Below are 55,674 nucleotides of genomic sequence, written 5' to 3' on the forward strand. Positions count from 1 at the left end.
TAGCGATGATGCCGAGCCGCCCGTCCGGGGGTGGCAGGGCCACCCCGGACGGACGGGCGAAACCCGGTTCGGTACTCAACGTCACGTCGCCGCCGCCGTGAAACCGGCACGCAGGTCGCTCAGGATGTCCTCGATGCCCTCGATCCCCACCGCCAGACGGACCAGGCCCGGTGTGACGCCTGCGAGCAGTTGCTCGTCGGGCGTCAGCTGCGAATGCGTGGTCGACGCGGGGTGAATCACGAGAGAGCGCACATCACCGATGTTAGCCACATGGCTGTGCAGGGCTAATCCGTCCACGAACTTCTTGCCCGCATCGACACCGCCGCGCAGCTCGAAGGCGACGATCGCGCCGGGGCCCTTCGGCGCCAGCTGCTGCGCGCGCTCGTACCAGGGCGAGGTCGGCAGCCCCGCGTAGATCACCTTGGTGACGTCCGGGTGGGTGCTCAGGAATTCGGCCACCGCCTTGGCGTTGGCGACATGCCGCTCGACCCGCAGGCTCAGCGTCTCGATGCCCTGGCTGATCAGGAACGCGTTGAACGGCGAGATGGCCGAGCCGAGGTCGCGCAGCAGTTGCACGCGGGCCTTGAGCGCGAAGGCGGGCGCGCCGAGATCGGCGAACACCGCGCCGTGGTAGCTGGGGTCCGGGGTGGTGAAGCCGGGGAAGCGCGGCTGTCCCTGCGCGTCGGTCACCGTCCAGTCGAAATTGCCGCCGTCGACGATCACGCCGGCCACCGCCGAGCCGTGTCCGCCGAGATACTTGGTCGCCGAGTGCACGACGATGTCGGCACCGTGCGCCAGCGGCTGGATCAGATACGGCGTCGCCACCGTGTTGTCCACGATCAGCGGCAGCCCGGCCCCGTGCGCGATGGCGGCGATGCCGGGAATGTCGAAGATGGCGCTGCTCGGGTTGGCGATGGTCTCGCCGTAGAAGGCCTTGGTGTTCGGCCGGATCGCGGCCCGCCACTGGTCCAGGTCGTCGGGATCGTCGACGAAGGACACCTCGATGCCGAGCTTGGGCAGCGAGTAGTGGAAGAGGTTGTAGGTGCCGCCGTAGAGGTGCGGGCTGGACACGATGTGGTCGCCCGAGGACGCCAGGTTCAGGATCGCAAAGGTCTCCGCGGCCTGGCCGGAGGCCAGCAGCAGTGCGGCGACACCGCCTTCGAGCGCGGCGACGCGCTGCTCGACGACGTCCTGGGTGGGGTTCGTGATCCGGGTGTAGATGTTGCCCGGCTCGGCGAGGCCGAACAGCGCGGCGGCGTGATCGGTGTCGCGGAAGGCGTACGAGGTGGTCTGGTAAATGGGCAGGGCCCGGGCACCGGTGGTGCTGTCCGGTGCCTGTCCCGCGTGCACCTGCTTGGTCTCGAAGGACCACTGCGCGGTGGGATCGATATCGGCCGCGGGCACGGTGGAATCACTCATGAGCTTTGCTCCAAAGGAAAAGGTTGTTCGCCAGAACTACGGGGGTTATCGAGATTTGGGCGAAGGACAACAACACATTTCGGGAACCTCCTGAAAGCGCGCTTGCTCTCGACCTTCGAGAGCCCGGTCATCACCCGGAGCACCCCACCGCTGCTGGAGGGTTGCCGTCCAGCAAGCCGGGGCTTCGCGCTGGCACTCATGACCTCAGGGCATCATAACCGGCCGTCGCGCGACGGCCGAAACCTATCCGCGAACTCAGTCGGAAGTGCTGGTCCGCGCGCCGCCGCAGACCCGGACGAACTCATCGAAGGCCGCGCAGAACGAGTTCCGGCCTGCCGTGGCGGCGTCGTGCAGATCGTCGTAGTCGAACATGCTCTCACCGCACTCCATGGCGAGGTGGCCGATGAGCTGCCAGGAGCCGAGGATCAACCGCACCGGGAGCGCACACGGCGTGGTGGCGAGTCGCTCGGCGACCACCGCGGCGATGGCGATGTTCTTGTTGTCGGCGTGTTCGATGCTGCGCGCGCTGACCGCCGGACTGCTGCGCACGATCCGCTGCATCTGCTGGAATTGCCGGAACGAGACCGGTCCGCCGCCCGGTTCGTTGACGGCTTGATCGATCACCCGCAGGAATGCCGTGCGCAGCGATTCCAGTTCGTTGTCGGTGACCGGAAGCTCGCGCAGCGTCTCCGCCACGGCCTGGCCGAAGTCCTGCACCGGCCCGAGGACGATGTCCTCTTTGCTGTCGAAGTACCGGTTGATCGTGCGCGGCGAGACGTCCGCGGCATTGGCGATCTGCTCGACCGTCGTCGCGTCGAAACCCTGTGTGTCGCACAGGTTCAGCCCGACCTCGATGATCCGCAACCTGGTCTGCTGCTTCTTGCGTTCGCGCAGGCCCGGATGTGCGGTCGTTGCGGCGCTCGCAGAGGTTTCCGCTGCGGCCTTCGCGCCCGTCGGCGTCGGTGACTCGAGCATGTGCCCACCTTATCGCAACCCGGCGTTTTCGTGTCCGTAACCGTCAAATGTCGTATCACGACATTTTTCTCTTGACGCCAAATGTCGTCTGATGACAGGATAGCCAAGCACTTCCTACGATGAGGAGACGACGGTGACCGAGACTGCGACAGCGGTAGAAGTTCCGGTAAAACAAGGCAGCTCGGCGCGCTGGTTCGCCCTCGGCGTGATCGCATTGGCCCAGCTCATGGTGGTTCTGGACGCCACCATCGTGACCATCTCGCTGCCCTTCGCCCAGGCTGATCTCGGCATCAGCGACGGCAACAAGCAGTGGATGCTGACCGCTTACACGCTGATCTTCGGCGGCCTGCTGCTGCTCGGCGGTCGGCTCGCCGACTACCTGGGCCGACGCCGGATGTTCATCATCGGCCTGGTCGGCTTCGCCGCCGCGTCGGCACTTGCCGGTCTCGCGCAGAACGGCGCGGAGATGTTCGCCGGGCGCGCGTTGCAGGGCGCGTTCGCGGCGTTGCTCGCGCCCGCGGCGTTGTCGCTGCTGTCGGTGACCTTCACCGAGGCGCGCGAACGGGCCACCGCATTCGGCGTATTCGCGGGCATCTCGGCCGGTGGCGCCGCGCTCGGCCTGATCGCCGGCGGCGCGCTCACCGAATACGCCTCGTGGCGCTGGTGCCTGCTGGTGAACACCCCGATCGCATTGCTCGCCCTGGTCGGCGCGCTGGCGTGGGTGGTCAAGGACGTACCGACGCCGCGGACCGGCGGCTACGACGTGCCCGGCGCGGTCACCGTGACGCTCGGCCTGATCTCGATCGTCTACGGCTTCAGCCGTGCCGCCGAGGACGGCTGGCTGTCCGGCAGCACCCTCGGGCTGCTCATCGCCGGGGCCGCGCTGTTGATCGCCTTCGTCGTCATCGAACGGCGCTCGGCCAATCCGCTACTGCCGCTGCATATTCCGGGTGAGATCAACCGCGGTGGCGCGTTCCTCGCCGCGCTGCTGGTACCGATCGCCATGTTCGCGATGTTCCTGTTCCTCAGCTACTACTTCCAGATCACCCTGGGTTACTCGTCGCTGAAGGCCGGTTTCGCGTTCCTGCCGTTCCCGGCCGGTATCGCGATCTCCGCGGGTGTCACCAGTGCGCTGCTGCCGAAGCTCGGCCCGCGTCCGCTGATGGTGGCCGGTGCGGTGCTCGGTGTGCTCGGCCTGCTGTGGCTGGCCCAGCTCGGCTTCGGCGACAGCTACGCGTCGAGCGTGCTGCCCGCGCAGGTGCTGATCGCGCTCGGCATGGGCCCGCTGTTCGTCGGCATGCAGACTGTCGCGCTGCATCAGGTCGAGGAGGCGGATTCCGGCGTGGCCAGTGCGCTGCTCAACGCGGCGCAGCAGGTCGGCGGCGCGGTCGGCACGGCGCTGCTGACGACCATCTCGGTGCAGACGGCCAAGTCCTACGCGGAGAGTCACGCCACGATCGACAACCTGATCGCCCGCGCCTCGATCCACAGTTACGACGTGGCGTTCTACGTCGGCGCCGGATTCTTCCTGGCCGCCGTCCCGGTGATCGCGCTGATGATCCGGGACCGTCCGGCGAACCTCATCGAGGGTGCCGAGGACGGGGCGCGCCCGGTCCACGTCGGCGTCTGAATTTCGCAGTAATACCCTTCGGTCCGCGTAGCGCCAGCTCGGCGCTGCGCGGACCGTGGTCGTTGGGTGGGGCGACCTGGGAATTGCGGAATGACCTACCAGTCAGTAAGTTCGTGGGGTTTCTCACTCGGGGGGCTGCCCGCACACCACGATCATCGGCAGCAGTACGCTTGTCTTGTTTGCACCACACGTCTCGCGGACAACGCGGGGCATATACGTTGTCTGTTGGAACAGCTGGGGTCCGCTCACAAGCGTGTTCACCTGGCCGTGCAATGAGGGCACCATCCTAGGAGGACACGAAGATCCATGTCCAAAATCAAGGTTGAAGGTACCGTCGTCGAACTCGACGGCGACGAGATGACCCGGATCATCTGGCAGTTCATCAAGGACAAGCTGATCCACCCGTATCTCGATGTGAATCTCGAGTACTACGACCTGGGCATCGAGTACCGGGATAAGACGGACGACCAGGTCACCGTCGACGCGGCAGAGGCGATCAAGCGCCACGGCGTCGGCGTCAAGTGCGCCACCATCACGCCGGACGAGGCGCGCGTCGAGGAATTCGGCCTGAAGAAGATGTGGCGGTCGCCCAACGGCACCATCCGCAACATCCTCGGCGGCACCATTTTCCGTGCGCCGATCATCATCTCCAACGTGCCGCGCCTGGTGCCCGGCTGGACCAAGCCGATCATCATCGGCCGTCACGCGTTCGGCGACCAGTACCGCGCCACCGACTTCAAGGTGTATCAGGCCGGTTCGGTCACCATCACCTTCACGCCGGAGGACGGCAGCGAGCCGATCCAGCACGAGGTCGTGAAGATGCCGGAAGACGGCGGCGTCGTCATGGGCATGTACAACTTCAAGGCTTCGATCATCGATTTCGCGCGGGCCTCGTTCAACTACGGCCTGCAGCAGAACTACCCGGTGTATCTCTCCACGAAGAACACCATCCTCAAGGCGTACGACGGCATGTTCAAGGACACCTTCCAGGAGGTGTTCGATGCCGAGTTCAAGACCCAGTTCGACGCGGCGGGCCTGACCTACGAGCACCGCCTGATCGACGACATGGTCGCCTCCTCCATGAAATGGGAGGGCGGTTACGTCTGGGCCTGTAAGAATTACGACGGTGACGTGCAGTCCGACACCGTGGCGCAGGGCTTCGGCTCGCTCGGCCTGATGACGTCGGTGCTGCTGACCCCGGACGGCAAGACCTGTGAGGCGGAGGCCGCGCACGGCACCGTCACCCGGCACTACCGTCAGCACCAGCAGGGCAAGCCGACCTCCACCAACCCGATCGCGTCGATCTTCGCCTGGACGCGCGGGCTCGAGCACCGCGGCAAGCTCGACAACACCCCCGAGGTGATCGGCTTCGCGCAGACCCTCGAGGATGTCGTCATCAAGACCGTCGAAGGCGGTCAGATGACCAAGGACCTCGCGTCGCTGGTCGGTGGCGATCAGGGTTACCTGAGCACCGAGGAATTCCTCGGCGCACTCGACGCCAACCTGGCCCGCGCACTCCGCTGACCAGGGAATAACCCGGCGCTGGAAGCGAATCCGGCGCCGGGCGATGAGTTCCCCCGCCTCTCCGCGACTTTTGCCGGTCGTCGGTGCCGCAAGATTTTTCGCGGCGGGCTGCCGGCAACGACAGAGCTGGGCTCCGGTCGTACCCGGTGAGTTACCCATGTTCCAGCGAGATCAGTTGTCGCTCGGGCAGGCTGCTGTGAACAACGGGCACCCGCACCACATCGTGGTACGGGTGCCCGAACTGTTTCTGAGCAGGGGTAGGACTGCCGAGTCGCCGCCTCGGTCGAATGGCTCGACGCAGGAAGCGAATCTGAGGCCGGGGATGACGCTGACCACATCGAGTGGTCCGGCGGTCCGGGGCGCGTCGGATACACGGTTGTTTCCTAATGGAATTTGCCAGGTGGTGGGACAAGACGTGTCCCTATTGCGCGTTTTTACATTCTGACCTGCACGTTTTCTTGGTTGTAAGCGTGTCTGAACTCACGTTTACTCGACCGCCTGCTGAGGCGTTTCATGGATGCGTGACCACACCCCTCGCCGCCCAGGCCCCCGCACGCCCCGAGCCTGCGCGGACGACTTGGCATTTGCCTGCCATGCTCGCGCTGGCGCTGGGCGGGTTCGGTATCGGCACAACAGAATTCGTCACCATGGGTTTGCTGCCGGATATCGCGCGCGCCATGGGTGTGTCCGAGCCGACCGCGGGACACGCGGTGTCGGCGTACGCGCTCGGCGTGGTGATCGGCGCGCCGCTGATCGCCTCGCTGTGCGCGCGGGTTTCCCGCAAGAAGTTGCTCATCGCGTTGATGGCGGCGTTCACGCTGGGCAATGTGGCGACCGTGCTCGCGCCGACCTTCCACACCCTGGTGCTCGCCCGGTTCGTCTCCGGCCTTCCGCACGGCGCGTACTTCGGCGTCGCCTCGCTCGCCGCCGCCACGCTGGCCCCGGTGGGTCAGCGCGCAAAAGCGGTTGCCGCGGTTATGCTCGGGTTGAGCGCCGCCAATGTTGTCGGCGTTCCCGCAGCCACCTGGCTCGGCCAGCATCTCGGCTGGCGCGACGCCTACGTGGTGGTCGCGGTGATCGGGCTGGCGACGGTAGCCGCCCTGATCACGTACGTGCCGGAGCTCACCGGCATCACGATGACCAACCCGGTGACCGAACTCGGCGCACTGCGTCGTCCGCAGGTGCTGCTGACCCTGCTGGTCGGCGCGATCGGCTTCGGCGGCATGTTCGCCGTCTACACCTACATCACCACCACTCTCACCGGCGTCGCCGGTATGTCCGCCGGCCTGGTGCCGATCGTGCTGATGCTGTTCGGCGTCGGCATGGTGGTCGGCAACATCGTCGGCGGCGTGCTCGCCGATAAGGGGGTTGATCGGGCGATCTACGCCTCGATGATCGGCATGGCCGTCATTCTCGCCGTATTCGTTGCGGCGGCGCACAATCCGTACACCGCCGCGATCGGCGCGTTCCTGGTCGGCGCGACCGGCGCGTCGCTGGCGCCCGGACTGCAGACCCGGCTCATGGACGTGGCGCACGAGGCGCAGACGCTGGCCGCCGCGCTGAACCACGCCGCACTGAACATCGCCAACGCCGCGGGTGCGTGGCTCGGCGGTGCCGTGATCGCGGCCGGGCTCGGCTACACCGCGCCCGCCATGGTCGGGGCCGGGCTCGCCGTGGTCGGCGTGCTGCTGTTCGCGATCACCAGCTACGCGGCCCGCCGCGACGCTCGCCTGGTCGCGGCGGCGGCGCTGGTGGCCTGACGCCGCGCTTCATCTGAACATACAGAGCTGTATGTAAGTGTAGAATCGCCGGATGGCCAGGATCGAAGTCGCGAAACCGCAGCGCCGCACCCAGGAGCAACGCAGCACCGAGATGCGCACCCGGTTGCTCGACGCGACCGTCGACTGTCTGGTCGAGTACGGCTATGCGGGCACCACCACGCCGCGGGTCGCCGAACGCGCCGGGGTCACCCGCGGCGCCCAGGTACACCACTTCGGTTCCAAGACCGACCTGGTGGTCGCCGCGATCAGCCACCTGGCGCAACTGCGTGCCGAGACCGCGATGCGGGAGATGGCCAAGGTCGAGCGCGGCGACGATCCCGTCGCCGCGGCATTGGACTTCCTGTGGGAACTGCACCAGGGCCCGCTGTTCATTGCGACCGTCGAACTGTGGGTGGCCGGCCGCACCGATCCGGTGCTGGCCGCCGCGATGGAAAAGGTCGAGCCGTTCGTCAACAACGCCGTCCTGATGGCGGTCGCCCGCTTCGTCCCCGACGAGATCCGCCGCAAAGAGGCCCGCGACTTCATCTACACCGCGATGGACGCCCTGCGCGGCATCTTGGTCTCCAATTTCGTCGACCCGGACAACGAACGCGCACAACGCCGTTGGCGTCGCGCCACCGCCCATCTGCACAACATCGCCGACGCCGCACTCGCGGACGTGCGCAAGGCCGACTGACCGACGAGCGGGACATGACGGCGTCATGTCCCGCTCAGGTTCAGGGCTGCTGGGGGAGCAGGTGCCGGCCGTTCTTGTCGGTGGAGAGGGCGAGCGAGCTGATGTACTGGATCTCGCCTTCGGGACCGGGGACGGCCGAGGCGATCATGTCGGGGCGTTCGAATTCCAGTCCGGTGACATGGCAGGTCAGCGTCTCGCCGGAGGGGTTGCCGTGCTCGTCGACCATCGGCAGGTCGATGCCGTCGTCGCTGCGCCGCAGGTAGTACTTGCCCTTGGTGGCGATCGCGGTGAGTGGGGTGGCGACGAACGCGACCACCAGCGCGACGATGGGAGAGTACGGCTTCAGCAGGTCACCGAAGACCCCGAAGAACGTCAGGATCGACAGCACCGCCGAGAGCCCGAACCCGACCAGCCCGACGGGGTTGAAGTCGTAGAGCATGCCGCGGCGGAACTCCGGCTGCTTCGGTGAGATCTTCAGCAGATACTTGTTGACCGCGATATCCGTTGCGACGGTGACGATCCAGGCGATGCCGCAGTTGGCGTAGAAGCCGAGGATGTTGTTGAGGAAGTCGAACATGTTGGCTTCCATCAGGATCAGCGCGATCACCAGGTTCACGGCGAGGAAGATCAGCCGGCCGGGGTAGGACTTGGTGACCCGGGTGTAGGAGTTGGTCCAGGCCAGCGATCCCGAATACGCGTTGGTGACATTGATTTTGATCTGACTGATCACCACGAGCACCACGGCCAGTGTCATGGCCAGCCAGCCGGGCACCATGTCGCGGTAGATCTCCAGGAACTGGTGCACCGGCTGGTTCGCGATGCCCTGCGCGGCAGGCAGATTCGCGATCAGATACACCGCGAGGAACAGGCCGACCACCTGCTTGAGCGCGCCGAAGACCACCCAGCCCGGTCCGGCCAGCAGCATCCAGCCCCACCACTTGCGCGCGTTCTCCGGCGTGCGCGGCGGCATGAAGCGCAGGTAGTCGATCTGCTCGGCGATCTGCGCGATCAGCGAAAGGCACACGCCCGCAGCCAGCAGCGTGCCGGAAAGGCTTACCCCGGAACCGTTCTCGCCGCCGTAGGCGAAGAACGACGACACCGAATCGGGATGGCGCACCAGCAGGAACCCGAACGGCAGCACCATCAGCAACAGCCACAGCGGAGTCGTCCAGACCTGCAGTTTGGCCAGCGTGTTCATGCCGTAGATGACCAGCGGGAAGATGAGCAGCGTCGAGGCCAGGTAGCCGAGCCAAAGCGGTACGCCCAGACCGAGTTCCAGCCCCTGGGCCATGATCGACCCTTCCAGCGCGAAGAAGATGAAGGTGAACGAAGCGAATACGACATTGGTGAGCACCGAGCCGTAATAACCGAATCCGCTACCGCGCGTGATCAAGTCGAGATCGAGGTTGTAGCGCGCCGCGTAATAGGCGAGCGGAAATCCGGTCACCATGATGACGATCGCGAAGAAACCGATGCCGAGCAGCGCGTTCCCGGTGCCGTGCGCGATGCCGATATTCGCGCCGATGGCGAAGTCGGCCAGGTAGGCGATGCCACCGAGGGCGGAGATGCCGACTACGGCCGGGCTCCATTTCCGGTAGCTCCGCGGCGCGAACCGCAGTGTGTAGTCCTCTAGTGTTTCCTTTGCGGCGGCGATCCCGTCGGAATTCGACGATCGGGTATCGAGCTCGACCACGTTTACTCCTCATCCCCGCACCGGCAACTGCAACCATTCGACGGTCGTACACGGTTGTGGACGGGGAATTTCCGAACGATTACGCGGCTGTTACGTCATCGAGGGCGGTGAGTCACGTCACAGCAACGGATTCGTCGCCGCGCCCCGGCTCGGCAACCCGCTGCGTACCAGCAGGTACTGGCGATACATACACCTCCAGCTGTATGTCTCCGACTGACTGCTACCACCTGGCTATTCGATACCCGGAGCCTGCGTTCAAGGCGGCAGCCTTGCGTACTTACATACATCTCTGTATGTTTGTTTTCAGCTGAATCCGGACGGATCGGCCCATCGCTGCCCGCATTCGGGCAGCACCCGGCGGGGCGCCGGGACAGGTACCAACCTGAGGGAGTTCGATGGCGAACAAGGTCTACGTCGTCGGCGTCGGCATGACGAAGTTCGAAAAGCCGGGCCGCCGCAAGAACGAAGACGGCACCGATTGGGATTACCCGGATATGGCGCGGGAGTCCGGGACCAAGGCGCTCGCCGACGCGGGTATCGCCTACGACCTGGTCGAACAGGCCTACGTCGGTTACGTCTACGGCGAGTCCACCTCCGGCCAGCGCGCGGTCTACGAGCTCGGCATGACCGGCATCCCGGTGGTCAACGTCAACAACAACTGTTCCACCGGCTCGACCGCGCTTTACCTTGCGGCACAGTCGATTCGGGGCGGCCTCGCCGACTGCACGCTGGCGCTCGGCTTCGAGAAGATGCAGCCCGGCTCGCTCGGCTCCACCTGGGACGACCGCGAGCAGCCGATGGCCAGGCACATCATGGCGCTCGCCGAGATCTCCGAGGTGCTGTTCCCGGTGGCGCCGTGGATGTTCGGCGCGGCCGGCCGTGAGCACATGAAGCAGTACGGCACCACCGCCGAACACTTCGCCAAGATCGGCTACAAGAACCACAAGCACTCGGTGAACAACCCGTATTCGCAGTTCCAGGACGAGTATTCGATGGACGACATCCTCGGCTCGCGGATGATCTACGACCCGCTCACCAAGCTGCAGTGCTCGCCGACCTCCGACGGCTCCGGCGCGGTCATCCTGGCCAGCGAGGCGTTCGTGGACAAGCACAACCTGGCCGCGCAGGCGGTGGAGATCGTCGGTCAGGCCATGACCACCGACTACAAGTCGACGTTCGACGAGACCGCCAAGAACCTCGTCGGCTACGACATGACCGTGCAGGCGGCGCGCAAGGTCTACGAACAGGCCGGGCTCGGCGCCGAGGACTTCCAGGTCATCGAGCTGCACGACTGCTTCTCGGCGAACGAACTGCTGACCTACGAGGCGCTCGGCCTGTGCGGCGAGGGCGAAGCCGGAAAGCTGATCGACGACAACCTGACCACCTACGGCGGCAAGTGGGTGGTGAACCCCTCCGGCGGCCTGATCTCCAAGGGACATCCGCTCGGCGCAACGGGTTTGGCGCAGTGCTCCGAGCTCACCTGGCAGCTGCGCGGCACCGCCGACAAGCGACAGGTCGACAACGTCACCGCCTGCCTGCAGCACAACATCGGCCTCGGCGGCGCCGCGGTCGTGACCGCCTACCGGCGTGCAGAACGCTGAACTCGCACAACGAAACTCAACGAGGAGCTAACTCATGGGACACATCGAAGCCACCAAAGACGTCAACGCCACCCCCGAGGCGCTCTGGACGGTCGTCTCCGACCCGAACACCTGGGACAAGTGGTTCACCATCCACGAGCGCTTCATGGAGGAGCCGCCCGCCGTGCTGACCGAGGGCTCCAAGCTGGTCGCCAAGATTGTCATGCTCGGCATGGCGAACAAGCTGGAATGGACCGTGGTTTCGGTACAGCAGCCGAGCAAGCTCACCCTCGGCGGCACCGGCATGGCCGGCGTGAAGACCGAATTCACCTTCGACATCCAGCCCAAGGGCGACGGTGGCAGCACCATCCTCGTTTCCGGTGATTTCGAGGGTGCGCTGATCAAGGGTGCGCTCGGCAAGGCGGTGGAGAAGGACGGCCTCAAGCAGCTGGACAAGTCCCTCGAGCAGCTCGACGCGCTGGCTTCGGCATGACCTCGGAGACCAGCACGGCACGGTTCGTCGAGTTCGACGATGCCGGTCTCGAAACCTGGTGTGACGACGAACGTTTCGAGGTGACGGGCGAGCGGATCGGCGAATATGCCGCCGCCACCAATGATCCGATCGAGGCGCATCGCACCGGCAAGGTCGCCTCGCCGGTCTTCGCGATCGTCCCCGTCTTCGAGGCGATGATGATGCCGGTGATCGAGGTCGCGCCGATGGATATCTTCGGCCGGGTCGTACACGGCGAGCAGGACTTTCACTTCCACCGCGCCATCCAGCCGGGCGACCAGCTGGTCTCGCGCGCCAAGGCGACCGGCTACACCAGTCGACCCAACGGCACGGCCATCACCATCCTCATCGAATGCCGCACCGAGGCAGGGGAACTGGTCAACGAGCAGTACCTGACCGCCTTCTTCCGCAATATCGACGCGGGCAAGACGGTGGGTGCCGCGGCGCCGGCGCACAAGTTCGACGAGAACCTGCGGGCGCAGCCGCCGGTGGCAGTGGTTCCGCAGCACGTCGACGACGACCAAACCTTCCGTTACTCACCGGCTTCCGGCGATCCGGTGCCGCTGCACCTGGACGAGCAGGTGGCCAAGGACGCCGGGCTGCCCGGCATCATCGCGCACGGGCTGTGCACCATGGCGTTTGCGTCCTGGGCGGTACTCACCGAGGTCGGCGGGTCGGATGTCAACCGGCTCGAGCGCTTCGCGGTGCGCTTCGCCAAGATGGTGTTCCCCGGCGACGATCTGGAGACCCGCATCTGGAAGGTCGGCTCCGCCGACGGCGTCAGCACCTACGCCTTCGAGACCGTGCGCGGCGATGACGTCGTCCTCAGCGATGGTCTCGCCGAGATAGCCGACTGAGCCTGCGCCGGGACGACTCCCCGTCGTCCCGGCGAAAGCCGGTACCCGGTCGCAACATTCAGCACAGAATCCAGGAAGAGGAGACATCGATGGGTGCACTCGAAGGCCGAGTAGCCGTCATCACCGGTGCCGGTCGCGGCATCGGCCGCGAGCACGCCTTGCTGTTCGCGCGCGAGGGCGCGGCCGTGGTCGTCAACGACCTCGGCGGCAGCAACGAGGGCGAGGGAACCGACAACACGCCCGCGCAAGAGGTCGCCGACGAGATCATCGCCGCGGGCGGCAAGGCGATCGCCAACACCGCCAACATCGCCACCTGGGACGGCGCGAAGAACGTCATCGACCAGGCGGTCGCCGAACTCGGCGGCCTCGACATCGTGGTGAACAACGCGGGCATCCTGCGCGACGCGTTCATCGCGGGCCTGGACGAGGCGCAGTGGGACGCGGTGATCGCCGTGCACCTCAAGGGGCACGCCGCCGTGCTGCACCACGCGGCCGCCTACTGGAAAGACCAGAGCAAGGCGGGCAATCAGCCGAACGCCGCGGTGATCAACACCGCCTCCGCGTCCGGCACCACGGTGCCGAACGCGGGCCAGGCCAACTACGGCGCGGCCAAGGCGGGGATTGCCGCGCTCACCCTGGTCGCGGCCGACGAACTCGCCCGCTACGGGGTGCGCGTCAACGCCATCGCGCCGATCGCGCGCACCAGGCTCACCCTGGCCACGCCCGGCATGGGCGCCATGATGGCGGCCGAGGCCGACGAGGTGGAAGACGGCGAGTTCGACGCCTTCAGCCCGGCCAACATCTCGCCGCTGGTGGCCTACCTCGCCTCGGACAAGTGCCCGATCACCGGCAAGGTGTTCGCGGTGCAGGGCGGCGCCATCTCCGAGCTGGCCGGTTGGCACGATGTGAAGACGATCGAGACCGAGGGGCCGTGGCTGATCGACGACATCTCCGCTCGGCTGCCCTGAGCTCGCCGGAACGATAAGGAGAACAACGATGTTCGAATGGTCCGAGACCGATGTCTTGATCCGCGATGCCGTGCGGACGTTCATCGACAAGGAGATCCGGCCCAACCTGGACGCACTGGACAGCGGCGATCTGTCGCCGTACCCGATCATCCGGAAGCTGTTCAGCGAGTTCGGGATCGACGCCATGGGCGGCGAGGCGGTGGAGAAGCTGCTCGGCAAGCAGCGCGCCAAAGCTGAGGCGATTGCCGCTGGCGAGCCGCTACCGGAGAAGAAGGAAAAGTCCTCCGGCGGTAGCCCGTTCGCCGGGCAGGAATCGCTGATGGCGGTGGTGATCGGCGAACTGTCCGGTGTCTGTATGGGTTTGGTCACCGCGATGGGCGTCAGCATCGGCCTGGGCGCGACCACCATCATGTCGCGCGGCACGCTGGCCCAGAAGGAACGTTGGCTCGCCGACATCGTGACCATGAAAAAGGTTGCGGCGTGGGCGATCACCGAGCCCGATTCGGGCTCCGACGCGTTCGGCGGCATGAAAACCTACGTCCGGCGCGACGGGGACGACTACCTGCTCAACGGCCAGAAGACCTTCATCACCAACGGTCCGTTCGCCGACGTGATGATCGTCTACGCCAAGCTCGACGAGGGCGATGGCGGTGACAAGCGCGAGCGCAAGGTGCTCACCTTCGTCCTGGACAAGGGCATGGAGGGGCTCACCCAGGGCAAGCCGTTCAAGAAGATGGGTCTGCACGCCTCACCCACCGGTGAGCTGTTCTTCGACAATGTCCGCCTCGGCAAGGATCGTCTGCTCGGGGAGACCGAGGAGCACAAGGGCGGCGACGGCCGGGAGAGCGCGCGGTCCAGCTTCACCGCCGAACGCGTCGGTGTGGCCTTCATGGCGTTGGGCATCATCAACGAATGTCACCGGCTCTGCCTGGATTACGCGAAGAACCGCAAGCTCTGGGGCCAGGAGATCGGTCGCTTCCAGCTCGTCCAGCTCAAGCTGGCCAAGATGGAGATCGCCCGGATCAACGTGCAGAACATGGTGTTCAACACGTTGGAGCGGGGTCGCGCGGGCAAGCCGCCGACGCTCGCCGAGGCTTCGGCGATGAAGCTCTACGCGTCCGAGGCGGCCACCGAGGTCGCCATGGAGGCGGTGCAGCTGTTCGGCGGCAACGGGTACATGACCGAGTACCGCGTGGAACAGCTTGCGCGCGATGCCAAGTCGCTGATGATCTACGCGGGCAGCAACGAGATCCAGGTGACGCACATCGCCAAGGGGCTACTGGCCTAACAGTTTTCGGGTTCCCGAGTGCGCAACAACGGCGTGCGCGCTCGGGATTCCTTGTCCCGCAATCGAAACGCCGCTGGTCCTACGCATCGTTGTGGTGCGAGCTCGTCGAGGAGCAACCGGCCGATGATCACCGAAACCACCGCGCGCTACAACGACGTCAACACCCGAGTCCTTTCCGTCGAGGGCGCCGGCACCCCGATCCTGCTGCTACACGGTTACGCCGACAGCGCGGACACTTGGCGCGGCGTTCTCACCGCCCTGGAAGCCGCTGGCCGTGCGGCCTTCGCCGTCGATCTCCCCGGCTTCGGTCTGGCGGATCCGCGCGAGCCGGGCCCGCTGACCCCGCAGTTCGACCGCTTCGTCGATGCGATCATCGCCGAGCACGGTTCGCTGGCCCTCGTCGGCAACTCGCTCGGCGCCGCCACCGCGCTGCACGCCGCCGCTCGGCACCCGGATGAGGTCACCGCCGTGGTTTCCCTCGACGAGCCACTCTTGGCCCGGCACTGGCTGGCCCGTGTCGGCCGGCTCCGTGAATACCGATTGTTCTTCAGGCTCGTCGGCCTCCTGCCCATCCCGACCGCGCTGGTGCGCTGGGGTGTTCGGCGTGCGGTCGCACTGTTCGTCTACGGCCCCGGCGTTGTTGCCGACCCCGAATTCCTCACCACCGCGGTACGTTCGGTGCCCGATATGGCCGCCGTCGCCGCGCGCGGCCAGGACGCCACCCGCTACGCCCGCGAACATCCCTCAGGCCACGTCGATCTCGTCATCGGCTGTCCGGTCCTCGTCGTGCACGGCACCAAGGACCGCATCATCCCGATCTCCGTCGGCCGCGCCCTGCACGCCATGCTGCCCGGCAGCGAGTTCGTCGCGCTGCCCGGCGTCGGCCATTGTCCGCAATTGGACGTTCCCGATGAGGTCGGCCGACTGTTACTGGGATTTCCTCGATCCGACAGCAAGCGGGCCGACGTCGCGTCCTGAGTGGTGTTCAAAGTCCAGGAGGCGGTAACCGAGTGGGATTGTCGCCGTTGATGATCTGCCGCATCCGGTGTTCTATATGTCCTTTCCATTCCGGGTGTGTCAGCACATAGAAGCGCTCCTCGTGAATTGCCTGCACCACCTGCTCGCCGATAACGCGCGGACTTGTGCCGTGCGCGAATGCTTTCCGGGCGGCCTCGACATTCCAGCCTGCCGGACGCGGGCCGACATCGGCGAATCGATTCGGTCGATTGCGTTCGGAATCAAAGATATTCGTATCGACCACCCCGGGGATCAGCACGGATACCCGAGGCTTGAAATCGCCGTCGACGAGCTCGCGATAAGCGGTCTCCGACAGTGCGAGCACCGCCGACTTCGTCGCACCGTACAGCGACGATCCGCCAACCACCGCGGCAAGCGACGCGGTATTGACGATGTGCGCGTCCTCGCCCTGCTCGATCATGATCGGCAGAAAGATGCTATGTCCGTGCACCACACCCATCAGATTGACCCCGAGAATCCACTCCCAGTCATCGAGCGTGCTGTCCCAGGACGGTCTGCTACCGGCGTAGACCCCCGCGTTATTGCACAGAACATGCACGGCCCCATACTTTTCCAGCGTTGCCTCGGCCAAAGTCGTCACATCGTCCGGCGCCGAAACATCCGCCACCACGGCATGCGCGTCCGCTCCCGCGGTGCGCAATTCGGCTGTAGTCGCATGTAGCGCAGCCACTTCCACATCACTCAACACAACCCGCATCCCCGCATCCAGAAATGCCTCGGCCATACCCCGCCCGATCCCACTGGCCGCCCCCGTGACAACAGCGACTTTGCCCGTCAAATCATCCATGTGCCCTCCACCCTGTGCCTTCGACCAAGACCGGTCCACAGAGTAGGAGCCCGATGCCCCGCAATACATCGCCCCGCAGGCCGATGTATTGCGAGTGTCGCGCAGGCTAAAATGAAGCGGGAACAGAAAATGCCCGCGTCCCGAATAGCTGGCTAGCCTTCATCATCGAGCGGCGCAGGCCGTTGCTTCCGCAGCAGATCGATCACAACGTCCAGCGTCTGCGAGTTCTGCCGAACTGCCGCCGCCACCTCACCCACCTGCTCGTCGAGCCCGGTCACCCGCGCAGGCAGCTCCGCAAGCTGATCCACCTGCTCCGTCAGATAATCCACTCGGCCGGTCAGGTAATCCACTCTTCCCGTCAGGTGATCAACGCGCCCGGTCAGCTGGTTCAGATTTCCGGTCAGGTCATCCATCCGTCCGGTCAGGTCGTCCATCCGTCCGGTCAGGTCGTCCATCCGTCCGGTCAGGTCGTCCATCCGTCCGGTCAGGTCGTCCATCCGTCCGGTCAGATTGTCCATCCGGCCGGTCAGGTCGGCCATCGGTCCGGTCAGGTCGTCCATCTGTCCGGTCAGGTCGTTCACTCGTCGTACGAGCCCGTCTACGTGTTCGGGCAGCGGTGCGAGTCGGTCGACTTGCTCGGTCAGGTAGTTCACCTGACCTGCGAGCTCGTCCACTCGTGCTGGTAGCGGTGCCAGATAGCTCACTTGTTCGGCGAGCTCGTCTACTCGGGCCGGCAGCTCTGCCAGGTGGTTCACCTGAGTAGCCAGTTCGCCGAGTGTTGATTCCACCCGGTCCAGCCGATGTCCGTGTTGACGTTGGAAGGCGAGGTGCACGCCGAACTGCCGACCCGACGTCCGCGACAGCCGGCGGAGTCTTAGGTCGATATCGCGAACCACGCTGTCGGTTTCCTTGGCTTCACGGTTCATCCTGCTGGTCAGGTCGTACAGGCCATCGACGTCGCCGCGGAGTTGATGCACTGCGCGGTCGGTTTGTGTGCTCCCCATGCCTCGAAACAGTAGGCGGGGGCGCGAGCGAGATCGAGACCTTTCCTCGATCTGTGGATAACTTCCTGACCTGTGGAAACCCCGTGTCTCACACCGCGCGAAGACGGTTGCGACTCGCGTATACGTGCTCGGCGATGAGGGTTGCGATGCGGTCCGGCGCCTCGAGCATCGGAACGTGCCCGACACCGTGCACCACGATGCGGTCAGCGGACTCCGGGAGCTCCTTCAGATACCGGCGCGCGTAGACGCGGTTGGGAATGACCCGGTCGTATTCGGCGAGCAGCAGCCGCACCGGTGTCGCCAACGTGGACAGGTCTTCTTGCTCGGGACCCCGGATGCTGCTCACGATGAACGGCAGCATGGACGGGCAGTGCAGCGCGGCCATGATCGCGGCGGCCGTGTCGCGGCGCGAGACCGCGGACGCGTTCTTGCTGAGTGCCAGCAGGGTTAAGCGCTGTGCGATCGGGTTGTTGACTGCGAAACCGCCCAGCCGCTTACCGATTTCGACCATCGGCAGCAGCGACAGGAACTTCAGGGTGATCCGTAACTGGGTGAGCGACGGCGTGTGCCAGCCGCCCGCGGGGGCGACGAGGGTGAGCGTGCGGGCCCGGCCGCGCCGGGCGAGTTCGACACCGACCCAGCCGCCGAGCGAGTTGCCCGCGATGTGGCACGTGCGCCAACCGAGTTCGTCGAGCTGATCCTCGATGCGATCGGCCAGCGTGTGCACGTCGACCGTCCAGCCGTCCGCCAGCTCGCCACCCCAGTGGCCGGCGAAGGCCGGCGCGTACACCTCGCACTGGCTCGACAGCCGGGCCGCGGTCTGCTCCCAGCAGTGCGGCGACATCATGAAGCCGTGCAACAGGAGCAGCGGATCGCCGGAGCCCATATGCAATGCCTTGACAGCCTTGGGAAGTTCCGGCTTGCTCTTGACCGGCACCCGGGTGGCGCTGGTGGCGCGTTTCGCGGCGGCGGTGGACTTGGTGGTGTCAGACGGCATCGTCATCACCCTTTCCTGGACGGCGGTGTCCGAAGGAATTCATCTGACCAGCATTGTACGGTCGTGCGGTGGCCTACATCATTTCGACTGTGAACGTAAACGGCGTCCGCGCGGCCGCGGGCAAAGGCATGCTCGCCTGGCTCGCCGCGACGGAGGCCGACATCGTCTGCGTCCAAGAGACGCGGGCCACCGACGAGCAGACCAGAGCGGCGCTGGCGCCCGCGCTGGCCGACGGCTGGTGGCTGGCGCAGGCCGAGCCGGAGTCCAAGGGCCGGGCGGGCGTCGCGATCCTGTCCAGGCGCGAACCGGACGCGGTCCGAATCGGCTTCGGCAGCAGCGAGTTCGGTGCGTCGGGCCGCTATCTCGAGGCCGACTTCGGCGAGGTCACGGTCGCCAGCGTGTACGTGCACTCCGGTGAGGCAGGCACCGTGCGCCAGGACGAAAAGTACCGGTACATGGCCGAACTCGGCGCCTATCTCACCGCCCGCACCGGAGATTTCGTGGTCAGCGGCGACTGGAATATCGCACACACCGAACTCGACCTGAAGAACTGGAAGGGCAACCGGAAGTCGGCCGGCTTCCTGCCCGAAGAGCGCGCCTGGATCGATGAGCTGCTCGCCGCGGGCTACGTCGACGTGGTGCGGCAGCTGCATCCGGCGGTCGACGGCCCGTACAGCTGGTGGTCCTACCGCGGCCGCGCCTTCGACAACGACACCGGCTGGCGCATCGATTACCAGCTCGCTCGCGGCGAGCTCGCGGCGCGCGCCAAGCAGGCCATCGTGGAACGCGCCGCCGCCTACGACCAGCGCTGGTCCGACCATGCGCCGGTCACGGTGCAGTACCGATGAACCTGTCGCCGAAGGCGATTCGCACGCTCGCGGTGCTCGGTGCGGTGGCGCTAGCGCTGGTCGTCGTCGCGGTTCTCGCCCTGCGCGGCGGCGGCAACGACACGGCCGCGGCCACCACCACCCGCGCTCCCCGCAGTGCATCCGCCACCGGCGCACCGAAGCCACCGTCGGCCCCGCCGGCCAGCCGTGCACCGGGCGTACCCGCGCACGCCTACGACACCCTGGCCGAAATCGACGCGGGCCGTTGGCCCGATTCGGCGAACGCCCCCGGCACCAAGGGCGGCGACCGTTGGATGAATCGCGGGGGCACGCTGGCCGCCAAAGATGCGGCGGGCAAACCGATCACCTATCAGGAGTGGGACGTGAACCCCAAGCAGCGCGGCCGGTCCAGGGACGCCGAACGCATCGTCACCGGCAGCGACGGATCGGCCTGGTACACCGGGGACCACTACGAGACCTTCACGAGGATGCGCTGATGACCAAGGCAATTCCGTTGTCGCAGTTCCTAGCTCGCCCTGTCGCGGCCGATTCGCGTGCGCAGGTCGGTACGCCCGCGCTCGGCGCAGCCGCCGTCGATGCCGCGGAGCTGAGCAGCGTGCGCTACCGGGCGCCGTCGGGCTACCTGGTGCGCGAACTGCGCGGCACGAAGATGCGGACGGTCGCGCGGGTGTTCGACGAAGTCGCTGCGGCCCTGCAGTTTCCGTACTACTTCGGGCAGAACAAAGACGCGTTCGACGAATGCCTGCGCGATCTGGACGATTTCGTCGGCGAAGGCGCGGGATATGTTGTCGTGATCCGTGATTCGGCGGACCTGCTGGCCGAGGAACCGGCCCAGCGAGCGTGGTTCGCCGAGGCGATGCGTGACTGCGCCGAGTACTGGTCGCGCAAGGGCGTCCCGTTCCGCGTTGTCCTGCAAGGCGAATCGACCGGGCTGCACGACGTTTCAGTCGAGCTCTGACACCGGCGGGGTCACGCCAATCGGCGCGCCAAATCCTCACCGAGCAGCACGAACACATCGGTGGTGTGCTCGATCAGCTCGTCGCGGGTGAGTGGCAGCTCGCCCTGTAACCAGGCGGTGAGCGTCTGCACCAGGCCGCCGACCAGATAGTTGGCCCGGAAGTCGATCGCGGGATCGGAATCCGGGTCATCGATCCCGTAGAAGTCGATGCCCTCGGCCGCGACCATTCGCGCGAACACCCGCACCGTTTCCGTGGTGCGGGCCCGCAACTCCGGCGTCGCCATGCCGGCGACCAGTGTGACCTTGGCCTTGCGCGGGTCGTCGGTGAGCAGGTGGATGCCCGCCGCGATCGCGGCCCGCGCCGTTGCCCGCGAGTCCTTCGGTGCGGTGCCGACCGCCGCGACGATCGCGAGCGCGAGTTCCTCGGCGATCGAGTCGACGAGTGCGGTCAGCACGGCATCGCGGCTGTCGAAGCTCTCGTAGTAGTACCGCTCGTTGAGCCCGGCCTGCGCGCACAGCCCCGAGACGGTCAGCTTCGCCAGCCCCTGTTCGCCGATGATCTCCAACGCGGCCGCCAGCAACGCCGCGCGCCGCTGCGCGCGCCGCTCGTCCGCGGAGATCCCGCCATAGGTCCGCTGTGCCGGCCCGCCCGTCGCCCGGCCATCGCCCCGCACGGAATCGCTTCGCGATGCTGGCCCACCCGTCGCCCGGCCACCGCCCCGCACGGAATCGCTTCGCGATGCTGTCACGACTTGATTCTGTCATGACGTAATTCTGGTAGACGGTATTGCCAGAATGGAGATTCTGGCGGATGCTGTTGCCAGATGCTCTCGACGAGGAGGCAGCAATGTCCGAGCCCGGCTACTTCAGCGACCATTCCATGGCCAGACGGGTCATGAGCAAACGCGCGGTCGGCCTGACCTACGGCCAGCGCGCCCTGGTCATCGGCGCGGTCCACCCGCTGCTCTACGTCGGCACCGCGGAGAACACCGAGCATCGGCTGACGCCCTACACCCGGCTCGCGCTCACCGGCCACCTGTTCGAGGCCGTGTTCCTCGGCAGCAAGGCCGAGGCGGATCGCGCACTCGAATTCACCACGAAGAAGCACGCCAAGGTGCGCGGTGGACTGCCGGAAGACGCCGGGCCGCACCACCCGGCGGGCACCGGCTATTCCGCGCTCGACCCGCACCTGATGTACATGACGATGGCGTTCACCTTCGACTCCGCCGAGATGATGTACGACCTGCTGGTCCGCACCATGACCGACGGCGAGCGCGAGGGCCTGTACCAGGATTACGTGCGCTGGGCCGAGCTGTTCGGCATGCCCGCCGACGCGGCGCCGGGCAGCTACCCGGAGTTCCGCGCGTCCTTCGACGCCTACCTCGCCTCCGACGAGCTGTTCCTCACCGACGAGGCGCGGCTGGTCGGCTCCTATCTGGCCGGGCAGCGCGTGCCGTATCCGCAGCGGATGCCGCTGCAGCAGGTCACCTCCGCGTTCTTCCTGCTGGTGCAGGGCAGCCTGCCGCCGCGGATCCGGCAGATGTACGGCATGCGCTGGAGCATCGCCGACCAAGTCGCCTACAAGGCGCTAGCCCAGGCCGTGCGCACCGCGCATTTGGCGCCGCCGCCGCTGCTGCCGCCGATGCTGCGCGGCACCCTGCTCGGGCCGAGCGCGCCGATCTACCAGCTGGTCTCGCGGCGCGAGCACCGGTCGGTCACCAGGGGACGGCCGAGTATGCCCGGGGTGGACCCGCGGAACTGGGCCGAGCGCAATTCCGTCGATGAGCCGCGCGCGGCGACCAGTTGAGGGTGGTGGCCGGGCGGCAGGTGGGCGGCCCATGGAAAGATCAGGGGCATGTCCGTTCCTGCAGAAACCCCGGCCGCTGAACGCAAGCAGCGGGTCCTTTCCGGGATCCAGCCCACCGGTACCTCGTTCCACCTCGGCAACTACCTTGGGGCGCTGCAGTACTGGGTGACCATGCAGGACGACTACGACGCGCTGTACTTCATCCCGAACCTGCACGCGATCACCGTGCCGCAGGATCCGAAGGCACTGCGGGCCCAGACCAAGGCCGCGGCCGCGCAGCTGCTCGCCCTCGGCATCGACCCGAAGAAGTCGACGCTGTTCGTGCAGAGCCAGGTGCCCGAGCACGCCGAGCTGGCCTGGGTGCTCAGCTGCATCACCGGCTTCGGCGAGGCCAGCCGGATGACCCAGTTCAAGGACAAGTCGGTCAAGCAGGGCTCGGACAACGCCTCGGTCGGCCTGTTCACCTATCCGGTGCTGATGGCATCGGACATCCTGCTCTACCGCCCGCATCAGGTGCCGGTCGGCGAGGATCAGCGCCAGCACCTCGAGCTGACCCGAAACCTGGCGCAGCGCTTCAACACTCGCTTCAAGAAGACCTTCGTCGTGCCGGAGGCGCACATCGAGAAGGGCACCGCCAAGATCTACGACCTGCAGGACCCGACCTCGAAGATGAGCAAGTCGGCCGCCTCCGACGCGGGCCTGATCAACCTGCTCGACGATCCGAAGATCACCGCCAAGCGGGTCCGCTCCGCGGTGACCGACACCGAGCGGGAGATCCGCTACGACGTCGAGCACAAGCCCGGCGTCAGCAACCTGCTGGTGATCCTGAGCTCGTTGTCCGGCACGCCCATCGTCACGCTCGAAAAGGACTACGCGGGCAAGGGCTACGGCGACCTGAAATCCGACGTCGCCGACGCGCTGGTCGAATTTGTCACGCCATTGCAGGCGAAGGTGCAAGAGTATTTGTCGGATCAGGGCGAACTCGACCGTATCCTCGCCGCCGGTGCCGAGCGCGCGCGAGAGATCGCCGGCAACACCCTCGCACAGGTATACGACCGAGTGGGCCTGCTGGCCCGCTAGCGGTCGGCACCTGCGAGATCTCTCCTGAAGGGGCGAACTGGTGCAGGTGATCGACAACGTCAAGGCCGGGATCGAACGACGGATCCAGGCGCTGCCATGGCTGGACCATCTGGTGCGCGCGGGCGGGCGGTATCAGCGGCAGCGTGGCGACTACTACGCGGCGGGCATCACGTATTTCACCGTGCTGTCACTGTTTCCGCTGCTGATGGTCGCCTTCGCGATCGCGGGTTTCGTACTGTCGAGCCATCCCGAGATGCTCAGCGAACTGCAGACCAAGATCGTCGACAACATTCCCGGTTCGCTCGGCGAGCAGTTGAACGAGTTGATCGACAAGGCGGTCGAGTCCCGCGGCACCGTCGGCATCATCGGCCTGCTGGCGGGGATCTGGTCCGGGCTCGGCTGGATAGCGAACCTGCGGGCGGCACTGACCGAGCAGTGGGAGCAGAAGAGCGAGGCGCAGAACTGGTTCATGGCCAAGCTGTCCGACCTCGGTGCGCTACTCGGCTTGGGTCTGGCCTTCGTTGTCTCCCTGGGACTTTCCGCGCTCGCGTCCAGCACCCTCGGTGCCAGGCTGCTGATCAGCCTCGGCCTTTCGCACCTGCCCGGCGCCCGGCTGCTGCTGGCGCTGGCGTCGATCCTGCTCGGCTTCCTCGCCTCCTGGGCGGTGTTCGCCTGGATCATCGCCCGCCTGCCCCGCGAACCGGTCACGCTGGCCAGCGCCGCCAAAGCCGCCGCGCTGGCCGCGCTGGTCTTCGAGGTCTTCAAGTTCGTCGCCTCGATCTACCTGCAAAAGGTGCTGAGCAGCCCGGCGGGCGCCGCCTTCGGTTCGATCATCGGCCTGATGGTCTTCAGCTACGTCACCTACCGCATCATCCTGTTCGCCACCGCCTGGGCCGCCACCGCCTCCGACAACGAACCCGAAGCGGACATCCCCGCACCCCCCGCCGCCGTCATCGCCCCCCGCGTCTCAGCCCGCGAACTCTCCCTCGGCGCCGGAGCGACGTTCTTCGGTGCGGGAGCCCTTGCCGCCCTCGCCCTTTCGAGTCTGCGCCGACCTCGCGGTCATTGATTCCCGGCCTTCCTCAGGCACCGGCGCCTGCCGAAGCCATTCTCGGCCGACTGCTCGGTCCTGCGACCCATCGATGCGATGGCCTCGGCTCCGCTTGCGCACAGTTCACATTGCACTGCCGCGCAGCACATCTTGCCGCCGCACCGCAGGTAGGAAATAGTCCCCGATTCGGTCCGGACCAGCTCCGTTACCAAAGATGCCGAGCGGAAGGTATATGTGGAACAACCACACCGCCACCAGGCGGCCGAACGATGGGTACTTGCCGTCCTGCGGGCGGATGACGACCAAGCCGAACACTGCCTTGCCGATCGTTGTATGGAATATCGACTGGATGATGATCCGGTCGAATGCGGAGGCGACGAGGAAGAAGCCCACCACAACAACCGGATTCACCCCTACGTGCTGCCAGTCGTGATGCGCGATCGCGTCGGCAGTGAACCCTGGCGTGACCGCAATGGCGGCGCTGACACCGCATCCCACATGGATGAGCCAGTCGAGGGCGAACGCTATGACCCGCCGCAGCATGCGCGGTGACGGGTACCTGACATCGCCTTTCCTGCCATACGGTGTCGCCTCTTCCGGAGGCCCGCCGACCGGCCGCATCGCCAGGCTCCCGTCTTTCCGTACCAGCTCGTACGACGTATCCGGATCGCGTCGGCTGGTTGAATCGTCTGTCCTGAAGGTCAATTCGGGAGGGGTTTTCCGAGTGGAGCGATAGGCGTACCTAAGATCGCCGCCGCCGGGCGCGGAGACTACGCCGTACTTCAGCGGATTACCGGCGAACCAGACGTGGCGAGTTCGGAAATCGACTAGCTTTCCTCGCTCGCTAGGCCAGGTGCTGAGTTGGAGCGTGGAAACGGAGACGCCGTCCTGTCCGACCAGTTCGACCCACTCGTCGCCGCCAACGCGGATGTACCGGATCGGCCAAGTCGCCCATGGATAGCGGCGCAACGCCTTCCTTTTCCGGTGTCCGATCCAGCCGAATACGCAACCGACAATGGTCCCGATGACGAACACGATGCCGACGATTCCGGCAACCTGCGCGCTTATTCTGCTGATGACGGGCACATTCGAGTCCCCGAGCGTGCTGCCCAGAGCGAAAGCCAATGGTCCGCAAGCGATTACGGTAAGGAATAGCGGCCATCGAACGGCAGCCGTTTTGCGCAGCGCCGCTCGTGTCTCCGGGTGGGTATTGGCGGGGGCAGATGACGAGGTTTGGATGACGACATCCTCACAGGTCGAGCGACGATGGTCGGGCAGTCGGATGGTCGGTGGGTCGGAATCTGACCGACCGCGCCATGTCCACGATCATTTTCCGAAATTCGGGTCCGTGGTCGACGTAGGCGGTGGACATCTCGACAGCCGCGATCGCGGACCCGTCCGAGGAGGGCACTACCGCCTCGAGTTGGTACGTAGCCGTCGTATCGCTGGTGTAGGGCTGCGCTGGAATCTCCGGTGTGGGCAGCTCGGTTATCCGCTCCGAGAACAACATCGGCCGGCCATCGATGTCGGTCAGCTCGATCTCACCGAGCTCATCTCCGGACTCGAGCCTGGACTCGACCAGATTGGTCAGCGCCAATCGTGGGTTTGTCTGCTCGCCATCAGTTTCGTAGACGCACACCGTGAGACATGAGGTGACCAACCCGCCGACCGATGACGCATGCCGACCGATGCCGCAGTAACGCGCATCCCGCTTGGCCAGTTCGGTGAGCAGGGTCGCCGCGGCGGGCAGCACCGCGTGCGCCATTGCTGTTGCGGGCGAGGGGGGTATTCCGTTGACCAGGTCTTGGACAATGCCGATGCTCTCCTCGATGCTGGAGAGCGGCATTGCCATGTACCCGTCGGGGATCCAGATATCCAGGGCTGTCTCACTCATGGTTCCCGAACACGCTTCCTATCTTCTCCAAGCCCAACCCGGCCTTGGCGGATCGTGAGAACAGCTCGATACCGGCCAGCGCGGTGCCTGGCGCCGCCTTGCTCGCTGCGCTGAAGTCCTGCAGGAACAAGGTCGCCTCTGCGGGCCTTGGAATCCAGTTGAGCGCCTTGGACGCTATTCCCGGCGACTGTGCTCCCTCCGCGAAAGCTCGGACTGCCGGAGCGAACTCGCCGAGTTCGCTCAACGCCTTTGCACCCTTGTATGCCCCGCCGACGCCGGGAATGACGCCGAGCGCATCGATACCCACAGTGGTGCCGATCTTCTTCAACGCATCACTGTTGAAGTCGCCATGCAACACATCGCTGAACGCGCTACGCACCTCCGGGTCCAAGGCGTCCATCGCCAGGACGCCCGCGCCGGCCACGAGCGCGATTCCCGCGAAGATCGCGTCGGCAGGTGGCGGAGTCACCAACGCAAGTAGTCCCGTGACGGCGGATATGCCTGCCAAGACGTCGTGGATCTGCTGCCGGTGTTCACTGATCCACTTGCCGACACCGTTCACCGCGTCCGCAATCCGGTCCCAGATACTCTTGTCCGGCGGGCTCGGTGCGAAATCTTTTGCGGCGGAGTCTAATTCGCTGGCAGCGCGGCGGGCCGTGCTGTCGTGCTGGGCTTCCAGGTCGCGGGCGCGCTGGAGGATGGAGTCGATCTTTCCCTGCCAGTTGTCGACCGCTGTGCTTGCGGAGCGGACCTGGGCGGTGGCCGCGTCGAGGCGGGATTGCGCGGCTTGTAGTTCGGTCTGATCGGTGAACATCGTGTTCGCGAGGCCGAGATCTGGATTGGCCTTGGCGGTTTGCAGGGCCGCAACGGCCTGGGTGTGCTGGCCTTTGGCATCGGCGGCCTCGGCTTCGAGTCCCTTTGCGGTGTCCTGGTAGCCGACGAGGTCGGTGTGCCATTGGTCGAGCACGCTGACCGCGCGTTCGAGAGACTTCTGTGCGTAGCCGAGGTCTTGGGCGAGGGTGGCGTCGAAGTTGGCGCGGAAGGCGTCGCCCGCGTCGCCTTTCCACACGTTGTCGTTGCTGTTGCGCAGGCGAGTCAGCAGGTCGTTGGTTTCCCGGACCGCGTCCGCAGACGTGTTGATCTGCCCGCGTAGCCCGGCGACGTCGGTGGGGGCGCCGGGGACCGGGTTGAAACCCAGGTTGGGATAAGGGTTGTCACTCATGCCTTGGCCTGTGTCTTTCCGTCGATGAGACCCGCGACCTGGTCGAGTGCTTTGGCAATGGCGGTGTCGACGTCTCGGTAGGCGTCATGACACTTGCTCACGCCCTCCGCCGTGACCTTGGCCGACTCGCCGATCCGCTCGATCCCGTAGTGCCACCGTCGTTGGAAGCTCTCGGCCGCGTCGTTGAGCGCCTTCGTGCCGATATCGCCATGACCGTCCTTGGTCATCGCCTTCATCGCGTCATTGAGCACCTGCTCGGCACCCCGCAGCGACTGGACCGTCTTGCCCAACACCTCGATGTCCACGCCAAGAATTCCAGCCACGTCGATACATCCCTTTCCCGCACGGCAGCCGCACCTGATAGACGGAAGTCACTTACACAAGCCATAGACGCAGTACCGCGGTAATCGGTTCCATCGCCGCGAACATTTGCAGGCCGAACCTGCGATCCCGAACCCGCTGCCCTCCTGCGAGGCACGTATAGGTCCCTAGCACGGCTGGTCAGACCGTGTGCGGGTGTGCCTGCGGGACCGGCTGATGGTGCGCGGCGTGCAGGGCCTTGACGTCGCGTCGCCGCACCGCCACCAGGCTCGGCGAGTGTTCGTTGCCGTTCGGGGACCAGTCGAACAGGACACTCAGCACGGTGAGGAACGATCGCAGCAGGTACCACTTCAGGAGGCGGTCGAAGGTCGGTTTGCCGCCATCGTCGCCGCGGATGAACACCAACGCGAAGACGGCCTTGCCGATGGTGGCAGCGGTTATCCGCTGCACCACGGTGGTGTGCACGAACGACGTCACCACGTAGACGAGGATCCCGGTCGGTATCGCGATCAGCCCGTCGACGGAAGTGGCGGCGGCGGCCGCGACACCTGCGTGCAGTGCTATGTCGACGACAGTTGCTGTGAAGGTACGTAATTCGCGGGGCGACGGGTAGCGCGGATCGTTTGTGTCGCCGTGGTAGCGGGGTCCGCGCGGCGCGGCTTGGAGGTACTCGTTGACACGTTCCACCCCAGCACGCATGAACCCCATGCCGTTGATGATGGCACAAGCGTGCGGGACACGCTGCGTCCCAGGACTTTCGCGAGCGGGTCTACCGCCGCCGGGTCAATCGGCGTGCACCGAGGAGGAGGGCGAGGATGAGGATTACGCCGCCGGCTATCCAGACGGTGCGGTTGTCGCCGTGGCCTTCGTCGGCCAGCGGACGGGAGTCCTGGCCTTTGGGGGGTGGGGAGGCAAGGGCGGCACCGGGTTTCGACTGTTTGCGGTCGGGGTCGGGCAGCCTGCCGACGGAGGTGCCGCGGGGGAGGGCGAAGCCGTAGTCGAGCAGGCGGGCGGCCTGGTCCGCGGGGCGCAGCGGCCGGACGTCGGCTTTGAGGAGGGTGATGGCGAGACGGCGGCCGTCTCGTTCGGCGGCGGCGACGAAGGTCTGCCTGGCGTCGTCGGTGAAGCCGGTCTTGCCGCCGATGGCGCCGTCGTAGTCGTAGAGCAGGTGGTTGTCGTTGCCGATGGGGAAGCCGGGGTGGTCTTTGTCGCCTTCGATTTTCGGGTTCGCGGGATAGCCGGGGAAGTCCACCTGTTGGGTGTGGATGAGTTCGGCGAACAGCGGGATGGTCATGGCCTCACGGAACAGCACGGACAGGTCGTAGGCCGAGGTGCTCATGCCGGGTCCGTCCAGGCCGGACGGACTGGCCGTGCGAGTGTCCAAGGCGCCCAACGACTTCGCGAGATCGTTCATCTTCGCGACGGTGGCCGCTTCGCCGCCGAGCTGGGTGGCGATGGCGTGCGCGGCGTCGTTGCCGGAGCACATGATCAGGCCCTGCATGAGCTGGCGGTTGGTGTAGTGACCACCGGGGCCGATGCCGACCCGGGTGCCGTCGGCGTTCGCGTCGTCGTCGGTGCCGACGACCACCTTGTTCAAATCCAGTGTGCGCAGCGCGATGGTGGCGAGCAGGACCTTGATGGTGCTGGCCGGCCGATAGCGGCCGTGCGGGTCTTTGGCGGCGAGCACCTCGCCGGTGTCCAGGTCCGACAGCTGCCAGGCGGTGGCCGAAATATCCGGTGGCACCGGCGGTCCCCCCTTGGGCAGCACGGCGCCACACTGACCGAGCTGGCTGCCGCCGACGGGCGGCGTCGGGATGGGCAGTGCCGTCGGCGTCGGGTCCCCTGGCGCCGGAACCTCGGACTCGTCGATCGGCGCGGGCGGACGCGTCTTCTGCGGGCAGCCGTCGGTATTCGGGGTGGTGAACGGTGTCGTCGGCGTGCTCGGCGGCGGCGCGGCGAACGCCGGAACGGCGGCCGAACCCGCGATCACCGCCAGGGCGGCCAGCGCGGAACCGAGGCGGAGTGTGGCGCGGCGGCGCGAGTCCCGGATCTTCATCGTTCGCGAGCCTAGCGATTCCGCGGCGGGTCGGCCGAATGCGCGCCGGAGCGGGGTATTGACAGAAGCTGCTAAATGAGAGTTACTATCAAAAAGTAGCTTCTATCATTTTCGGAGGGGTCATGAAAACAGATGCGACTCGTCGCTGGCTGGCGCTCGGCGCGCTGGCGTTCGCGATGCTGACCATCGGGCTCGACGTCACGGTGCTCACCGTGGCGCTGCCGACGCTCGCCGTCGACCTGCACGCGAATACCGCTGCGCTGCAATGGTTCAGCGGCGCGTACACGCTCGCGCTCGCCGCGCTGATGCTGCCCGCGGGCGCGCTCGGCGATCGGTACGGCCGCAAAAAGTTCCTGCTCGCCGCGTTGCTCGTGTTCGGCGCCGCGTCACTCGCCTGCGCGTTCGCGGGCACCGCTGGTCAGCTCATTGCCGGTCGGGTGGCGCTCGGCGTCGCGGCGGCGGTGATGATGCCGCTGTCCATGTCGGTGTTGCCCGCACTGTTCCCGGAGCCCGCCGACCGGCAGCGTGCGCTCACCATCTGGGTGACCGCGTCGGCGCTCGGTATGCCGTTGGGGCCGATCGTCGGTGGTTGGCTGCTGCGGAACTTCTGGTGGGGTTCGGTGTTCCTGATCAACGTGCCGATGGTGATCATCGGTGCGCTCGCCGTCTTCGCGCTGGTTCCGGAATCACGCAGCGCGAACCAACGCCGAATCGATGTGCCGGGCGTCTTGCTCTCGGCCGTCGGAATGCTCGGTCTCACCTACGGATTCATCCGGATCGGCGACCTCGGCTGGGGCAATGTGCCTGCCTGGACCACCGTGCTGGCCGGTGCGCTGTTGCTCGGCGCCTTTGTGCTCTGGCAGCGCAGGACGGCGCATCCGCTGATCGATCTCGGGTTGTTCGAGACGGCGGGATTCCGCTGGGGCACCGCGCTTTCCATCGTCATCAACTTCGCGATGTTCGGCATGTTCTTCACCGTGCCGCAGTACTTTCAGGCGGTACTCGGGGTGGACACACTCGGTAGCGGGCTGCGATTGCTTCCGCTGATCGGCGGGCTGATCGTCGGCAGCAGGCTGGTCTCCAAGGCGTTGCCGAAGCTCGGGACCAGGGTGGTGCTCACCAACGGCTTCGCCCTGTTGGCCGTCGCGCTCGGGCTGGGCGCGATGACCAGCGTGGACAGCGGCTACGGCTTCACCGCACTGTGGACGACCCTGCTCGGCGCGGGTATGGGCCTGGCCATGCCGACGGCCATGGGCCTGGCGATGGGCGAGCTCACCGCGGAACGTTCCGGTTCCGGATCCGCGTTGATCCAGGCCCTGCGCCAAGCGGGCGGCACCATCGGCGTCGCGGTGCTTGGCACGGTGTTGTCCACCCAGTACCGCTCGGATCTCGGCTCGTTGAACCGCGATCCGATCTCGGACGGGGTGAACGCCGGCGTCGCGGCGGCGCGCCAGTTGGGCGACTCGGCGGTGCTGCACCAGGTGCAGAGCGCTTTCGTCGGTGGCATGGCCGCGATGCTGTGGGTCTGCGCGATCATGTGTGCGTTGTCGGCCGTGGTGGCCGCCGTCGTCATTCGATCGAAGCGACCCGCCGAGGTGGCCGCGGTGCGGCCGGAAGTCGTCGGTGGCGCCGTCCGGCCCGCCGATCAGTCAGAATCGACATATGTCGGTTGAATTGTCCGGGGAAGAGCCTGCCGTGCGCGGCTTACGCGAGCGGAAGAAGGAACGGACCCGCCGGACGATTCGCGAAGAAGCGTTCCGGCTGTTCCGCGAGCAGGGATACAGCGATACCACGGTCGAGCAGATCGCGGCCGCGGCCGACGTGTCGCCGAGCACCTTCTTTCGCTACTTCCCGACCAAGGAACAGTTGGTGCTCGCTGACGACCTCGATCCGGTGCTGATCGAGGCCGTCCGCGCGCAACCGCCCGGCATCGCGCCGCTGACCGCGCTCCGTAACGCGATGACAGACGTCTACGAGGGGCTGTCCGCCGAGGCCTACGCGTTCGAACAAGAACGACAGGCGCTGGTCTATCACGTGCCCGAGCTGCGCTCGGCCATCGGCAGGGAAATGGAACGCAACATCGAGATGGTCGCCACCATAATGGCCGAACGCGTCGGCGGCACCACCGACGATTTCGAGATACGCGTGCTCGCAGGCGCGTTGACGGGCGCGGGTCTGGCCGTCGCGCGGATTACCCCGATCAATCCCGAGAACATCGGCCGGATGCTGGATCTGCTGGAAGCCGGGCTGCCGCTCAGCCGGGAGCAATGAGAAAGCTACTGCGCCCCAGCTGAACTCGACTGCCGCAGCCGGTCCGGCGTCTCGTCGTCCATCGTCGCGAAGAAGCCGCCGATCACGTCCTCGATCTCGGCGACCGACTCGGCGCAGTACAGGATCGGCTGGTAGTGCGTGATGTCGTAGACCGCGGTGCCCATCACCGCGACGTCGAGCGGGCGCAGGTCGGCGGTCCGGAACTCCTCGATCTCACCGTAGGACGACAGCAATCCCGCACCGTAACAGCGGACTTCGTCGTCCTGCCGGACCACGCCGAACTCCATCGAGAACCAGAAGACATTCGCGAGGAACTTCAGCGCGGGCTCGGTCTCCAGGCGACCGACCGCCGCGCCGACCGCCTCGTAGATGGCGGCGAAGCGCGGGCTGGCGATCTGGTTGGCGTGGCCGATGATCTCGTGGATGGCGTCCGGCTCGGGGGTGTACAGCGGCGCCGAATGGTGCCGAATGTACTGGGTGGAGTGGAAGGTTCGATCGGCGAACGAGCCGAAGAACTGGCGCAGCGGCACCAGCCCGGCGGCCGGGGCGTAGCGGAACCCGCTGAGCGGCACCAGCGCCGCCGAGACCTCGTTCAGCTGCGGGATGTGGTCCTCGGGTAGCGCGAGCCGTGCCGCCGCCTCCAGCACCTCGGCGCAGGCGTAGGTCTGGTGTTTGCGGGCGAGTTCGGCCGAGGCGATCCGCCAGACCTGCTGCTCCTCGTCGGTGTAGTCGATCTGCGGAACAGGTTTGCCCGGTGCGTAATCGAGCGCAAGCGCGGCGATGGCATTGCGACGAGCCCGGTAGTCCGAGTCGTGCACGCCAGGGTGCTCGTCGCTCAGGTGGACGGTCACATCGCCGTCGCCGGACCGGGTCACCGGTGAGTACAGCTGAGCTTCGGTGAACATACGTCGATGCAAGCACCGCTGCGGCTTGCCGACAACAAAAGCCCGTGCAGCTTGGCAAAGTGTCTAGCTGTTCGTGCCTTACTGCGCAATTACCGGCATCGGACGACGGATTCCGGCGACGAGCTGACCAGTGGCCGCCGACCGGTGCCACGGCCCCGACGCGATTCGCCAGACATCTTCGAGCGATATGGCGCAAAATGGCGAATGTACGAAGGAGGACGCATGAAATCCGTGCGGATCGATCTCGACCAGAAGTTGCTCGCCGCCGCGGCCGCCGTGATGGGCACCTCGACGAGCAACGCCACGATCAACGAGGCACTGCGCCGGATCGTCGTGCACGAGCGTCAATTGCGACATCTCGAAAAGCTCGCCGCCAACGCATTGTTCACGCTGCCGAGGCCCGAGGTCGTGGTCGTCGACGGGTAGCTCGGCAGCTCACGGTTTCGTGCACCGCAGGCCCTCGGCCGGTGGTGTCAGGTCGATCAGATACTGCACGATCGGCCGGTCGACGCAGGCGATGCCCTCGAACGCGGCACCGTGCTGGGTGCCCTCGTAGGTGATCAGTGCGGCGCCAAGGGTTTTGGCGAGGGTGACACCACCGGGATACGGCGTCGCCGGATCCCCGGTCGCCGCGACGACCACGACCTTCGGCAGGCCGACCACCTTCGGCACGTGCGGCTGGGCGGTCGGCGGAACCGGCCAGAACGCGCAGGCGTCCAGCGGTGCCGAGGTGTTGGCTTTGCCCATGGCGTCGTCGAAAGCCGGAGCGGCGGCCCGCGATCGGCGGACGATATCGGCCGCCACGGCGCGATCGGTCACCCGGACCTCCTCCAGACAGAGCACCGCGCGATGCACGTCGTCGGAGGAGGCGTCCTCGTATGTGGTCGCGTCGCCGCGCAAGGCGTCGCCGCGGCCCTTGGCGAGCTCGGACAACCCTTTGGTCAGGTCCGGCCACAACGAAGGACGGTAGAGCGAGGCGATCGTCGCGGTGGTGACGGCGCTGTAGTCGAGCCCGCGGATCGGGTGCTGAATCAGCGGGCTGACCAGCGCGCGGTAGTTCTCGTTCGCCTTCTTCGGATCGGTGCCGAGCGGGCAGTCCGGGGCTTTGGCGCAGTCGGTGGCGTAGGCGTCGAACGCCTGCTGGAAACCCGCGGCGGTGATCACCTCGTCGCCGATGTTCGTGGTGGGGTCGACGGGGGCGTCGAGGACCATCGCGCGCACCCGATCCGGAAACATCTCGGCATAGGTGGAGCCGAGGCGCGTGCCGTAGGACCCGCCGAAGTAGGTCAGTTTCTGTTCACCGAGCGCGGCCCGGACCACGTCCATGTCGCGCGCGACGTCGACGGTGCCGACGTGCGCGAGCAGCGTCAGCCCGGTGCGTCGCGCACACGAGTTGGCGTAGTCCTCGTTCTCCTGCTCGACCTGGTCGATTTCCGCGAGCGGGTCGGTCCGGCCGAGCACGCGCTGACTCGTCTCGAATTCGGTGGCCGAGCGGCAGGTGACGTGCGGGGTCGAGGCGCCGAGCCCACGCACGTCCATCCCGATCAGGTCGAGCCGTTCGGCCACCGGCGACTTCGCCAGTGCCAGCGGCAAGTTCAGTCCGGGCGCACCCGGCCCGCCCGGGTTCGTCAGCAGCGAGGCGACGCGGGTTCCGGTGGCGCGCAGGCGGGAGATCGCGATCCGAGCGGTGTCGCCGTCGGGTTTGCCGTAGTCGATCGGCACCAGCACCCGTGCGCACTCGATCCCGGCCGCGCCGAGCTCGCCGCCGCCCTGGTAGCCGTCGCACGAACCCCAGGCCAGCGTTTGCTGGTAATACCGATCGAGGGTCGGGGCCGCCGGCTTGACGGGGTCGGTATCACTGGCGCACGCCGTCACCAGCAGCGCGACCGCGGCGATGACCACGGGCAGCGGCGTGCGGAGCTTCGGTGCCGCGGTTGCCTTGCGCGGTTTGAACATTCAGCTGCCCCTGTACTCGGTCGACGCACCCAGTGTGCCCGAACCGCACCGATCCGCAATCGGCAGGGATCGGACAACTCGGGCGGCCCCGCGTCCGCGGGCAACATGTCGGTAGGGCCTGGCACACTCCAGGACACTGTCGCCGTGACCAAGGGGTGGAACGATGCCGGTCTCTCTTATCGATGTACCTGTCGAGCAACGGCCGCGCGAGCGACTGCTCGCACTCGGTCCGCAGGCGCTCAGCGATGTCGAATTGCTGGCCTTGCTGTTACGACACGGCAGGCCCGGCGCCAGCGCGCTGGATCTCGCGGTGGAACTGCTCGTCGAACACGGCGGGTTGGCCGGGTTGGCCGCGGCCCGTCCCGAGGAGCTGTCGCGCCGCGCCGGAGTCGGGGTGGCGAAGGCGGCGGCGCTGATCGCCGCGTTCCACCTCGGCTCCCGGGCTCGCGGCGACGCGGGCACGGCCGTGCGCCTCGCCGACGCGTCGGATGTCGCCGCCGCGGCCCGCCCGCTGTTCACCGGCGCCAGGGTCGAGCGGCTGCTCGTCCTGGTGTGCGATGCCCAGAACCAGTTGCGGCGCAAGGTATTCGTCGCCGAGGGCGCGGTCGACCAGGTCGCGGTCCCGGTCCGCGAAATCCTGAATACCGTGCTGCGCCACGATGGCCGCGCCTTCGCCGTCGTGCACAACCACCCCTCCGGCGACCCGACGCCAAGCCTCGACGACCGCCACGCCACCACCGTGCTCGCCGAGGCCGCGCGCACCGTCGGCCTGCGCTTCCTCGACCACGTGGTGATCGCGGGCGAAGCCTGGTGCAGCGCACCGGCCACCAGCCGCCGCCACTGACCGATGCCGTGGCGGTGGTTATCTCGGCGCGTTGTCCGCCGGACCGGTGGTGGCGCCCGGCGCGGTGTGCTGGGCCGGCGCCTCCGGTCGCCAGGCTTGCGTGACGCCGGGGACCCGGTCCTGCACCACGAAACTGGCCCGGGTGTGGACGGGGGCGCCGGGGCGGCGGATGTAGGGGACCACGCGGAAGTCGTTGCGCCACAGGGTGTGGTCCAGTTCGACGCGGACGTAGCCGCGTTGGGCGTTGAAGAATTTGAGGTCGGGGTTGGCGGCGAGGAGATTGCGGCCCGAGTCGGTCAGGTCCGCGCCGTCGCCATTGCTGGATATCGAGGTGCCGATGAATTCCGATGCTACGACCGGTGATTCGGGATCGGCGAAGTCGCGGCGCAGGTCGGCGGCGTGATTCTGGTGGCGGTCGCCGGTGATCACGACGAGGTTGGGCACGTTGCGGTCGGCGGCCGCGCCGAGCACGGCGTTGCGGTCGGCGACATAGCCGTCCCCGGAGTCGGTGCCGACGGCGAGGGTCGGGCCGGCGTCCTGGTCGGACTGGCCCATCGATACCTGGTTGCCGATGATCTGCCAGCGGGCCGGGGAATTGGTGAATCCGTCGATCAGCCAATCACGTTGTCGCGCACCCAGTATCGTGCGATCGGGATCGAGTCGGTCGGTGCAGTCGACGACGGTGCTGCCGTCGCCGCAGGCCTGCTTGTCGCGGTACTGCCGGGTGTCGAGCATCGTTATCTCGGCCAGGTCGCCGAAACCGTAGCGGCGGTGCAGGTGCATGCTGGGCCCGGACGGCAGCTGCGCGATGCGCAGCGGCTGGTGCTCGTACATCGCCTGGAACGCGGCGGCTTTGCGGCGGCGAAAGAGCGGGGGAATGCGGTAGATGTCGAGTCCGAGCCCGGGGGAGTCGCCGGCCCAGTTGTTGTCGACCTCGTGGTCGTCCATGGTGACCAGCCAGGGAAAGGCGGCATGCGCGGCGCGTAGCGGTTGCTCGGCCTTGGCCTGCGCGTAGCGCAACCGATAACCGGCCAGATCGACGGCCTCCTCGCGAAACTGCGGCTCGACCACCATGCCCGCACGGCCACGCGTCCAGCCCCGCTCGTAGATGTAATCACCAAGGTGCACAACCAGATCCAGGTCCTCGGCACTCATATGCTGGTATGCGGTGTAGTAGCCGGAACTCCACGATTGGCACGAGGCGAACGCGAACCGCATCCGTGCGGTCGGCTGCCCCGGCAGCGGTGCCGTGCGGGTCCGGCCGACCGGTGAGAGCACCGATCCCGCCCGGAATCGATAGAAGTACCAGCGATCCGGCGCCAGCCCGGTGACCTCCGGGTGCACGCTGTGCGCGAGTTCGCGTGTCGCGACCGCGGCACCGCGCGTCACCACCTGCTGGAAGTTCTCATCATGCGCGACTTCGTATTCCACGTTCACCGGGTGCATCGGCATGCCGCCGAGCCCATCCGGGGCGAACGGATCCGGTGCCAGCCGCGTCCACAGCACCACGCCGTCGGCGGTCGGATCCCCCGACGCGACCCCCAAGCTGAACGGATCGTCGGACCAGCGCGGCACCCGGAACTGCCCGCTACTCGCCGCAGCCGCCCCCACCAGCACCGCAGCCGACCCGGCACCCCCGAATCTCAGCAGTCGACGACGGGACAGACCCATACGTCAGCGTATATCGACAGGTGGTCCGACGATCCGGATCCGGGGGTCCGCGAGTGCGCGTGCGCTTTTCGATACGACAGGCGGTGAGCGTTTGCGACATCATCATGAGCGAACAGGAGATTGGAACGCTCGCCACCGGCCCATAGCGTTGTTTTCAGCAGCCGATAGCGAGTGATTGGACCGAAATGACCATGGAGATAGGCGTAATCCTGCCCACCTCGACCCCCGATCCCGAGCGGCCGATCCTGGGCGATGTGCGGGCCAGCGCCCGATTCGCCGAGGAACTCGGGCTCGATTCGATCTGGTCCACCGATCACCTGATCGCGAGCGCGCCGATGCTGGACAGCACCGTCACGCTGGCCACCGCCGCCGCGGTGACCGATCGCATCGGCATCGGTTACAACGTGCTGTTGCTGGCCCTGCGTCCGGTCGCCTGGGCGGCCAAGCAGATCAGCACGCTACAGACGCTGTCCGGCAACCGGCTCGTCGTCGGTGTCGGCACCGGGAATCCGGCCCATGGCGACATCGGGTGGCGGGCGGCAGGCGCCTCCTATGCGGATCGTGGTCGGCGCACCGACGAGGCGTTGCGGGTGCTGCCCGGTCTCGTCACCGGGCAGCCGACGACGTTGGCCGACGGGCTCGAGGTGACGCTCGAGCCCGGTTCGTCGCTGCCGCCTATCTTGGTCGGAGGCAACAGCACTCGGGCGCGGCGCCGGGCTGCGACCTACGGTGCGGGGTGGATCACCATCCAGTCCGATCCGGAGCAACTGGCCAAGGACATCGCTGAACTTCAGGAGTTCGCCGAGCAGCGTGAGCGTGCGCCGCTATCGGTCACTGTCCTGGCGGTCGGCTTGTCGTCGGACGTCAGTGCGGCCGCCGCGCAGGTGTCCACGTATGCGGCACAGGGTGTTTCGCGGGTGGTCACGCTCCCGACCGGTGCGGACTGGCAGCATGGTTACGAGTTCGCCGCGAAGGTTCGTGCGTTGCTGTAGATTCGGGGATATCTGGAATACGAAGGCCGCCTTCATCTTTCGATGAGGCGGCCTTTGCGTTGTGCTGAGAAAAGTTGACAGGTACGGATTTCGGGGGCCGATGCGATCGGTCGATGTTGGTTATCCCGATGCGTCGGATAGGTGTCCTGCGACCACGGCGGACTCGCATATTCGATCAGCGGGTCGGCGGGCCCAGCTTCAGCGGGCGGTACTCCGACTCGGTTGATTCAGTGCCGGTACCACTGCTGTGGTCCTTCGCGCCGCTCTTGTCGGTGCCAGTGGTCTTGGTACTGGTCTTATCCGCGCCTGCGCGGGCGGTTTCGTCTCCGGCGACCGGGGAAGCGGCGCTCAGCGATGCCATTCCCGCACTGCCGGTAGCTATTCCGGCGGCGACACCCGCGCCGAGGGCGACACCGAACGGCACCGCGGCGACACTGCCGCTGCCGAGCATGGCGCTGCCGGTGCCTGCCATCGCGGCGAAGGGCGCGGCGGCCGCACCCGCGCCCGCAAGGCTCGCACTGCCGGTGCCCGCAGCCGCGCTACCCGCGCCGAGCATGGCCAAAGGGGTGCCGAGGCCGCCGGTGGCGACACTGCCCGAGGCGCCCGCGGCGGCGCTACCGGTGCCGAGGAACGCGGCGCCCGCGCCGAGGACAACGCCGAGTGGCGCGAGTGCGGCGCTGCCGGTGCCGGCCGCCGCACTGCCGGTGCCGAGGAACGCCGCCCATGGTGCGGCGGCGACGCTGCCGGTGCCCAACACGGCGCTGCCGGTGCCGATCAGGCCGGCCAGACCGAGGCCGAAGGCCGCACCGCCCATGCCGAGCGGGCCCGCGGTATCGACGAGGCCCGGGTACAGCAGGGTGTTCAGCACGGTGCGGCGGGGACCGGCCGGGCCGCGCGGATTCGTGACGACGGCCGAAGTCGCATATGCCGCGACGCAATCGCGGTGTGGCACGGCACCGGTCGGGGCCGATGCCGTAGCGGCGGCGGCAACCAGTGCGGGGCAGGTCAGCACGGTCGCGGCGATCGCCGTTCGGAACACGTACATGAGTGAGCGCCTTCCTCCGGGCCACCCACGACGGTGCGTCGCGGCGTGGCCGACGATGTGTCGGCAACTGGAGAGCACGTCCAAGATCAACTTACCGGCAACCCGCTCGGATTGATGGCAATTCGCTATCGAGGTGACGGCAAGCCGGTTCTCCGGCGCGCCGTTACTGTCCATGGCATGGGAATCACGCTCAGCCAAGCCACTATCGCCCTGCTCGACGCCAAAAATTACGCGGTGCTCGCCACGCTCAACGCCGACGGCAGCCCGCAGACCTCGGCGATGTGGGTACTGCGGGACGGCGACGACCTGCTGTTCTCCACCCTGGAAGGCAGGCTCAAGCACCGCAACATGGTGCGTGACCCGCGTGTCAGCGTGACCGTGATCGACTCCGCCGACGGCGAGAGCTACGTCGAGCTGCGCGGCAAGGCGACCATCGTCGAGGACAGCGATCTCCGTGTCGGCCACCGACTGTCGTGGAAGTACGACGGCAAGGACCACGACCTGCCCGCGCCGGGCCAGGTTCGGGTCGCGGTTCGCGTCGAGGTGGAGAAGGCGACCGGATACGCGGCCTGACACCGGAAGCGGCCAGTACGGCGTCGCAACGGAGTAGGAGCGGGCCGCCGCTAGGGTGGCTCGGCATGGACACCGCTTCGATCGCACCGTCGACGGCCGTGCCCAGTCCGCGTCCGGGTGCGGTCGCGGCGATCCTGCAGCGTCGTCTCGCGCGAGCATCGCCGGTCGTCGTCGCGGCAGTGTGCTTGCTCGTGCTGCAACTGGTGTTGCGCGGCTGGGTGGCGGGCAGCGGGTACTTCTACTGGGACGATCTGATCCTGGTCGGTCGGGCCGGCCGGTATCCGCTGATTTCCGCGGAGCTGTTGTTGCACGACCACGACGGGCATTTCATGCCGCTCGCCTTCGCCGCCGCCTGGGCGGCAACGAAGGTAGCGCCGCTGGTGTGGGCGGTCCCGGCGCTCTCGTTGTTGATCGGGCAGCTCGCGGTGTCGTTGTCCGTACTGCGGATGTTGCGCGTGCTGCTCGGCGACCGGTGGGCGCTGCTCATTCCGCTGACGTTCTTTCTGTTCTCGCCGGTGACGCTTCCGGCGTTCGCCTGGTGGTCGGCCGCATTGAACGCGCTGCCTTTGCAATTCGCGCTCGCCTGGGTCATCGGGGATGCGCTGCTGTTGGTGCGCACCGGACGGCAGCGGTATGTCCTGTCCGGGCTGGTCGTGCTCGCGGTGGCGCTGTTGTTCTTCGAGAAATCGGTGATCATCCCGTTCGTCGCGTTCGCCGTCGCGGTGCTCGCCCACTATGTCGACGGGCGGGCAGCCGCTGTTCGTGTGGTTGCGCGGCGCGGTGTGCGGTTGTGGGTGGGGTCGGGCCTGGTGCTGCTCTGCTGGTTGGCGGTCTATCTGGCGATGGTGGGTTTTTCCGGGGTGCACAACAACCCGCAGGGCATGCGCGACTGGCTGCCCAACGCGACCTCGCTGGGCGTGGTGCCCGCGCTGGTCGGTGGGCCGTGGCGGTGGGAACGATGGTTGCCCGCCGCGCCGTGGGCCGACCCGCCTGGCGGCGCGGTGCTCACGGCGTGGATCCTGCTGATATCGATTGTGGCACTGACGATTTGGGCACGACGCCGGGTGTGGCCGGTCTGGTTGCTCGCCACCGCCTATGTGCTGCTGATGCAGTTGCCTGTGGCGCTGGTGCGCGGTGGCCCGAACACCGCGGCCGAACTCATGCAGTCCCTGCGTTATTTCGCCGACCTCGGCGTGACGCTGTCGGTCGTCGGCGCATTGATCCTGCGGGCGAGCCCGCGCGGTAAGACACCGAGTCTCGGCCCGCGCACCGCAATACCGGTGCTGGCGCTGTTCGTCGTGAGCAGCCTGTTCTCCACCTACACCTTCGTCCGCTCGTGGAGCCCGAGCCCGACCAAAACCTATATCGGGAACGTGAAGTCGGCCTTCGAGCATTGGGACGGTGTGCCGTTACTGGAACAGGAAGTGCCATGGGACGTGCTGAACCCGCTGGCCTACCCGCAGAACCTGACCAGCCAGGTCCTTGCGCCCCTCACCACCCCGGGCGCTTTCGCCGACTCCACCCCGCACCTGCGCATGATCACCGACACCGGCGCCATCGTCGAAGCTCAGGTCTGGTGGAACCGCCGCATCCTCCCCGGCCCAGACCCCAACTGCGGCTACCGAATCCAGGACACCGACCCGACCTTCATTCCCCTCGACGGCCCCGTGCTCGATCATGAGTGGACCGCCCAACTCAACTATCTGGCCGGTAGCGACGGCCAACTGTCGGTCGCCCTCGAACATGGCAAAACCGTGAAAGTCCCAGTCCGCCAAGGCCTCAACACGGTCTTCGTCCGCATAGTGGGCAGCGGCTCCACCCTCCGCATCGCCTCCCACACCGCAGGACTCACCGTCTGTCTGGGCTCCGGCCCCGTCGGCGTCGCCTCCTACGACAACTAGCGGCTCGACACCCGATGAACGGCGAAGGCCGCCTGCATCTTTCGATGGAGGCGGCCTTTGGTGCCGGGGTGGTCAGCGGGCGAAGAGTAGGGCGCGCTTGACTTCTTGGATGGCTTTGGTGACTTCGATGCCGCGGGGGCAGGCGTCGGTGCAGTTGAAGGTGGTGCGGCAGCGCCAGACGCCTTCGACGTCGTTGAGGATGTCGAGGCGTTCGCGGGCGCCTTCGTCGCGGCTGTCGAAGATGAAGCGGTGTGCGTTCACGATCGCGGCCGGGCCGAAGTAGCTGCCGTCGCTCCAATACACGGGGCAGGAGGTGGTGCAGCAGGCGCACAGGATGCACTTGGTGGTGTCGTCGAAGCGGGCGCGGTCGGCCTGGCTCTGGATGCGTTCGCGGGTGGGTTCGTTACCCGAGGTCATCAGGTAGGGCTTCACCGCGCGGAACGCGTCGAAGAACGGCTCCATGTTGACCACGAGGTCCTTCTCCACGGGCAGGCCGCGGATCGGCTCGACGGTGATCGTGAGGGGTTTGTCGCCCTTGGGCAGCATGTCCTTCATCAGCACCTTGCAGGCCAGCCGGTTCACCCCGTTGATCCGCATGGCATCGGAGCCACACACGCCGTGCGCACAGGAGCGCCGGAAGGTGAGCGTGCCGTCCAGGTAGGACTTGATGTAGATGAGCACGTTGAGGAAACGGTCCGTCGTCAGGACCGGTACCTGGAACGACTCCCAGTGCGCACCCTTGTCGTCCTCCGGGTTGAACCGGGCGACCTTGACGGTGACCATCACCGAGCCGTCGGGAACCGGCGCTGGCTTGGTGGGGGGTGTCTTCTCGAGTACGCCGGGGGACGGTGAGGCGGCGGAGCCGCCGGGGTGGGTATGCACAGTCATCAGTACTTACGCTCCATCGGCTCGTAACGGGTCTGCACCACCGGCTTGAAGTCGAGGCGGATATCCGAGATCAGATCCGGGCTCTCCTTGTAGGCCATCGTGTGCCGCATGAAGTTCACGTCGTCGCGGTCCGGGTAGTCCTCGCGGGCGTGGCCGCCGCGCGATTCCTTGCGGTTGAGCGCCCCGACGACGGTGACTTCGGCCAGCTCGAGCAGGAAGCCGAGCTCGACGGCCTCGAGCAGGTCGCTGTTGTAGCGCTTGCCCTTGTCCTGCACCGTGATCCGGCTGTAGCGCTCCTTGAGCACGTGGATATCGGTGAGGGCTTGCTTGAGGGTGTCCTCGGTGCGGAACACGGCGGCATTCATGTCCATCGTGTACTGCAGTTCGGTGCGGATGTCGGCGACGCGCTCGTTGCCGTGGTCGGACAGGATCAGCTCCAGCCAGTCCTGCACCATCCGCGCCGGGCTCTCCGGCATCTCCACGAACTCGGTGCGGTGCGCGTACTCCGCGGCGGCGATACCCGCGCGACGGCCGAACACATTGATGTCGAGCAGCGAGTTGGTGCCGAGCCGGTTGGAGCCGTGCACCGAGACGCACGCGCATTCGCCCGCCGCGTAGAGGCCGGGCACCACGTCGGTGTTGTTGCGCAGCACCTCGCCGCGGATCTTGGTGGGGATGCCGCCCATCACGTAATGGCAGGTCGGCATGACCGGAACCAGCTCGGTCACCGGGTCGACACCGAGGTAGGTGCGGGCGAATTCGGTGATGTCGGGCAGCTTTTCCTCGAGCACGTCCGCGCCGAGGTGGGTCACGTCGATGTAGACGTAGTCCTTGTTCGGCCCGGCGCCGCGGCCCTCGAGCACCTCGAGCACCATCGAGCGGGCGACGATGTCGCGCGGCGCGAGGTCCTTGATGGTGGGGGCGTAGCGCTCCATGAACCGCTCGCCGCTGGCGTTGCGCAGGATGCCGCCCTCACCGCGGACGGCCTCGGAGATGAGGATGCCGAGACCGGCCAGGCCTGTCGGATGGAACTGGTGGAACTCCATGTCCTCCAGCGGCAGACCCTTGCGGAACACGATCGCCATGCCGTCACCGGTCAGCGTGTGCGCGTTCGAGGTGGTCTTGTACATCCGGCCCGAGCCGCCGGTGGCGAAGATGATCGACTTCGCGTGGAAGACGTGGATCTCGCCGGTGGCCAGCTCGTAGGCGACGACGCCGGTCGCGACCTGGCCGCGGTCGGTCTCGCTCATCACCAGGTCGAGCACGTAGAACTCGTTGTAGAACTCCACGTCGTGCTTGACGCAGTTCTGGTACAGCGTCTGCAGGATCATGTGGCCGGTGCGGTCGGCGGCGTAACACGCGCGGCGCACCGGCGCCTTGCCGTGGTCGCGGGTGTGTCCGCCGAAACGACGCTGGTCGATCTTGCCCTCGGGCGTCCGGTTGAACGGCAGGCCCATCTTCTCCAGGTCCATCACCGCGTCGATGGCCTCCTTGGCCATGATCTCCGCGGCATCCTGGTCGACCAGGTAGTCGCCACCCTTGACGGTGTCGAAGGTGTGCCATTCCCAGTTGTCTTCTTCGACGTTCGCCAGCGCGGCGCACATGCCACCCTGTGCCGCGCCGGTGTGGCTGCGGGTCGGGTAGAGCTTGGTCAGCACGGCGGTACGCGCCCGGGGCCCGGCCTCGATCGCCGCGCGCATGCCGGCGCCACCGGCGCCGACGATCACGACATCGTAGCGATGCTCCTGAATCCGCGAGTCACTCATCGAGTTGACCTGTTCCTAACTGATGTTGGGGTCGAAGGTGAAAATGACGTAGGTGCCGACGGCCAGGATCAGGATCATCGAGATGGCCAGCAGCGTGTTCAGCCAGAATCGAGTCGAGTCCTTGCGGGAGTAGTCCGCGATCACCGTGCGCAGGCCGTTGCCGCCGTGCAGCTGGGCCAGCCAGAGCATGGACAGGTCCCACAGCTGCCAGAACGGGCTGGCCCAGCGGCCCGCGACGAAGCCGAAGTTGAGCCGCTTCACGCCGCCGTCGAGCAGCAGCATGATCGACATGTGGCCGAGCACGAGCACGATCAGCAGCAGGCCGGAGAAGCGCATGAACAGCCAGGCGTACTTCTCGAAGTTGCTGTTCGCGCGCATGCGCGGCGAGCGCGGGTTGTCCAGGCTCGCGGGCCGGTCGTACGACTTACCGAGGACAGGTGCAGTCATCTCAGTGCTCCGTGAACAGGTAGAAGAACTGACGGCCGATAGCGGGCACCGCCAGCAGGAACCAGACCGCGAGGATGATCCACAGCATCAGGCGCTGGTACTTCGGGCCCTTGGCCCAGAAATCGACCAGGATCACCCGGACGCCGTTGAGCGCGTGGAACAGCACGCAGACGACGAGGCCCATTTCCATCAGGGCGACGATGGGGCTCTTGTAGGTCTCGATCGCCCGGTTGTAGGTGTCCGGGCTGACCCGGACCAGCGCGGTATCCAAGACGTGCACGAAGAGGAAGAAGAAGATGGTGACGCCGGTGATCCGGTGCAGCGCCCAGGACCACATCCCGGGGTCGCCTCGGTACAGCGTCTTCCGCTTCGGCTGGGCCGGAGCTTCTATCGTGGTCATAGAGTGCGGTGCCTCCAACGTCGTTGATGGACCCGGTTCATTGATCCGAGGCCGGCTGCGTTGGGCGCAAATGCCCAGGTGGCTGCGCTGCGGCCCGCTGCCGGGAACCTGAACCGATCTGTTCTGGACTCTAATCCTCTAGGTTTGCCGGAACTAATTCGGCGTGCCGTGCGTTGCGCTACAGTCTGGCGAGTTAGGTTTGCCTTTCTTGTTCTGTGAAGGGTTCCTTCGAGGGCCTCGCGCGGCCAAGTTCAGCTCGCTCCAGAAGAGGTTCCCTATGTCGCAAATCGACTGGAAATCCCTGCACGACAACGCGATTCAAGTTATGCGCAATGCCTATGCGCCATACTCGCGGTTTCCGGTCGGCGCGGCAGCCCTCACTGTCGACGGCCGAATTGTGCGCGGGTGCAATGTGGAAAATGTCTCATACGGTTTGGGCCTGTGCGCCGAATGCGTACTCGTCGGTAACTTGCATTCGGATGGTGGCGGACGCTTGCTGGCCATCTCCTGTACCGATTCCCGCGGCGAAATCCTGATGCCCTGCGGGCGCTGCCGTCAACTCCTCTACGAACACGGTGGGCCCGACCTCTTGGTCGACCACAAGGACGGACCCGTTCCGCTGAGCGCCTTGCTGCCAGACGCCTTCGGCCCGGACGACCTGGACGCCGGACAGATCTGAGCGCGTACTCAGACCTCTGCCTCGAGTGTCGCGTCGATCTCCAGCGTCGGTGACCCGCGTCTCGAGCATGCTGACGTGGCGGTCGATGAGACTGGATGTCATTGCTGCCCCCTGGCCCTCGAGCGATTGATGCGGCGAGGCTATCGAACCCCACCGACAAGAACCGGACTCGACGTCGATCTCGTGCCAGACTGGCGAATGTGACGGCACTGGACGCGGTTTCGATCATTACCACCAAGCGGGACGGCGGCGAGCTGTCGGACGCGCAGATCGACTGGGTGGTCGATGGGTTCACCCGCGGCGCGGTGGCCGACGAGCAGATGTCGGCGCTGGCGATGGCGATCGTGTGGCGCGGGATGACCCGGCGGGAGACGGCGCGGTGGACCACCGCGATGATCGCGTCGGGTAGCCGGATGGACTTCACCGATCTGCCGCGCCCGACCGTCGACAAGCATTCGACCGGCGGCGTGGGGGACAAGATCACGTTGCCGCTGGCGCCACTGGTCGCCGCGTGCGGTGCCGCGGTGCCGCAGTTGTCCGGGCGCGGGCTCGGGCATACCGGCGGCACGCTCGACAAGCTCGAGACCATTCCGGGCTGGCAGGCCGATGTTTCGGTGCCGCGCATGCGCGAGATCCTCGCCGACCCCGCGATCGGCGCGGTGGTGTGCGCGGCGGGCGCCGATCTCGCACCCGCCGACAAACGGCTCTACGCGTTGCGCGACGTGACCGGCACGGTCGAATCCATCCCGCTGATCGCCAGCTCGATCATGAGCAAGAAGATCGCCGAGGGCACCGCGGCGCTGGTGCTCGACGTGAAGGTCGGCGCGGGCGCGTTCCTGAAGACCCGCGATGGCGCCCGCGAATTGGCAACGGCCATGGTCGAATTGGGCACCGATGCCGGTGTGCGGACGGTGGCATTGCTGACCGCGATGGATACCCCGCTCGGCCGCACAGCGGGCAACGCCCTCGAAGTCGCCGAGTCGGTCGAGGTGCTGGCCGGTGGCGGCCCGGCCGACATCGTCGAGCTCACCGTCACTCTCGCCCGCGAGATGGTCGCGCTGGCCGGCCTCGACATCGACCCCGCCGACGTGCTCGCCGACGGCCGGGCGATGGACCAGTGGCGCGCGATGGTCCGCGCCCAGGGCGGCGATCCGGACGCGGCACTGCCGACGGCGAAGCACACCGAGATCGTGCGGGCCGACCGTGACGGAGTGCTGACCCGCCTGGACGCCATGGGCGTCGGCATCGCCGCCTGGCGGCTCGGTGCGGGCCGGGCCCGCCAGGGCGACCCGGTCCAGGCCGGTGCCGGAATCGAAATGCACGCCAAGCCGGGCGATTCCGTGACCGCGGGCCAGCCCCTGCTCACCTTGCACACCGACACCCCCGGCGCGTTTCTCGGTGCCCACGCCGCATTGATCGATGCCTACGTCATCGGCGATTCGATCGAAAAACCCACCACCCCACTCGTGCTCGGCCGCATCGAGGCCTGACCCAGCTGTTCGTCAATCGAATTAGATTGCTGCGCAACAATATTTAGGTTGCTGTGCAGCGCGCTGACTGCAATTCCGTGCGCGTCGCCGCCGTCGGCCTCGGGGCAGTGGAGGTTCGCGGCGCACGAATTGGGGTGTGGCGAACCGGATCGCCAGCTGAACGGTGCACGGGACGTCACCATGCGCGCGCTGCGCGACGACTCATCGATACCCGATGCAAGGCAACCGGAGCAGAGACGCGCACGAATTGGTGTGGGGCGCACGGGATCGTCGACTGATCGGTGCGCGGGAGGCCACCATGTGCGCGTCGTGTGTTCGCATCCGGCCTCTGATTCGATGCGGCGAAGGCGGCAGTGCGCGCCTGAGTCGACGTGGGTGTGTGCGGAATTGTCGGTTGTTCGGTATGGCGCCGCCGAGGTGTGCGGCATCGCACAGCCGTGGAGTTGTAGCTGGTCAGTGCGGTATTCGGCGGGGTGGGGTGGTGTCCGGGTGTGGGCCGGGGCGGGGTGGGCGGGCAACGAGATGGTTGCCACTTCGGCAGTCGGGTGCCGTTCGGGCGCGGTGCGGCTACCGTCGTTACATGACTGGACCGACCGCATTGACCCTTGCCTCGATCCGACAGGCGCCAAAAGCGCTGCTGCACGACCACCTCGACGGTGGTCTACGGCCCGCGACGGTGCTGGAGTTGGCCGCCGACTGCGGCTACGAGGACCTACCCGCCAACGACGAGGCGGCGCTGGCCGCCTGGTTCCGGGACGCGGCCGACAGTGGATCGCTGGAACTGTATCTGGAAACCTTCGCGCACACCGTGGCCGTCATGCAGACGCCGGAGGGCCTGCGCCGGGTCGCCCGCGAATGCGCGGAGGACCTGTCCGCCGACGGTGTGGTGTACGCCGAGGTGCGCTTCGCCCCCGAGCAGCACTTGGAACACGGACTGACCCTCGACGAGGTCGTCGAGCACACCCTGGCGGGATTCCGCGAGGGTGCGGCGGCGGCCGCGGCGGCGGGCCGCCCGATCGTGGTCACCTGCCTGCTCACCGCCATGCGCCACGCCGCCCGCTCCCGCGAGATCGCCGAACTCACCGTGCGCTTCCGCGATCGCGGCGTCGGCGGCTTCGACATCGCGGGCGCGGAGGCCGGGTACCCGCCCAGCAGGCACCTGGACGCGTTCGAATACATGCGAGCCAACAGCGCGCATTTCACGATTCACGCGGGCGAGGCGTTCGGCCTGCCGTCGATCCACGAGGCGCTGGCCTTCTGCGGCTGCGACCGCCTCGGGCACGGCGTGCGGATCACCGACGACATCAGCGTGCCCGGCGCGATCGAGGACGCGCGCCTCGGGCTGGTCGCGAACTACGTGCGCGACATGCGTATTCCACTGGAGCTGTGTCCGTCGTCGAATGTGCAGACCGGCGCGGTGCCCTCGCTGGACAAGCACCCGTTCGACCTGCTGGCCCGGCTGCGTTTCCGGGTGACGGTCAACACCGACAACCGGCTGATGAGTGACACCAGCATGAGCCAGGAAATGCTCAAGCTGGCGGACACGTTCGGTTACGGCTGGAGCGATCTGGAGCGTTTCACCATCAACGCGATGAAGTCGGCGTTCATCCCGTTCCCGGAGCGGCTGCGCATCATCGACAACATCATCAAGCCCGGGTACGCGGTGCTGCTCGGATAACGAAGGGCAGCAACAAGCTCCGCGCCCGCAGCCCCGTATCCAGCGGGAACGATGAGCTGGCCGAGGGGAGCTGGGGTAGTCGCCACTCGGGCGATGACCCAGTTCCCCGTGAGCCGCGTCTCGTCCGTCGGGACGGGCGGAATGGCTGGGATGCTGGTTCGCTAGCGTGCAGAGCATGGCGACATTGCAGATTTCCAGCCGGTTCAACGGGCCGCCCGATTCCGGTAACGGCGGCTACGTGGGCGGCCTGCTCGCCGAGCGGCACGGGGACGCCGCGGTCACGGTGATCCTGCGCAACCCGACGCCGTTGGACACACCGCTCGAGGTGCGGGCAGGCAGCCTGTACGACGGCGACACCTTGGTCGCTGAATCCCGTGCTGGCGAATTCGACCGGGACGCACCACAATCCGTGCCGTTCGCGACAGCGGCCGCCGCGGCCGGCTCCTACCAGAGCAACGAGATGTTCGCGTCCTGCTTCGTCTGCGGCAGCGCCCGCGCCGACGGGCTGCGCATCGAGGCCGGCGCGGTCGGCGACGGCCGCGTTGCCGCACCGTGGATCCCCGACGACTCACTCCCGATCGGCCCCGCCGTCCTGTGGGCCGCGATGGACTGCCCCGGCGGCTGGTCACTCCCCAATATGTTCGACCGCCCCGCCCTCCTCGGTTCCATGACCGCCACCGTGCACGCCCTCCCCGAAGTCGGCGAACACTGCGTGGTCATCGGCGAGAACCACGGCGAACAAGGCCGCAAATCCTTCTCGTCCACCGCCATCTACGGTTCCGACGACCGTCTGCTGGGCCGCGCCGAGCAAATCTGGATCCGCTTGAAGTAGCACTAGCGGCGCAACTGCTCGAACTGACTGCAGCCCCAATTGCCCTCTGCGACTGCACGAACAGCGGTTACCCAGCGCACCAACTGATCTCGCGAGCACATGGGTAACTCACCGGGCACCAGCTAACTCAACCAACTCCGCGACCGCCGGCCGCCAACGCCACTACCGCGCTACTCAGCCTGGCCTGAATACCCGGAGAGGCGGAGGAGCCTTACTGCTGGTTGAGCCTGGCCTCGAAGTTGCGCTCGAGGTCTCGCCAGGACTGTGCTTCCGCGGTGAACGGCGGGTTGGGTGCCATTCGGCTCGGGTCCGGGTTCAGCAGGTAGGAGACGTACCAGCCGAGCGGGTTGGACTGGGCGAGCGCCTGTTCCACGGTGTCGTCGCCCGCGTAGTCGGACGCGTCGGTGAACAGTTCGACCGCGAGGTCGAGCTGTTCGATGTCGACCGCTTCCGGGCCCTCGGACAGGTCGTCGGCGAGGCCGGGGAGCACGTAGACGTTTTCGTCGGTGACCTCGACCTCGAGCGAACCGTCCACCGCCGCGGTCTGCACGTCGGCGAAGGTGCTCACCCGGGACAGGTCGTGCTCGTGGTCGTCGGCCAGGTACCTGGCCAGCGCGCGCTCCGAGGTGAACACGGTGATCGTGTTGTCGGAGCCGAGGAAGATCGGCTCGTCATCGAGGTAGCAGCGCAGCGTGAAGTAGGTGCCGTCGGAGGCGATGATCTTGACCGGGTCGATGCCGACCTCGTGCCAGAACGACTCGTCCTCTTCGTCTTCTTCTTCGTCTTCTTCTTCGTCCGCGTTGAGGTCGACGGGCTCGAACTCGTCCTCCTCGTTGTCCGCGGCGTCGTCGGCGTCGACCACGTTCTCCTCGGCGGCCAGCAGCTCGGCCTCGGCGACGGCGACGGCTTCCGCGTCGACATCGGGCGTGCTGACGACGGAGTCGATGGCGTCGAGGACGCTGTCCCAGCCCTTGGCGATGGCGGCGCCGATCTGGTCCCAGAGCTCCTCGCCGTCGCGACCGATGAAGGCGTTCACGCCGCCGGGCAGCGCGCCGAGCACCGGATGCGACCCGAAGAACTTGGTCACCGTCTCCAGCTCGCACACCTCGCCGATGTTGCGCACCATGCTGAGGGTGTCCTCGAGCTCGGCGATGGTGTCCACCTCGGGCTCGCCGGCGGCGAGCTCGGGCACCGCGACCAGATCGAAGGAGAAGTTCTCCTCCGGCTCCAGTTCCACCGCCGACAGCCCGGCGACGACCTTCCATGCCGGATGCTCGACGAGGTCGTTGTCGGAGTTGGTCCGGATGAACGCGGCCAGCTCAGCAACGGTCTCGAAACCATAGAGGGAGTCCTCGTGTCCGAGGAACGCCTCCCACTCGTCGTCACCGTCTCGCCAGCGCGGTGCCCACAGGGTGACGAGATCGCCGTCGGTCAGGCCGAGCTCGATCGGGACGATGTCTCCAGAAGCCATGAGCGGAAGCCTATCGACCTTCCGCGTCAGGCACTATCCGGCCCGCCCCCAATGGTTCCTTTGGCGTCGTCCGCCGCGGGAACGAATGACTCATTCAGTGTCGCAACGACCTTCGAGCGCTGGTTGCCGGCGTCCTCGGCGGCCTGCCTGCACGCCCAGACGATCAGCTGTCCGACCTCGGCGGGTGCCAGCGAGGTGACCGTTTCCGCGAGGCTCAATCCGACGAGCGCGCCGTCGCTGTCGACCTCGACGGTGACCGTGCCGTCCTCGGTGGTGTGGCGCCCACGGACCTGCTTGAGGCCGTACAGCGCGGCCTCGAGTGCTTCCAGCTTCTGCGTCGCGTTGGCGACCAGAGCGTCCATCTCCGCGCTCATGCCTGCGCCTCGCTAACGCTCGGCTCCGGCATGAGCGCAGGGGCGGCTGTGTTCATTGTTCGCTCGCTCCGCTCGCTCATGCCTGCGCCTCGCTAACGCTCGGCTCCGGCATGAGCGCAGGGGCGGCTGTGTTCATTGTTCGCTCGCTCATACTGGCCTCATCCACGTCGTCGGTCCCGTGTCCGCGTCATCGATCCGGTCGAGCTCGTCCACCGCGGCCTGGCGGGTGGGCAGGCCGAGTCGGTCCAGGATGTCGGCGGGCATGCCGGCCTCGGCGAGCAGCTCGCGGCGGCGCGCCTTCGCGGCGACGGTGGAGCGCTTGGTGAGCCGCAGGATTTCGTTCGCGAGACTCTGTGCGCCGTAACGGTATTCGCTGCGCTCGAACTTGATTTCCACCGGCATGCCCTGATCGGTGGCGCGCACCGAGATGGTGCCCGATCGGTTGGTGCTGCCCGCGACCGTGACATTGGGAACCGTCGGTTGCTGCGGGTTACTCATGCTGTCGGCCTATAGAAGCCGTGGAAGCCCATCCCTGAGTTCTCCGTTCGAATTGAGCTGATCTGGACCGGGTCACCGGCCTCGACGAATTCTCCGTTGCCGATCACCATCGCGACATGGCCGTCCCACACCGCCAGATCGCCGGGCATGAGGTCGCCGGGGGAGACCGAGGTGCCGATGGCCTGATCGGCGGCCAGGCGCGGCAGATCCATGCCCGCCTCGCCGTACGCGTATTTGGTCAAACCGCTGCAGTCGAGTCCAGCGCCGGGCGTGTTGCCGCCCCACACGTACGGGGTGCCGACCGCGCTGATCGCCGAGCGGACCGCGGTGGCCGCCTTCTCGTTCGGCGCCTCCACCGTGCTGCCGTCGGGCAGCGTGATCTTCACGCCCTTGCCGTCGCTCGGCATGCCCGACGAACCGGTGTTCGGCTTGGGCGTGCCCGGCGAGCTCGGGGTGCCGGAGGTGGATTTCGGCGTCGCCGTCGAGGCCGGGATCGTGGACATCGCGGTGCTCATCAGGCTGCTCGCCATCGAACCGGCGCCGCTGAGCGCGCTGGTCGCGGTAGACGTCAGCTGCTGCACGCCGGCGGTGGTGACGGCGGCCGGCGCCCCGGCGAGCGACGGCGTGGACGGTGGCGGGGTGAGGTCGGTCATCGACGCGGTGTGCGTGGTGAGCTCGTTCTGTACCCGGCCGACCACGTTGAGGGCCTGGCCGAGGTGGTCGATCGCGGAGCCGACGATCATCGTCAGTCCCGCGGGCGTGGCCAGTGCCGGGCCCGCGCTCGCCGCGGTGTTCACGAATGACTGGGCGATGCCGGTGAGGTCCTTCTGGCCCGATTCGATCTCGGCGGCGGCGGAGTTCACCACGGTAGCCATGTCGTTGCCACGGTCGGAGATGGTGGCGGCGGAGGTCTGTACCTTCAACGCCTTAGAGGTGGCGGCATCGGCGGCCTGGCCGTCCCACGCGGAGTTCATGCCGTTGATGCTGTCGCGACCCATCTGATGGATCTGGTCGACCACGCTGGACGTGCTGCGCAGCGCGTCGGCGGGGCCGCCGGTCGGCAGCACGCCCGAGCCGAAGCTCGCGAGCAGGTCGAAGATCGGCTTGGCCAATGCGTTGATATCGATCACAGGCTCACCCGCCCAACTCGGTGGCCACGCTCTGCAGCGACCCCGCGTGGTTCAGGTCGGTCTCGGTGAGCACCGTGGCCGCGCCGGTGGCCGCGCCACCCATGCTGGCCAGCACCGCCGACAGCTGTCCGATCGACGCGACATGCCCGGCGTGCGCGGCGGCGTACGCGGCCATGAAATCGCCGCCGATCAACCCCATGATCGGGCCGAGCAGCGCGGGCTCGGCCGCGGCCGCGCTCGCCCCGGCCGTGGCCATCTCCCCGGCCATCACGTGGGCGGTCGCGCCATAGGCTGCGATGCCCTCGGTGTCCGCCGACATCTTCCGCATCAGAGCTTCCCCCATCTGTTGTTCCCAGGCAGAGTACGTCATTCAATTGCTTCGACGCGCCCTCTTCCCGTTCGGTTCCCACCGATGCGAAAAAACTTTCGGGTGGAGCTTCGGCGGTGGGCCCGGTGGTCACTTTATCGTTCCCTCATGCGTACTCACACCGTGGACCATCCGCTCGCCGCCGCCCTGTTGACCACGATGCGAGATGAGCGAACCGAGAATTCCGTCTTCCGCGCGGCGCTGCGCGAACTCACCAGGATCCTGATTTATGAGGCGCTGCGCGGGGCGCCGGTCCAGCGCTTCGAGATCACCACGCCGGTGGCCGTCACCGAGGGCGCGCGACTGGCGCAACCGCCGCTGCTGGTGCCGGTGCTGCGGGCGGGCCTCGGCATGGTCGACGTGGCCGCCGAGCTGATCCCCGACGCCAGGATCGGCTTCGTCGGCATCGCCCGCGACGAGGAAACCCACCAGCCGGTCCCGTACATGGAATCGCTGCCCGCCGACCTGGCCGGCCTCCCGGTCTACGTGCTCGACCCGATGCTGGCCACCGGCGGTTCGATGCGGCACACCCTCGAACTCCTGGTCGCCCGCGGCGCCACCGACATCACTGCGGTCTGCGTCGTTGCGGCACCGGAAGGCGTTGCGGCACTGGATGATTCAGGCCATCCAGTGCGCCTGGTCACCGCCGCTGTCGACGCGGGCCTGAACGAGAACGCCTACATCGTCCCCGGCCTCGGCGACGCGGGCGACCGCCAATTCGGCCCGCGCTAGCCGGTCCGGGCTGGGCTGTTCATCCGTCCTTCGACCGGGTGAACAGCTCCAGGTGCGAGCAGTCCTCGCACCGATAAGCGTCGACCAGCCAGTGCGTGCGGCCGGTCCGTATCGCGCCCCAGGAGCCGATTTCCAACGGACCCTCGATCCAGCGGGCATGGCCGCGTGAACTGTCGCCGGAGTCCTCGATATAGCCGGGCTTCAGGCCCTGGCCGCCGCAGTGGGTACAGTGCATCGCCGTCATCAACTGATGATGCCTGGGTGGTCAGAGCCCCTGGCAGTATTCGCGCAATGCGGAAAGGTGTTGTCCCGCAGTTGTCCTGGCGGCGGCGAGGTCGGCGTGGGCCGGGACCGGTGTCAGCACCTCGAGATAGCACTTGAGTTTCGGCTCGGTGCCGGACGGGCGGACCACGATGCGCGAGGTGCTGCCTTCGAAAACGAGTGCGTCGGTGCGCATCCGGCCGCGCACCTGGATCAGGTCGGCGTACTTGACCGGCTCGCCCGCGATCTCGTCCGGCGGGTTCGCGCGCAGCCGGGCCACCACGTCGGCGGCGGCCGCCGCCGAAGCCAGCCGCAGCGACACCTGATCGGTGCTGTGCAGGCCGAATTCGACGGCGTAATCGTCGAGTTGGTCGGTCAGGGTGCGGCCCGCCGACTTCAGGCGGGCGACCAGATCGGCGGCGAGGACGGCGGCCGAGATGCCGTCCTTGTCGCGGACGGTGGCCGGATCGACGCAGTGGCCGATCGCCTCCTCGTAGGCGTAGACCAGGCCGTCGCCGGCCCGGGCCAGCCATTTGAA

At 66.9% G+C, this 55,674-nt stretch carries 57 protein-coding genes and 1 riboswitch (2 of these 58 only partly in view); of the genes, 28 read left to right on the forward strand and 29 right to left on the reverse strand.

The genetic code is table 11. The features are described 5' to 3' along the window. From ABZ942_RS26605 to ABZ942_RS26615, 3 genes are all read right to left on the reverse strand, one after another. A protein-coding gene (locus ABZ942_RS26605) for a homoserine O-acetyltransferase (RefSeq protein WP_357386850.1) crosses the window boundary here: on the reverse strand, nt 1-43 show its start. The gene continues 1,076 nt to the left of window position 1, outside the view; the window shows 43 of its 1,119 coding nt (coding positions 1-43); it begins with the start codon at nt 41-43; its stop codon lies off the left edge, out of view. 38 nt (nt 44-81) lie between these two features. Then, nucleotides 82-1,419 (reverse strand): bifunctional o-acetylhomoserine/o-acetylserine sulfhydrylase, encoded by a 1,338-nt coding sequence (locus ABZ942_RS26610; protein ID WP_357386462.1) that lies wholly within the window; start codon nt 1,417-1,419, stop codon nt 82-84. 93 nt (nt 1,420-1,512) lie between these two features. After that, nucleotides 1,513-1,623: riboswitch (SAM riboswitch) on the reverse strand. Nucleotides 1,624-1,674: 51 nt separating this feature from the next. Beyond that, nucleotides 1,675-2,394, reverse strand: coding sequence for a TetR family transcriptional regulator (locus ABZ942_RS26615; protein ID WP_357386464.1), 720 nt, complete (start codon nt 2,392-2,394; stop codon nt 1,675-1,677). Nucleotides 2,395-2,527: 133 nt separating this feature from the next. Here ABZ942_RS26615 and ABZ942_RS26620 point away from each other — a divergent pair, with 133 nt between their 5' ends. The 4 genes from ABZ942_RS26620 (at nt 2,528) to ABZ942_RS26635 (ending at nt 8,005) form a co-directional block, all read left to right on the forward strand. Beyond that, the gene (locus ABZ942_RS26620) at nt 2,528-4,024 is read left to right on the forward strand and encodes an MFS transporter (RefSeq protein ID WP_357386466.1); all 1,497 of its coding nucleotides are present in this window, start codon (nt 2,528-2,530) and stop codon (nt 4,022-4,024) included. A gap of 306 nt (nt 4,025-4,330) precedes the next feature. Beyond that, a complete protein-coding gene (locus ABZ942_RS26625; RefSeq protein ID WP_357386468.1) occupies nt 4,331-5,548 on the forward strand; it encodes an NADP-dependent isocitrate dehydrogenase in 1,218 nt (405 codons plus the stop codon). Nucleotides 5,549-6,132: 584 nt separating this feature from the next. Next, nucleotides 6,133-7,308 (forward strand): MFS transporter, encoded by a 1,176-nt coding sequence (locus ABZ942_RS26630; RefSeq protein WP_357386852.1) that lies wholly within the window; start codon nt 6,133-6,135, stop codon nt 7,306-7,308. A 52-nt stretch (nt 7,309-7,360) separates the two neighbouring features. After that, entirely contained in the window at nt 7,361-8,005 is a 645-nt protein-coding gene (locus ABZ942_RS26635; protein WP_357386470.1) for a helix-turn-helix domain-containing protein, read from the forward strand. Between the two features lie 40 nt (nt 8,006-8,045). Here the strand turns inward: ABZ942_RS26635 and ABZ942_RS26640 are convergent, their stop codons facing one another. Then, nucleotides 8,046-9,698, reverse strand: a complete 1,653-nt coding sequence (locus tag ABZ942_RS26640; RefSeq protein WP_357386472.1) for a hypothetical protein — start codon at nt 9,696-9,698, stop codon at nt 8,046-8,048. A gap of 395 nt (nt 9,699-10,093) precedes the next feature. Here ABZ942_RS26640 and ABZ942_RS26645 point away from each other — a divergent pair, with 395 nt between their 5' ends. The 6 genes from ABZ942_RS26645 (at nt 10,094) to ABZ942_RS26670 (ending at nt 15,880) form a co-directional block, all read left to right on the forward strand. Then, nucleotides 10,094-11,299: a lipid-transfer protein gene (locus ABZ942_RS26645; RefSeq protein ID WP_357386474.1), complete on the forward strand. Its 1,206-nt coding sequence runs from the start codon at nt 10,094-10,096 to the stop codon at nt 11,297-11,299. 34 nt (nt 11,300-11,333) lie between these two features. Then, nucleotides 11,334-11,771, forward strand: a complete 438-nt coding sequence (locus tag ABZ942_RS26650) for an SRPBCC family protein (protein ID WP_357386476.1) — start codon at nt 11,334-11,336, stop codon at nt 11,769-11,771. After that, on the forward strand, nt 11,768-12,646 hold the full coding sequence (locus ABZ942_RS26655) for a MaoC/PaaZ C-terminal domain-containing protein (RefSeq protein ID WP_357386478.1): 879 nt from the start codon (nt 11,768-11,770) through the stop codon (nt 12,644-12,646). Before ABZ942_RS26650 ends, ABZ942_RS26655 begins: the two co-directional genes overlap by 4 nt. A gap of 89 nt (nt 12,647-12,735) precedes the next feature. After that, entirely contained in the window at nt 12,736-13,614 is an 879-nt protein-coding gene (locus ABZ942_RS26660; RefSeq protein ID WP_357386480.1) for an SDR family oxidoreductase, read from the forward strand. Nucleotides 13,615-13,642: 28 nt separating this feature from the next. Then, the gene (locus tag ABZ942_RS26665; RefSeq protein WP_357386482.1) at nt 13,643-14,902 is read left to right on the forward strand and encodes an acyl-CoA dehydrogenase family protein; all 1,260 of its coding nucleotides are present in this window, start codon (nt 13,643-13,645) and stop codon (nt 14,900-14,902) included. Between the two features lie 123 nt (nt 14,903-15,025). Continuing rightward, nucleotides 15,026-15,880 carry an alpha/beta hydrolase gene (locus tag ABZ942_RS26670; protein ID WP_357386484.1) on the forward strand — a complete coding sequence of 285 codons (855 nt, stop codon included), beginning with the start codon at nt 15,026-15,028 and terminating at the stop codon, nt 15,878-15,880. A gap of 7 nt (nt 15,881-15,887) precedes the next feature. Here the strand turns inward: ABZ942_RS26670 and ABZ942_RS26675 are convergent, their stop codons facing one another. From ABZ942_RS26675 to ABZ942_RS26685, 3 genes are all read right to left on the reverse strand, one after another. After that, the gene (locus tag ABZ942_RS26675; RefSeq protein ID WP_357386486.1) at nt 15,888-16,796 is read right to left on the reverse strand and encodes an SDR family NAD(P)-dependent oxidoreductase; all 909 of its coding nucleotides are present in this window, start codon (nt 16,794-16,796) and stop codon (nt 15,888-15,890) included. An 83-nt stretch (nt 16,797-16,879) separates the two neighbouring features. Then, nucleotides 16,880-17,731: a hypothetical protein gene (locus tag ABZ942_RS26680; protein ID WP_357386488.1), complete on the reverse strand. Its 852-nt coding sequence runs from the start codon at nt 17,729-17,731 to the stop codon at nt 16,880-16,882. A gap of 88 nt (nt 17,732-17,819) precedes the next feature. Next, on the reverse strand, nt 17,820-18,734 hold the full coding sequence (locus ABZ942_RS26685) for an alpha/beta hydrolase (protein ID WP_357386490.1): 915 nt from the start codon (nt 18,732-18,734) through the stop codon (nt 17,820-17,822). A gap of 62 nt (nt 18,735-18,796) precedes the next feature. Between ABZ942_RS26685 and ABZ942_RS26690 the strand changes: the two genes are divergently transcribed. Genes ABZ942_RS26690 through ABZ942_RS26700 form a run of 3 tightly spaced genes read left to right on the forward strand, consistent with a single transcriptional unit; the run spans nt 18,797 to nt 20,534 of the window. Further along, entirely contained in the window at nt 18,797-19,576 is a 780-nt protein-coding gene (locus ABZ942_RS26690; RefSeq protein WP_357386492.1) for an exodeoxyribonuclease III, read from the forward strand. Continuing rightward, nucleotides 19,573-20,052: a ribonuclease domain-containing protein gene (locus tag ABZ942_RS26695; protein WP_357386494.1), complete on the forward strand. Its 480-nt coding sequence runs from the start codon at nt 19,573-19,575 to the stop codon at nt 20,050-20,052. The genes ABZ942_RS26690 and ABZ942_RS26695 overlap by 4 nt, the downstream gene beginning before the upstream one ends. After that, nucleotides 20,052-20,534, forward strand: a complete 483-nt coding sequence (locus ABZ942_RS26700; protein ID WP_357386496.1) for a barstar family protein — start codon at nt 20,052-20,054, stop codon at nt 20,532-20,534. Before ABZ942_RS26695 ends, ABZ942_RS26700 begins: the two co-directional genes overlap by 1 nt. An 11-nt stretch (nt 20,535-20,545) precedes the next feature. Here the strand turns inward: ABZ942_RS26700 and ABZ942_RS26705 are convergent, their stop codons facing one another. Then, entirely contained in the window at nt 20,546-21,208 is a 663-nt protein-coding gene (locus ABZ942_RS26705; RefSeq protein WP_357386497.1) for a TetR/AcrR family transcriptional regulator, read from the reverse strand. A gap of 173 nt (nt 21,209-21,381) precedes the next feature. Between ABZ942_RS26705 and ABZ942_RS26710 the strand changes: the two genes are divergently transcribed. From ABZ942_RS26710 to yhjD, 3 genes are read left to right on the forward strand one after another with little or no spacing between them, the layout of a single operon-like run. Next, nucleotides 21,382-22,341, forward strand: coding sequence for an oxygenase MpaB family protein (locus ABZ942_RS26710; RefSeq protein ID WP_357386500.1), 960 nt, complete (start codon nt 21,382-21,384; stop codon nt 22,339-22,341). A 48-nt stretch (nt 22,342-22,389) separates the two neighbouring features. After that, complete coding sequence (trpS, locus tag ABZ942_RS26715; RefSeq protein ID WP_357386502.1) at nt 22,390-23,421, forward strand: tryptophan--tRNA ligase; 1,032 nt, start codon at nt 22,390-22,392, stop codon at nt 23,419-23,421. Between the two features lie 40 nt (nt 23,422-23,461). Then, complete coding sequence (yhjD, locus tag ABZ942_RS26720) at nt 23,462-24,490, forward strand: inner membrane protein YhjD (RefSeq protein WP_357386504.1); 1,029 nt, start codon at nt 23,462-23,464, stop codon at nt 24,488-24,490. A gap of 105 nt (nt 24,491-24,595) precedes the next feature. Here yhjD and ABZ942_RS26725 read toward each other — a convergent pair whose 3' ends face one another. From ABZ942_RS26725 to ABZ942_RS26750, 6 genes are all read right to left on the reverse strand, one after another. Next, nucleotides 24,596-25,558: an RDD family protein gene (locus ABZ942_RS26725; protein WP_357386506.1), complete on the reverse strand. Its 963-nt coding sequence runs from the start codon at nt 25,556-25,558 to the stop codon at nt 24,596-24,598. 163 nt (nt 25,559-25,721) lie between these two features. Continuing rightward, entirely contained in the window at nt 25,722-26,366 is a 645-nt protein-coding gene (locus tag ABZ942_RS26730; RefSeq protein WP_357386507.1) for a hypothetical protein, read from the reverse strand. Continuing rightward, complete coding sequence (locus ABZ942_RS26735) at nt 26,359-27,588, reverse strand: hypothetical protein (RefSeq protein ID WP_357386509.1); 1,230 nt, start codon at nt 27,586-27,588, stop codon at nt 26,359-26,361. The genes ABZ942_RS26730 and ABZ942_RS26735 overlap by 8 nt, the downstream gene beginning before the upstream one ends. Further along, nucleotides 27,585-27,911, reverse strand: a complete 327-nt coding sequence (locus ABZ942_RS26740) for a hypothetical protein (protein WP_357386510.1) — start codon at nt 27,909-27,911, stop codon at nt 27,585-27,587. The genes ABZ942_RS26735 and ABZ942_RS26740 overlap by 4 nt, the downstream gene beginning before the upstream one ends. Nucleotides 27,912-28,089: 178 nt before the next feature. Continuing rightward, nucleotides 28,090-28,617: a hypothetical protein gene (locus ABZ942_RS26745; RefSeq protein ID WP_357386512.1), complete on the reverse strand. Its 528-nt coding sequence runs from the start codon at nt 28,615-28,617 to the stop codon at nt 28,090-28,092. A gap of 61 nt (nt 28,618-28,678) precedes the next feature. After that, nucleotides 28,679-29,965 (reverse strand): D-alanyl-D-alanine carboxypeptidase family protein, encoded by a 1,287-nt coding sequence (locus ABZ942_RS26750; RefSeq protein ID WP_357386514.1) that lies wholly within the window; start codon nt 29,963-29,965, stop codon nt 28,679-28,681. Nucleotides 29,966-30,087: 122 nt separating this feature from the next. Here ABZ942_RS26750 and ABZ942_RS26755 point away from each other — a divergent pair, with 122 nt between their 5' ends. Further along, nucleotides 30,088-31,638 (forward strand): MFS transporter, encoded by a 1,551-nt coding sequence (locus ABZ942_RS26755; protein WP_357386516.1) that lies wholly within the window; start codon nt 30,088-30,090, stop codon nt 31,636-31,638. Then, nucleotides 31,628-32,236, forward strand: coding sequence for a TetR family transcriptional regulator (locus tag ABZ942_RS26760; RefSeq protein WP_357386518.1), 609 nt, complete (start codon nt 31,628-31,630; stop codon nt 32,234-32,236). Before ABZ942_RS26755 ends, ABZ942_RS26760 begins: the two co-directional genes overlap by 11 nt. A gap of 5 nt (nt 32,237-32,241) precedes the next feature. On the opposite strand, the gene ABZ942_RS26765 is transcribed toward ABZ942_RS26760, so the two are convergent. Beyond that, on the reverse strand, nt 32,242-33,141 hold the full coding sequence (locus ABZ942_RS26765; protein WP_357386520.1) for a phenylalanine 4-monooxygenase: 900 nt from the start codon (nt 33,139-33,141) through the stop codon (nt 32,242-32,244). Nucleotides 33,142-33,363: 222 nt separating this feature from the next. Here ABZ942_RS26765 and ABZ942_RS26770 point away from each other — a divergent pair, with 222 nt between their 5' ends. After that, complete coding sequence (locus ABZ942_RS26770; RefSeq protein WP_357386522.1) at nt 33,364-33,567, forward strand: type II toxin-antitoxin system VapB family antitoxin; 204 nt, start codon at nt 33,364-33,366, stop codon at nt 33,565-33,567. Between the two features lie 9 nt (nt 33,568-33,576). Here ABZ942_RS26770 and ABZ942_RS26775 read toward each other — a convergent pair whose 3' ends face one another. Then, nucleotides 33,577-35,097, reverse strand: coding sequence for an alpha/beta hydrolase (locus ABZ942_RS26775; protein WP_357386524.1), 1,521 nt, complete (start codon nt 35,095-35,097; stop codon nt 33,577-33,579). Nucleotides 35,098-35,260: 163 nt separating this feature from the next. Between ABZ942_RS26775 and radC the strand changes: the two genes are divergently transcribed. Continuing rightward, nucleotides 35,261-35,941, forward strand: a complete 681-nt coding sequence (gene radC / locus ABZ942_RS26780) for a DNA repair protein RadC (RefSeq protein ID WP_357386526.1) — start codon at nt 35,261-35,263, stop codon at nt 35,939-35,941. An 18-nt stretch (nt 35,942-35,959) separates the two neighbouring features. On the opposite strand, the gene ABZ942_RS26785 is transcribed toward radC, so the two are convergent. Then, complete coding sequence (locus ABZ942_RS26785; protein ID WP_357386528.1) at nt 35,960-37,612, reverse strand: alkaline phosphatase D family protein; 1,653 nt, start codon at nt 37,610-37,612, stop codon at nt 35,960-35,962. A 185-nt stretch (nt 37,613-37,797) separates the two neighbouring features. Here ABZ942_RS26785 and ABZ942_RS26790 point away from each other — a divergent pair, with 185 nt between their 5' ends. Then, complete coding sequence (locus tag ABZ942_RS26790) at nt 37,798-38,604, forward strand: LLM class flavin-dependent oxidoreductase (RefSeq protein ID WP_357386530.1); 807 nt, start codon at nt 37,798-37,800, stop codon at nt 38,602-38,604. A gap of 175 nt (nt 38,605-38,779) precedes the next feature. On the opposite strand, the gene ABZ942_RS26795 is transcribed toward ABZ942_RS26790, so the two are convergent. Continuing rightward, entirely contained in the window at nt 38,780-39,649 is an 870-nt protein-coding gene (locus ABZ942_RS26795; protein ID WP_357386532.1) for a hypothetical protein, read from the reverse strand. Between the two features lie 177 nt (nt 39,650-39,826). Here ABZ942_RS26795 and ABZ942_RS26800 point away from each other — a divergent pair, with 177 nt between their 5' ends. After that, nucleotides 39,827-40,222: a PPOX class F420-dependent oxidoreductase gene (locus ABZ942_RS26800; protein WP_357386534.1), complete on the forward strand. Its 396-nt coding sequence runs from the start codon at nt 39,827-39,829 to the stop codon at nt 40,220-40,222. A gap of 65 nt (nt 40,223-40,287) precedes the next feature. Next, nucleotides 40,288-42,123, forward strand: coding sequence for a hypothetical protein (locus ABZ942_RS26805; protein WP_357386536.1), 1,836 nt, complete (start codon nt 40,288-40,290; stop codon nt 42,121-42,123). A 72-nt stretch (nt 42,124-42,195) separates the two neighbouring features. Here the strand turns inward: ABZ942_RS26805 and ABZ942_RS26810 are convergent, their stop codons facing one another. The 4 genes from ABZ942_RS26810 to sdhC form a co-directional block, all read right to left on the reverse strand. After that, nucleotides 42,196-42,906, reverse strand: coding sequence for a succinate dehydrogenase iron-sulfur subunit (locus ABZ942_RS26810; RefSeq protein ID WP_357386854.1), 711 nt, complete (start codon nt 42,904-42,906; stop codon nt 42,196-42,198). 104 nt (nt 42,907-43,010) lie between these two features. Next, the gene (sdhA, locus tag ABZ942_RS26815; protein WP_357386856.1) at nt 43,011-44,762 is read right to left on the reverse strand and encodes a succinate dehydrogenase flavoprotein subunit; all 1,752 of its coding nucleotides are present in this window, start codon (nt 44,760-44,762) and stop codon (nt 43,011-43,013) included. Nucleotides 44,763-44,792: 30 nt separating this feature from the next. Continuing rightward, nucleotides 44,793-45,224: a succinate dehydrogenase hydrophobic membrane anchor subunit gene (locus tag ABZ942_RS26820; RefSeq protein WP_357386538.1), complete on the reverse strand. Its 432-nt coding sequence runs from the start codon at nt 45,222-45,224 to the stop codon at nt 44,793-44,795. A gap of 1 nt (nt 45,225) precedes the next feature. Further along, nucleotides 45,226-45,624 carry a succinate dehydrogenase, cytochrome b556 subunit gene (sdhC, locus tag ABZ942_RS26825; RefSeq protein ID WP_357386540.1) on the reverse strand — a complete coding sequence of 133 codons (399 nt, stop codon included), beginning with the start codon at nt 45,622-45,624 and terminating at the stop codon, nt 45,226-45,228. A gap of 277 nt (nt 45,625-45,901) precedes the next feature. On the opposite strand from sdhC, the gene ABZ942_RS26830 reads away from it, so the two are divergent. The 4 genes from ABZ942_RS26830 to ABZ942_RS26845 all read left to right on the forward strand — a co-directional run bounded on the left by ABZ942_RS26830 (nt 45,902) and on the right by ABZ942_RS26845 (nt 50,303). Beyond that, nucleotides 45,902-46,303: a cytidine deaminase gene (locus tag ABZ942_RS26830; RefSeq protein ID WP_357386542.1), complete on the forward strand. Its 402-nt coding sequence runs from the start codon at nt 45,902-45,904 to the stop codon at nt 46,301-46,303. Nucleotides 46,304-46,503: 200 nt separating this feature from the next. Then, the gene (locus ABZ942_RS26835; protein ID WP_357386544.1) at nt 46,504-47,793 is read left to right on the forward strand and encodes a thymidine phosphorylase; all 1,290 of its coding nucleotides are present in this window, start codon (nt 46,504-46,506) and stop codon (nt 47,791-47,793) included. A 580-nt stretch (nt 47,794-48,373) separates the two neighbouring features. After that, on the forward strand, nt 48,374-49,471 hold the full coding sequence (locus ABZ942_RS26840) for an adenosine deaminase (protein ID WP_357386546.1): 1,098 nt from the start codon (nt 48,374-48,376) through the stop codon (nt 49,469-49,471). Nucleotides 49,472-49,646: 175 nt separating this feature from the next. Continuing rightward, entirely contained in the window at nt 49,647-50,303 is a 657-nt protein-coding gene (locus tag ABZ942_RS26845) for a hypothetical protein (RefSeq protein ID WP_357386548.1), read from the forward strand. Nucleotides 50,304-50,514: 211 nt separating this feature from the next. On the opposite strand, the gene ABZ942_RS26850 is transcribed toward ABZ942_RS26845, so the two are convergent. The 5 genes from ABZ942_RS26850 to ABZ942_RS26870 all read right to left on the reverse strand — a co-directional run bounded on the left by ABZ942_RS26850 (nt 50,515) and on the right by ABZ942_RS26870 (nt 54,104). Then, nucleotides 50,515-51,774 (reverse strand): primosomal protein, encoded by a 1,260-nt coding sequence (locus tag ABZ942_RS26850; RefSeq protein ID WP_357386550.1) that lies wholly within the window; start codon nt 51,772-51,774, stop codon nt 50,515-50,517. Nucleotides 51,775-51,800: 26 nt separating this feature from the next. Next, the gene (locus ABZ942_RS26855; protein ID WP_357386552.1) at nt 51,801-52,148 is read right to left on the reverse strand and encodes a YbaB/EbfC family nucleoid-associated protein; all 348 of its coding nucleotides are present in this window, start codon (nt 52,146-52,148) and stop codon (nt 51,801-51,803) included. Nucleotides 52,149-52,295: 147 nt separating this feature from the next. Then, nucleotides 52,296-52,646, reverse strand: a complete 351-nt coding sequence (locus ABZ942_RS26860; protein WP_357386554.1) for a hypothetical protein — start codon at nt 52,644-52,646, stop codon at nt 52,296-52,298. Continuing rightward, nucleotides 52,643-53,776 (reverse strand): NlpC/P60 family protein, encoded by a 1,134-nt coding sequence (locus ABZ942_RS26865; protein ID WP_357386556.1) that lies wholly within the window; start codon nt 53,774-53,776, stop codon nt 52,643-52,645. Before ABZ942_RS26865 ends, ABZ942_RS26860 begins: the two co-directional genes overlap by 4 nt. A 4-nt stretch (nt 53,777-53,780) precedes the next feature. Further along, nucleotides 53,781-54,104 carry a hypothetical protein gene (locus tag ABZ942_RS26870; protein ID WP_357386558.1) on the reverse strand — a complete coding sequence of 108 codons (324 nt, stop codon included), beginning with the start codon at nt 54,102-54,104 and terminating at the stop codon, nt 53,781-53,783. A 147-nt stretch (nt 54,105-54,251) separates the two neighbouring features. On the opposite strand from ABZ942_RS26870, the gene upp reads away from it, so the two are divergent. After that, nucleotides 54,252-54,875 (forward strand): uracil phosphoribosyltransferase, encoded by a 624-nt coding sequence (upp, locus tag ABZ942_RS26875; protein ID WP_357386560.1) that lies wholly within the window; start codon nt 54,252-54,254, stop codon nt 54,873-54,875. A 19-nt stretch (nt 54,876-54,894) separates the two neighbouring features. On the opposite strand, the gene ABZ942_RS26880 is transcribed toward upp, so the two are convergent. Together ABZ942_RS26880 and ABZ942_RS26885 are read right to left on the reverse strand one after the other, a co-directional pair. Beyond that, on the reverse strand, nt 54,895-55,119 hold the full coding sequence (locus ABZ942_RS26880; protein WP_357386562.1) for a hypothetical protein: 225 nt from the start codon (nt 55,117-55,119) through the stop codon (nt 54,895-54,897). A gap of 21 nt (nt 55,120-55,140) precedes the next feature. Continuing rightward, nucleotides 55,141-55,674 carry the end of a phospho-sugar mutase gene (locus tag ABZ942_RS26885; protein ID WP_357386564.1) on the reverse strand. The gene runs 963 nt beyond the window's last position, so only the last 534 of its 1,497 coding nucleotides appear in the window; its start codon lies off the right edge, out of view; it ends in the stop codon at nt 55,141-55,143.

The sequence above is a fragment of the Nocardia sp. NPDC046473 genome (assembly GCF_040645995.1).
Classification (GTDB): domain Bacteria; phylum Actinomycetota; class Actinomycetes; order Mycobacteriales; family Mycobacteriaceae; genus Nocardia.

Coding starts and splice junctions, on each gene's coding strand:
- ABZ942_RS26610 (WP_357386462.1), bottom strand. CDS start 1,419: ATGAGTGATTCCACCGTGCCCGCGGCCGATATCGATCCCACCGCGCAG.
- ABZ942_RS26615 (WP_357386464.1), bottom strand. CDS start 2,394: ATGCTCGAGTCACCGACGCCGACGGGCGCGAAGGCCGCAGCGGAAACC.
- ABZ942_RS26625 (WP_357386468.1), top strand. CDS start 4,331: ATGTCCAAAATCAAGGTTGAAGGTACCGTCGTCGAACTCGACGGCGAC.
- ABZ942_RS26635 (WP_357386470.1), top strand. CDS start 7,361: ATGGCCAGGATCGAAGTCGCGAAACCGCAGCGCCGCACCCAGGAGCAA.
- ABZ942_RS26645 (WP_357386474.1), top strand. CDS start 10,094: ATGGCGAACAAGGTCTACGTCGTCGGCGTCGGCATGACGAAGTTCGAA.
- ABZ942_RS26650 (WP_357386476.1), top strand. CDS start 11,334: ATGGGACACATCGAAGCCACCAAAGACGTCAACGCCACCCCCGAGGCG.
- ABZ942_RS26655 (WP_357386478.1), top strand. CDS start 11,768: ATGACCTCGGAGACCAGCACGGCACGGTTCGTCGAGTTCGACGATGCC.
- ABZ942_RS26660 (WP_357386480.1), top strand. CDS start 12,736: ATGGGTGCACTCGAAGGCCGAGTAGCCGTCATCACCGGTGCCGGTCGC.
- ABZ942_RS26665 (WP_357386482.1), top strand. CDS start 13,643: ATGTTCGAATGGTCCGAGACCGATGTCTTGATCCGCGATGCCGTGCGG.
- ABZ942_RS26670 (WP_357386484.1), top strand. CDS start 15,026: ATGATCACCGAAACCACCGCGCGCTACAACGACGTCAACACCCGAGTC.
- ABZ942_RS26675 (WP_357386486.1), bottom strand. CDS start 16,796: ATGTATTGCGGGGCATCGGGCTCCTACTCTGTGGACCGGTCTTGGTCG.
- ABZ942_RS26680 (WP_357386488.1), bottom strand. CDS start 17,731: ATGGGGAGCACACAAACCGACCGCGCAGTGCATCAACTCCGCGGCGAC.
- ABZ942_RS26685 (WP_357386490.1), bottom strand. CDS start 18,734: ATGACGATGCCGTCTGACACCACCAAGTCCACCGCCGCCGCGAAACGC.
- ABZ942_RS26695 (WP_357386494.1), top strand. CDS start 19,573: ATGAACCTGTCGCCGAAGGCGATTCGCACGCTCGCGGTGCTCGGTGCG.
- ABZ942_RS26700 (WP_357386496.1), top strand. CDS start 20,052: ATGACCAAGGCAATTCCGTTGTCGCAGTTCCTAGCTCGCCCTGTCGCG.
- ABZ942_RS26710 (WP_357386500.1), top strand. CDS start 21,382: ATGTCCGAGCCCGGCTACTTCAGCGACCATTCCATGGCCAGACGGGTC.
- trpS (WP_357386502.1), top strand. CDS start 22,390: ATGTCCGTTCCTGCAGAAACCCCGGCCGCTGAACGCAAGCAGCGGGTC.
- ABZ942_RS26730 (WP_357386507.1), bottom strand. CDS start 26,366: ATGAGTGAGACAGCCCTGGATATCTGGATCCCCGACGGGTACATGGCA.
- ABZ942_RS26735 (WP_357386509.1), bottom strand. CDS start 27,588: ATGAGTGACAACCCTTATCCCAACCTGGGTTTCAACCCGGTCCCCGGC.
- ABZ942_RS26745 (WP_357386512.1), bottom strand. CDS start 28,617: ATGGGGTTCATGCGTGCTGGGGTGGAACGTGTCAACGAGTACCTCCAA.
- ABZ942_RS26750 (WP_357386514.1), bottom strand. CDS start 29,965: ATGAAGATCCGGGACTCGCGCCGCCGCGCCACACTCCGCCTCGGTTCC.
- ABZ942_RS26755 (WP_357386516.1), top strand. CDS start 30,088: ATGAAAACAGATGCGACTCGTCGCTGGCTGGCGCTCGGCGCGCTGGCG.
- ABZ942_RS26760 (WP_357386518.1), top strand. CDS start 31,628: ATGTCGGTTGAATTGTCCGGGGAAGAGCCTGCCGTGCGCGGCTTACGC.
- ABZ942_RS26765 (WP_357386520.1), bottom strand. CDS start 33,141: ATGTTCACCGAAGCTCAGCTGTACTCACCGGTGACCCGGTCCGGCGAC.
- ABZ942_RS26770 (WP_357386522.1), top strand. CDS start 33,364: ATGAAATCCGTGCGGATCGATCTCGACCAGAAGTTGCTCGCCGCCGCG.
- ABZ942_RS26775 (WP_357386524.1), bottom strand. CDS start 35,097: ATGTTCAAACCGCGCAAGGCAACCGCGGCACCGAAGCTCCGCACGCCG.
- radC (WP_357386526.1), top strand. CDS start 35,261: ATGCCGGTCTCTCTTATCGATGTACCTGTCGAGCAACGGCCGCGCGAG.
- ABZ942_RS26785 (WP_357386528.1), bottom strand. CDS start 37,612: ATGGGTCTGTCCCGTCGTCGACTGCTGAGATTCGGGGGTGCCGGGTCG.
- ABZ942_RS26790 (WP_357386530.1), top strand. CDS start 37,798: ATGACCATGGAGATAGGCGTAATCCTGCCCACCTCGACCCCCGATCCC.
- ABZ942_RS26795 (WP_357386532.1), bottom strand. CDS start 39,649: ATGTACGTGTTCCGAACGGCGATCGCCGCGACCGTGCTGACCTGCCCC.
- ABZ942_RS26800 (WP_357386534.1), top strand. CDS start 39,827: ATGGGAATCACGCTCAGCCAAGCCACTATCGCCCTGCTCGACGCCAAA.
- ABZ942_RS26805 (WP_357386536.1), top strand. CDS start 40,288: ATGGACACCGCTTCGATCGCACCGTCGACGGCCGTGCCCAGTCCGCGT.
- ABZ942_RS26810 (WP_357386854.1), bottom strand. CDS start 42,906: ATGGTCACCGTCAAGGTCGCCCGGTTCAACCCGGAGGACGACAAGGGT.
- ABZ942_RS26820 (WP_357386538.1), bottom strand. CDS start 45,224: ATGACTGCACCTGTCCTCGGTAAGTCGTACGACCGGCCCGCGAGCCTG.
- sdhC (WP_357386540.1), bottom strand. CDS start 45,624: ATGACCACGATAGAAGCTCCGGCCCAGCCGAAGCGGAAGACGCTGTAC.
- ABZ942_RS26830 (WP_357386542.1), top strand. CDS start 45,902: ATGTCGCAAATCGACTGGAAATCCCTGCACGACAACGCGATTCAAGTT.
- ABZ942_RS26840 (WP_357386546.1), top strand. CDS start 48,374: ATGACTGGACCGACCGCATTGACCCTTGCCTCGATCCGACAGGCGCCA.
- ABZ942_RS26845 (WP_357386548.1), top strand. CDS start 49,647: ATGGCGACATTGCAGATTTCCAGCCGGTTCAACGGGCCGCCCGATTCC.
- ABZ942_RS26850 (WP_357386550.1), bottom strand. CDS start 51,774: ATGGCTTCTGGAGACATCGTCCCGATCGAGCTCGGCCTGACCGACGGC.
- ABZ942_RS26855 (WP_357386552.1), bottom strand. CDS start 52,148: ATGAGCGCGGAGATGGACGCTCTGGTCGCCAACGCGACGCAGAAGCTG.
- ABZ942_RS26860 (WP_357386554.1), bottom strand. CDS start 52,646: ATGAGTAACCCGCAGCAACCGACGGTTCCCAATGTCACGGTCGCGGGC.
- ABZ942_RS26870 (WP_357386558.1), bottom strand. CDS start 54,104: ATGCGGAAGATGTCGGCGGACACCGAGGGCATCGCAGCCTATGGCGCG.
- upp (WP_357386560.1), top strand. CDS start 54,252: ATGCGTACTCACACCGTGGACCATCCGCTCGCCGCCGCCCTGTTGACC.
- ABZ942_RS26880 (WP_357386562.1), bottom strand. CDS start 55,119: ATGACGGCGATGCACTGTACCCACTGCGGCGGCCAGGGCCTGAAGCCC.